We start from the raw sequence: 57671 nt of genomic DNA on the forward strand, positions 1-57671 counted from the left end.
GATCCCGTTATCAATGACCTTGAGTTCGATGCGGTCACCCAGCCGCTTTCCAGTAATACGAATCGCAATGGTCTCCCCGAACCAGGCGTGCTTGAATATATTCTCCACAAATGGCTGCAAAATCAGCTTAATAATAGGTACCTGTAAAATTTCCGGATCGACATCATAATAAACCTCAAAGGCGTCCGCATACTTCACTCTCTGAATTTCCAGATACATCCTCACCTGCTCCAGCTCATTTTCAAGAGAAATATATACATGCCCGTCGTTTAATGTGAGTCGATAAAACTTGGAGAGGCCTTGCACCATCTGCGTAACCTTCTCCACTTCCCCCATATTGGCCAGACTGCCGATGGTCGACAGCGTATTGTACAGGAAATGCGGACTGATCTGGGCTTGAAGCACATCCAGCTCCGCTTGCTTTTTCTGAATGCCCTGCACATAAACGTTCCGGATGAGTTCCTGAATGCTGGTCGCCATTTGGTTGAAGCTATTAGCGATATAGACAAATTCATCGTTCCCCGGAAATCCGATTCTTTTATAAAAATTACCCTCCTGAAACGATCGGACCAAATACACAATCCGCTTGATCTTCTTGCCAGATATACGTGCGACTAGAAAACCGATCATAGCCATCACCAAAAAACTGATGGAACAAACGGTACTAATCACCTTCCGCATTCTACTAGCATCTTTGTTCAAATAAGAGTGAGGTACGCGCGCCTCAATGACATAGCTTGATACCGGAATATCTTCACCAATAACTAAATAAGCATCTTGTTTCGTATCTTCAGCAGCAGCACCTTGCTCATACAAAGTCATTCCTGTAGCCCTATCCAACAGACGAAGTTCAATCCCCTGTTCAATCGGAAAAGTATCAAAATTACCAAATAGCTCATCAATCCTCGCCGTAACGCGAATATATCCGATAATAGCAGGTGCTGCCTTGGAAGAAACAAGCTTGCGGAAATATGAAATATTACCCAGCTCCCGGTCGGTATCCGCTTGAAGCCACAAACTGTCTTGATTATTCGTAACAATCGACTTAAACCACTCCGTATTCTCGATCACCTGATCAGAAAGAACATAATAATCACTTCGACCGATGGGTGTCGACATATCATCCCCGGTAATTTCAAGCATCGTCTCATTGACGGTAAAAAGAGCAAGTCTCAGCTTGTTCCCATACAATTGCAGAGGGGCTTTCATATAAGGAACGATATCATCTCTCATTTTGAGCATATTTTCCAAAGGATCTCCCCTGAACTGAAGGGCATTCTGAAAATTCGTATTTAGAAACAGCGAGTTGGTCATACGTTTGATTTCATCTGTCTGGTATTCGATGTTGTTCCTCGTCTGCTTTAATGCGGTCCGGACATTCGTTTCCGCCATTTCAGTCCTGGACTCTACGAGCATTGTATAGGCTATATAGCCTACCAGCATATCTGTCAGCAATACAAGAATGAGATACGGAATCATCATCTTGTATGTGAATGGAATATACTTTTTACTAGACAGTTTTCTCTCCATGCGCATGCTCCCTTATATACGTATCCATACGACTGCTATTTCGACCCATTCTACAACGAAAAGAAAGCGGTTACTATATCTTGTATTTGGAAACTTTGCTTTAGAGTAGCACTCTGTTCTCCAAAATATTTTTCAAGCTAATATGCGATTTGGAAGGCCCGAACTTTATAAGGTGATCTTGAAATTCAGCAAGCGCCTCAATCGTTGAGGTCTGTACCTTAATGAGATAATTATATTCTCCACTAATGCGGAACAAATCGGTAACTTCCATAGCATTGTTACAAAAATCGGTGAGCTCTTGGCAATGTTCTGTTTTAATTAGAATAAAAGTAGTCGTACCCCGGTTCAGATCCCGCAATTTAAAAGCTGTATGATACCCCGATATGATGTTCCTTTCCTCCAACTTAATGATTCTTTCTTTAACGGATGGTTGTGACATCGAAACCTCTTTACTGATTTGTGAAATGGGCATTCGGGCATTGTACTGTAATAATTGCATAATCTTTTTATCAATATCATCCATAAGATGCTCCATATCAAGCGCCTCCTAACGTTATTTAATAAAATAAACTCTTTCGTCTAAAATACCTTATATTCAATAACCATGTCAGTATAAAACACTTATCTTATATATGTATCTCCTATTTTAATCCAACTATAATAAATAGTACATTAGATATAGGAGCGATTAAAGATGAGCGTAAAAGGCCTTGCACATATAGCGATTCAAGCCAAAGATTATAAAGCAACAATTTCATTTTATATCGACGTTTTAGGGTTCAAGTTAGGTCATCATTGGAGTCTGCCCTCCTTTCAAATCAAAGAAGCTTCGATGCTTATTTCACCTGATCAAAGAACTTGCTTAGAGATTTTTGATAACGATGCAGTCATTGCCGCCCAAGGGAAAAAAGCCTTGTCTGAAGAGGAAGTAGCACACGGAGCGTTACTACATTTTGCTTTTTACGTAGACAATGTGGATGAGATATACCAAAAAGCCCTTGCTCATGGAGCAAAGGCTTTTATAGAACCAGATTCGCTTTCCCTTGGTGAACCGCCTCTTCTGATCAAGAACGCGATCGTTCACAGCCCCAATGGGGAAGTTATCGAATTTCTTGAAGAAGTTGATTTTGATATGTCTAATTACACTACTTCATACAAAGATGCATCCAAGGCTTGAATAAAGTACGACCAATCGCCTGTCGTGTACAGTAGAAGCCGATGCATCGCGCGTGTACAAGCTGTATAAAAGAGTTTACGTTCACTCTCCCGATGATAAGTCTGCGTAGAAGCATCGTAAATTAGCACGGCGTCGAATTCTACGCCCTTAGCAAGGTACGCAGGGATAATTAGCGTTCCCTTCTCAAAGGTGAGCGTCTCCTTCGTAATAAGCCGCAGATTCTCGCCCCCCTGTGCAAGCAATGCTTCATAGGCTTCGCGGCTTTCCGCAGCAGTCTTAGTAATAATGGCGATGGAGTCTAGACCTTCAGCCATAAGCGCCGCAAGATCCTCTTTTATCCGCACCGCCCGCTCCACATCATTGCTAGCCTTCAATAGGTGCGGCTTCTTGCCTCCCCTATCAAAAGGTACGATCTCTTCATTAGGTAGCAGCGCCATCGTAAACTCCACAATCTCACGAGTCGAACGATAGCTTCGGATTAAACGAAATAGGTTCGTTTCCTCTTCACCATAAAGCCGGATCAAAGGAGAATCCACCTCTTGCAAATTCGTCGCTTGCGGGAATATCGCTTGACTGAAATCGCCGAGTACTGTCATGCTGGCGCGGGGAAAGAGTTGCTTGAGAAACGCGAATTGGAACGGCGAATAATCCTGTCCTTCATCAATAAATAAATGCCGCACCATTGTATTCGTGCGTGAACCCTCGATAAGCTCTTTTAAATAAAGGAATGGGGTCTCATCCTCATAAAAAAGTTCGGTATGGCTCAACTTTTCTTTCGTTTGCATACAGATTTCTGGCCATTGATCAGGTACTTCGGTCTCACCCGTCATATTCCGATAAGTGGCTTCATCCCTAAATAACTGCTCGTATAATCCCATCATATCTATGAATTTTAACCGTTTGACATCCCGTCTCAGCGGTTTGAAGTGCTCCTTCACGATCATGCCCCGCAGCAGCTCATCTTCCTGCGAACTAAAATCAAAGACATTCTCTTCCCCGTCCTTCTGAGTACGAAAATCGCCATAGATTTCAAGATACTGCTCCGTAAAATCGAAGACAGCCTCTTCTCGCCGGTACTTCTTAAGCACCTCACTGTATGCTTCGGCATATTGATCATTGTCGAGGTAATCGACCTCATCTTGAACCCAGGGTGCCTCCATTTCCTGACGCTGTAGCTTAGTCAACTCACGCAGCAGCCACTCACGTAGTAAAGCGACGCGATTAGCCAATCGTATAGAGCTGTCATAGCTATAAAATTGCGACTTCATTTGCTCCGCAGTAATCAACTCGCGGTCCCGGAAACGGATACTGTGGAACAGCATTCCATCTTTGCCTAACCATAAAGCGTAGCTTTGAAGAGCATGCAGGAAAGCCTCAGAAGCCTTATATTGCATCCCCGTTAACCGTGCTTCATACCCCTGTGAGGATTGTGATGTCAGTACATATTCAATCTGCTCGAAGGGGCCCTCTAAATTCATCGTGGATCCGAGCCAATAGGCAAGGTACTCCTGAAAGGTCGTTTGCTGCATATTCTCTTCGCCGAGCTCAGGAAGCACCGTCGATACATAACTGTTAAACATCGGATTTGGCGAAAAAAGAACGATCTGATCCGCCTTGAGCCTATCGCGGTGTTTGTATAATAAATAGGCTACCCGTTGCAGCGCTGCGGACGTTTTGCCGCTGCCAGCCGCTCCTTGCACAATAAGCATACGGCTTTTGTCATTACGGATGATGGCGTTCTGTTCCTTCTGGATGGTCGCCACAATGCTCTTCATTTGTGAATCTGCGCCTTTACCAAGCACCTGCTGCAGCAATTCGTCCCCGATCGTTAAGCTCGTATCGAAAACATTCTGGAGCTGACCGGAACGGATCTGATATTGTCGCTTCAGCATCATCTTACCAGTAATCTGTCCTCCCGGCGTTTCGTAAGTAGATGGCCCTGGGGAATGATCATAGTACATGCTTGCAATAGGCGTTCGCCAGTCATACACCAGAAAGTCCACACCGTCTGCATCAACGAAAGAAGCCACTCCGATATAAATTTTCTCACTCAAGCTCAAACCGTCTTCTTGAAAATCCATTCGTCCAAAATAGGGAGACGGCAGTAGCCGTTGCATATTCTTAAAACGCTGCACCCGTTGCCGGTGGCTGCGCTCCCGCTCGGATAACAACGCTTCTTGCTGCTTTATACTGTAGAAGGTCTCTTCGAAATCTTCATCGGTGCTCGTATTGACCGTGACTTCTTCCCAAAACCGCTTGCGAATGTCCACCACTTGATCACGTAACCCAGTCACTTCTGGTTCTAGTGCTGCGATTCTTGATCGCAGCTTTTCCGTAACCAAATCAAGCCGATCTTGTTCTTGCTGCCAATCCATTACGTTTACCATCTTCACGAACACGCTCCTTTTCAGTCTTGTTATAAAGAAGCAAAAATTAAAATTTGACAAACTGTTAATCCACATGGTATTATAATAGTGTAGATAAGATGTTACATTTGTGCTCAAAAAAAGCGAAATAAACAGTGATTATCTTATAATATCATGAACTTTTCTTGCATGCAAATTATATATATAAGTTAGAAGAACCAGCAGACTCTGCTGGTTCTTCTTTTTTGAATGCCTAGCTTGGGCGTACATAGAAAATAGACCGTCCCTCGGACGGTCTATTTTCTTACTCAAGTAAGCTTACTATTTAGTTTGCAATAAATTCATGATGATGGTCACTGCCTCTGCTCTTGTTGCTGTCTCATTTGGTGCAAATACATTGCCGTTACGTCCGCTCACAATGCCTGATTTCTTAACGGCTGCAACCGCATCCTTTGCCCATGCAGGAATTTGGCTATCATCAGCAAAACCTGTTGATGCCGCCGTTGTTAAATCTACTCCTGCTGCTCTAGCGATCATTACCGCAAGCTCTGCACGTGTTATGCTCTCTGCCGGACGGAAGGTAACATCCTCGTAGCCGCGTATAATCTTCGCCTCTAAGGCTTGTGCAATGGACTTCTCGGCCCAAGCAGGGATTGTATCTGTGAAGCCCAGTTCCACACCGTTTCCAGTAGGCTTCAGCGCATTCATCAGCATCACCGCAAATTCAGCGCGTGTCACCGCATCATTCGGTTTGAACGTTCCGTCGGTATAACCCTTGACGATCCCTTCGCTCACCGCTTTCTTAATATTAGCCTGTGCCCAATGTCCCGAGATATCGCTAAATTGAGCCTCTGTTGTCGGTTCAGTAGAAGCATTTGTTACCGGTAATCCAGTCGCTTGATCCACTACGAGTACAGCAAACTTCGTAAAGTGCTCCACATCTGCAGCAATACGATTTCCATCTATTTTGCCGCCATTAACTTTCACCCAGCTCTTCTTCACTTCATCATAATAAAAGATCGCTACAGTTTGACCGCTCTTCACTTGTCCTGAATCGAACACAAAGGTTATCGTGACTGGTTTACTAAAGTTCTCCGCGAAGTTTTTTAGAACTTCATAGATCGGGCTTACGAAAATCTCATGATTGCTGAGAAGACTCTCTGTTTGGAGCACTTTCTCAATCGTTAATACCAACTGCTTGCCTGAAGCATTAGCTGGAATAGAAATAACAAGCCCATTATCCAGTCTGACTTCGCCCGCTTGACCTGCAGGAAGCGTCAGTTTCCCATTGGAGGAGATAACCGGAAGTAATAGATTAGAGGTACTACCACCATCATTACCACCGTTTCCATTGCCATCAGAACCGTTATCTTGCACAGCTCTCGTTATCATTGCTGTATATCTCGTACCTGTACCATCTTGGGCAATTACGAATAACTCCAATTTATTACTACCGACTTCAAGAGGAAGCTCTATGCTGGTAGCCCCACTTGCCAAACTTATCGGACCCGCCACAAGCGTATTGGCACTATTGTACATATTCGCTGTCAAGGTGCCATAAACCGCATCACTGGCCGTTGCCGTTACTGTGAAGTTAGATAAGGAATACGGTACATTCGCTGTATAATCGTATACACTTCCGCTCACTGTTTGATCCAATATTATCCCACTCAAATTCAAGCTGTTCAAGCTTGCACTGGAACTTAATGTTGTAAACGTAATCTCTTGTCCGTAGCTTACTCCGACTCCATTCACAGCATAGGCACGTACATGATAGGTAGATCCAGACTGAAGTCCTGTAAGACTTACTAAAAAGGCTCCTGTTCCACCTGATTCAGCTATAGCCTTACCATCCTCAATTGTCGGATTGGCACTAGTAGAATATACCATTCCGCGCTCTGTAACCGTAGCACCACCGTCCGAAGTGATGTTTCCTCCAACCGTAGCTGTCATAGATGTGATATTTTTTACTTCTGCATTCGTATCAACAATAGCAGATTCCTCAATACCTTTGACAAAGCTTAGATAGAAATCATCAATCGATCCCCATGCGCCGCCATCTGCTTTGATATTAGCTCCGATTGTAAGGGTTCCATCGGTAACGAGAATATCCTGGATCTCAGAATTATTCCACTGTGCCCATCCTTTCACACCGGTGTTTACTTTCACTTCCTTACCATCCGTTACAGCAAATAGATTCATATTGGGGTTGGCAGCATCTCCCCCTTGAATAAACATCGAAAGATTATAATATCCCGGCTTCAGACCAGAAATAGTCTGCTCTACTCTAAAATCCACTGCTTTTGCAGAGTAGAAATGTAGTGAATAGTTGCCTGTTTTGGCATCAGTAACTTTATTTTGGTAGTCTGTATGTGGAGCATTAACGTCAGCATAGGTGATTTTCCACATGCTTCTATCACTATTTTCAAAGCCTGCGTTGACGATAAAGTTCTCTTTTTTAATAACTAGAAAAGCCTTTACCACCTGACCGCCTTCCACCGTTCCACCGATCACATAGCTGCCCGCGCCCTTACTAATGGCTTGCTCAAGCGCAACTTGATCCCAAACGACTGACATCTTGCCGGAACTTCCATCATTGTAAGTAACACTTACCTCTGTTGGCAGATGAATTGGCTCCCCAGCAATCGCCGTTATCGAAACATCCTTAATTTCATCTACAGCAATAGGGGCCACTGCGCCTGTATTCACATATTTGAACACATTCAGCGAGGCAAGCGGATGTCCGTTAAAATCAAACAAAGCCTGGTTATCAACGGCACTTCCGCCATACCATTCCCCTGCATCATCAGGGTCATATTCCTTCGCGTAGCTAGATGCCCAACCGGAACCGTACTGTTCCCAAATCAACTTATTCTGCTCCAGATTGTCTTTCGAACCTACCGGAAGCCATGCAGGCTCCCAATAAAACACGCCAATTCCCGCTTTACCCACATTCGCAACCGCTGCAATTACATCTCTAACCGAAGTGGCCTGACCTTGAACGCTTATAGGATAGTTTAAGGTTTGACCTGAGCTTTGCGGTGCTGTATTTCCGTGTCCATCCCCATCCTCAGCGGTATACGCGTAAGAGGTTTCTGCTACCATTACTTTTTTTCCATAAGTATCAGCCACTTGCTTCAACACAGCTGTCAAATTGCTTAATGTACCGTGCCAGAATGGATAATAAGAACTTGCAAACACATCATAGTCTACATTGTTATCTTGCAAATTCTTCGCTATAGTGGCATATCTGCCTGCCGACTCCGGATTTGTAAAATGCAGAGCAACCAGAATATTCGGATTGATCTCCCGAATGGCTTTACTTCCCTCATTGAACAATTGGCTCATCTTCGTCCAATTAGATTCACCAACGAATTGTCCATTCGTTTCATTGCCTACCTGAACCATACCAATATCAATTCCTGCATTAAGCAGGGCTTGCAGACTTACTTTGGTATATTCGTAAAGTGCAGTCTTCTTATCTTCAAAACTCAAATTGGCCCATGCCTTCGGCGTATGCTGCTTGGCCGGATCGGCCCAAAAGTCGGAATAATGGAAGTCCACTAGCAACTTCATGCCGTTTGCGGTCGCCCTTTTACCAATTTCAATCGCGGTTGCCAGATCATTATTGCCCCCACCATAACCTTTTCCAGCTGTATCAAAAGGATTATTCCATATCCGTACCCGAACGTAATTAACCCCGGCTTCATGTACGGTTTGAAATATATCCTGCTCAGCTCCGCCTTCATTATAAAATTTGACTCCGCTATTCTCTAAAGAAATAATACTGGAGATGTCCACGCCCTTAATAAAATCAGGCTGAAGTCCTTCCACCTTCTTCACAAAAATATCTGCCGGCACCGGTAGGGTCGTATCCGTACTCAATTGTTTCAACTCAAAGCTGTCCAAAAATCCATATGCGCTTGGAGCGCCGCTTATATTCGCACCGACCTCAAGACTCGGAGTAGCCTGCTTCAGGATAAATTTCAGGTTGAGTGTTCCCCAAGCATTATAGCCAGTGGTAGCCACAGCGGATGCCTTCTCGTCACCCGCAAACAATTCAACATTCCCCGTTTCATTGTCAGTACCGCCCATCGACTTAACTGAGAGCTCATAACTTCCCGCAGGCAGGTTCGTTATGGTCTGCTTAAGCGAGATGGTCTGGTTTCCAGTAGCAACTTTGTTAATCCAATATTTAAAAGCATGAGCACCTTCAGCTGGATTTAGCCAAGTATCATCGGCATATGCAAAATGCTTAATTTCTACCTGATCCCAATCTGCCGCATCGACACTCCATGATCCATCTTCCCAGAAATTGTCCTCGAAACCGCCATTTACTATTAAAGAACTGTTCGAATCTGCAGCCAAAGCACTCCTCATGTTGAATGAGAATGAACTTAGCAGCAACAACACCGCTAAAAATGCAGAGATACCCTTTTGATTAACTCTCACGTTCTGATCACCTTCCATTCTAAATTTTTAGATGCATATGTGCGCGTTCTGATTTATGTAAGCACTTACAAATCAATATACCAATAGTTAAAATATTTAGTAACGGATGAAAAGATAACATTTTGTATGCTTAAGCAAGCTTTATAGGCTTTAATCTTCATTTTCCATTATTCTGGAATAGATGATATTAAATAGATTTTAGATTTTTTTATCCAAATATAACTTTTTGTATGCCTTCTCCATCTAATCATACAGAGGGCCCTCAAGGAGGAACAATCATTTGCTGGAAAACGAACTGGATATCAAAAAAGCGCAGAAAGGCGACCACGAGGCGTTTACCCGTCTTTTCAGGCAACTGGAATCCCAGTTGTACAGATTAGCCAAAACCATTCTGCTAAAAGATGAAGATTGCGCGGATGCTCTTCAGGAAACGACACTGAAGGTGTATAAAGGGCTCACCAACCTTAAACAGCCTAAGTTTTTTAAAACGTGGGTTATACGCATCCTGATTAATGAATGCAATCAGTTACTTCGTATGCGAGAGCGAACTATAGCTGTGGCGGAGATTCCCGAAGAACCGGTCGATTCCTATGTGCATTTTGAAGATTCAGGCAACGTAGACCTGCAAAGCTTCATTAATCAGTTGGACGAATCCCTGCGGCTTGCTATCGTGCTTTTTTATTATGACGATTTATCCATTAAGCAGATTGCAGATGTGCTCGACATCTCCGAGGGAGCGGTCAGAGCACGACTTCATCGCGCACGGAGATTGTTGTCCAAACAGATACATCCTGTGCGGGAGGAGGGTCTTGCTAATGAATAATAACCATTTAGAGAAGCAGATCAGGGAGCTAGGAAAGGCTAATACACAGGAGCTTCCTCCTTTACTGCGGTCGCGGCAGGATTCCATTTATGCATCGCTCGCCACAATTGTCCAGGATCCTGTGAAAAAGGAAAAGAAAAAACGGATATATCCAAAAATCGCAGCTGCTGTATCTGCAGCGATAGTGCTAAGTGTTATGCTAACGGCCGTCTATCCGCCAACATTGGCCAATGCGCTCAAGCAGCTTCCATTGATTGGTGGGATTTTTGAAAGGGCAGATGATATAGGATTGCAGGCCGCTCAGCGTCTGGGTCTGATCACCCGACCGAATAGCAGTGAGACGCATGATGGAATCACCTTGTCTGCCGAAGAAGCAGTATTTGATGGCAACCGATTGGCATTCTCAGTGAAACGTGAGGGAGAAGGGCTGGACGGTAAGCTTGCCGGGGTGACGATTGGAGCAGATGGCAAACCTTTTCTAGGGAAAGGTTCGATAATGTCAGCAGAAGTATTGATCGACGGGGTTTCAATGGAGCAATTCTCAGATGGTCGTTGGGAAGCTGTTCCTTTTCTATCCTGGATGGAAGGCAAGGAGCAGAATACAGCTATTTTTGAACTGGTGGATACTTCGAATTTGGGGATCACCAAGCCTTTTCCTGATCAATTTGTACTGACTGTAACCCTTCTCTTAAACGGTATAGATACACCATATATTCTAGAGATTCCTGCACGGAAGGTCACAGAAAATAGTATTGCCGTACCTGATATACGTGCACAAGCAAAGGAATGGAGTCTGACGCTGCAAAAGCTGGAATATAGCCCATTAACGACACGTCTGTTGCTTAAGCTTGAACAAGAGACTGGCGGCGATTACGCAGATTTTAATACATTTGGCTTTGAAGTGATGGACGAACAGGGGATGGTTCTGCAAAATATATCACAAAAAGCACTCCTGTCTTCCAATAGATCGCGGGATCTGAATCTGCTTGTAGAGCCGTTCGAGAAACATCCCAATATGCTCACAATCCGTGGCTATCTTTATGAGTTCGAGGACCCAAAAAGTAAGAGTGGCGCATTCAAAATAGACCATGCTGGAAATCCTATGAAGCATTATATCGACGGTCTGGAAATAAACGTGCTAGTTAAATAAAAACTAAGGAGATGGATTTCATGAAGAAAATGACTACGAAACTGTCTGTAATTTTAAGTGCTGCTGTATGCCTTGGAGCGTTGGGAATGCCGGCTCTAACCCAAGCAGCCAGTGTTCAAATCGCCGCTGAAGCTTCCCTGAATACAACAAAAGTCGCCGATTCACACGATCAGCTTACTTTAAAGGGCAGTGCACAGTTTGACGGTAATTATATTAAGATCGATCTGAACCGTGAGGGATCCCTGTTCTCAGGAATGCTCGCAGGAGTAACCTTGAATGAGAAAGGTGAAACTTATCTGGCAGAAGGAACCATTGTGGGGATAGACGCCAAGATCTCTGGACCAGGAGGGATTGATTTACAATCACCACGCTGGATCAGTGATGCTGACGCCAACAAGGCGGTTGTTGTATTGCAGACCGGATGGCTAACTGAACAGCAAAAGGCAAGCCTAGCTTCCTCTGAATTGAGCATCCATGTGAAGCTTAACGGAATCGAAGATCCGTATGTACTAAAGTTTTCTCTCAAGCAAGCAGGAGTAGCGCGTAACATTCAGCTACCCGCTTTAAAGAAAGACAACCAATTTGAAATCAAAACCAATCATGTTGCTGTGGGAGAGACTTCTGTGCGCATTGCTTTAGCAGTGAAAGGGGTTGCTACCCAAGCACAGGCTTTAGGATATGATATTTATGATAATCTGGGAAACGAATTAGAATATATTGCACGGGAATCTGTTGCAACAACCCAGAATACTGTTTCTGAAGATTTATTGTTCGAGGCGCTTCGCCCGGCCGCAGAATATCTCATTATCAGACCTTATCAAGCGGTATTTGAAAAAGGCACTGCCGGGGCTTATAAAGTAGATGCCAAAGGCAATGTAGTTAAGAATTACAACAAACAACTGGAGATCAAAATTCCTTTGAAATAATAATCGTTATCGCAGCAACAGATCCATATTTAGGAGGAAAAAGGGAGTACCTGTTGGCCGTAAGGCCTGAGGTACTCCCCTTTTGCATGGATGAAGCGTAATTGTACTACTAGTCATCCATAGACAAATCCAGTGTATTCCCTTTACTAATGAAGACCTTGTAATTAGCAATTTTGTTGTTCAGCATCTTCTCTGTCTCTGTTAAATGTCTGATTTGATCCTGAACTGAGCTTCTATGATCTTCCAGAAGATTCAAGCGGGCTTGGCTTGTATGTTCTCCTTCTAAATATAGCTGGGCATATTGCCTGATTTGTGAGATGGGCATTTGGGTTTGCTTTAACCTCAGCACAAATCGCAGCCAAGCAAGATGAGTATCATCATATACCCTTTCCCCATTGGCATTTCGTATCGGAGCAACGATCTCTTCTTTTTCATAATATCTCAGTGTATATGTGGTTATCCCCAATAACTTGGATACCTCGCTAATCGTGTACATGCATATCCTCTACTCTATTTTATTTTGAAAGTCACCCTGATTATAAAAAACATTTGCCTTAGAGTAAACTCTAACCTATATAATCAAATCGCTTTAAGATCGAATTACATTCTCGTAGAAAAAATAGGAGGCATTCACATGAAATACACTGTAATTACCGGCGCTAGTTCAGGGATAGGTTATGAAACAGCCCTAGCTTTTGCTTCTCGTGGAAAAAACTTAATCCTTGTGGCCCGCAGAAAGGAACAGCTGGAGGAATTACAGTCTGAAATTGCCCGGATTCAACCGAATGTAGAGGTCGTCATTCAAACGGCTGATTTATCCGTTATCGAGAATGCTTATACGTTGTATGAGGGCCTGCAAGGATATGCCATCGAAACCTGGATCAACAATGCCGGATTTGGGAACTTCGCTTCAGTAGCCGAGCAAGACTTAAATAAAATAACTACAATGCTACATCTGAACATAGAAGCGTTAACCATACTCTCCTCTCTTTTCGTTCGTGACTATTCTACTGTTGAAGGAACGCAATTAATCAACGTTTCATCTGGTGGCGGCTACACCCTTGTGGGCAATGCTATAACCTACTGCGCGACCAAGTTTTATGTAAGTGCATTTACCGAAGGACTCTCTCATGAATTAAAGAGTCAAGGTGCACCTATGCAGGCTAAAGTGTTGGCACCTGCCGCAACAGAAACAGAATTCGCGAAGCGTGCTTTTGATGTCACGAACTTCGAATATCACGGCGCTGTGCGGAAATTCCATACCGCGAAGGAAATGGCTGGCTTCATGCTTGATCTGTATGACAGCAATCATGTGGTAGGACTTGTGAATGGTTTGACGTATGAGTTTGAGTTGAGAGACGCTATTTTAAATTATGTGGAGAGTACGCGATAGGCTTGTCTCGAAAGTTAAACAAATATGGCCATCCTTCAACGGATGGCCATGCACACTAACCAAGATATTGACACTTCCATTCGAAAATCTCATCAACAGCTTGATGAGCTCCACCGGATGTTCGAAAAGAATCTTTAGTCGTTGCAACAGCCTTTGGGAATGACGGAAGGGTGAGCACACGCTCTACAGCTTCACGCAGTTCAGTTGCAGTTAATCCTTGCATTTGTAATTTAATGCCCGCTCCAAGATTGACGACTTGCTCCGCAATGATCGGCTGATCCGCACTTTGTGGGATTACAATTAGCGGAACCCCATAGTAGAGACCCTCATGCGCACTATTCATTCCACCATGCGTAATGAATATTTTTGTGTACTGTAATATATCCGTCTGTGGAACATAGTTTTTAACTATGAAGTTGTGAGGAATTTCTCCCAAATCATAGATTTGCACTTTGTTCCCAATGGACATAACAATCGTATGATCCGTATTCCCGAATGCCTCAAAACAAAGCTTATAGAAATCACTTGCTTGGTTGAAGACCGTACCCATTGAAATGTAAATTAGGTCCTTCCCCTTGATTGCAGAAAATTCAAAATGATCTGACGTTAATCGTGCAGAGATGGAAGGACCAACGAATTTATATGATGGGTCGAAGGCTTCTCCATAAGGTTGAAACTCCCTTGTCGTATACACGATGGTAAGTGGTGCAGGATTACAGAACACTTCATAAGGAGAGTGAATCTGTACACCGTATTGTTCCTTTATTTTTAAGGTCAGACTTTGAAATCTATCGTCTACAGCTTTTACTATTTCTGCAGGCGCTTCTGTGTAGAATCGTTCCATGATTTGATCAAATGATTCCTTAGTCTGTGCAAAAGAAGTACAAGAGTTGATTGCAGGAAGATTAAGAATTTGAGCCAGTAAACGTCCACAACCAAACATCGAATCATGGATGATGTAATCGAAATGCTCCCCTTTGATCTGTTCAAGAACGCTTGGTATAACGATATCCGCCGTAAGTAAAAGCCCATTGACTCTTTCAAGCAGATAATCCCTTCCACCTGAAATAAAGGCCTTTACAAATTGTTGAGCGTCCAATGTCCGTACTATAGCACCTGTCTCCTCCATACGCTCCCGAAAAGCTTCTATAGTGAAGTACATTACCTCTTCTCCACGAGAAATAAGCTCCTGTACAACACCAATCGTTGGATTGATATGTCCCTCTGATCCAGCATTAATAAATAAGATACGTGCCATGCCTACCACTCCTCAGTTATGACCTTAGTTACGATGTATGTAGCTCCCTCTTTTGTCCTTTTCAATGTACCCATTATATGTTTATCTAAGAACCGACTTCTACTTATCAAAATCTCCAAATGATATTCTAATCCTAATTTTATCTAATCTTGCTATAATAATGAAAACATATTTAGCGAAGAATGGAGAGTGATGAAAACATGGACCGGATTCTGATCGTCGATGATGAACCCGACATTCGTGAGCTTATTCGCTTACATCTGGAACGTGCGGGATGGGACATCTCCGAAGCGGAGTCTGGGCGGCAGGCGATCCTACAGCTACAAACGCAGCCTTTCTCACTGATCGTTCTGGACATCATGATGGACGACGGTAACGGTTTCGAAGTTCTACGCTACTTGCGGGAACATCGCCCGGAAACGCTGGTTATTGCGCTTAGTGCGAGAAGAGAGGTGGAGGACAGAATTGATGCGCTTGGACTGGGAGCGGACGATTATATGACCAAGCCTTTCAGTCCAATGGAACTGCTGGCGCGGATACAGGCCCATTTCCGCAGGCGCCATCCCGAGACATTTAGCCGGCCCCATGTGATTCAATTGAATAAGCTTATTCTGGATATCGACAATTATGTACTACATAATGATGGGCAACAACATGGACTGACTCCAGTCGAATGCCATCTACTGCAAGTGTTCATGCTCAATCCTGACCGCGTACTAACAAAAGGAGAAATATACAAGCAAGTTTGGCAGCATGAAAACTATGACGCCAACAACCTCAGCGTCTTCATCAGCCGCATCCGAAAAATACTTGAAAGCGCACCCGGGTCCCAATCTAATCTTCATACCATTCGCGGCATCGGCTACCGCCTCTCAGGTGACGGACGATGAAGAGACGAACTAAGCTATGGCTGATGATGCTATCCAGTGCCGCAGGAAGTATCGTCTTGTTTATTACGATTACCCTAATGACCGGGAAGACTTGGACCCCAGGATATGATCTGAAGACGTTAAACGCCATCTCACATGAAGCACTTGCGGCTATAGAACGGCAAGACGCCTACTCGGGACCAGAGGTTCAACCCCTTCTGGAAGAAGTACTACGCCCGCATTCCAAGATCCGCCTAGAGTGGCTGGCTGAGGACGGGTCGACGCTGTATGATTCCGCCGGCGAGAATAATTCCTACGACTTCCGCAAATTAGCCGACCGTGTTGACCATATGCCAAATAATCTTTGGGGTGAAAATACTCCGATCACTCTCACTTATTCCGTTGCCCATGATCATCGATCCTATTACATGTTATTGAGTTTATCCAGCGAAGACATGACATCTGGACAAATATATTTTTTTCTCCGAACGTATAAGGCTTTACTAACATTTATTTTACCTCTGTTACTGGCGTTGTTGCTACCCTATCTCCTTTCCTTATGGTTTTTCTCTTCCACCGATCGTCGCATTACAAAACTGAACAACGCGCTGAACCAAGTTGGAATCCGACGCGATATCATCGTGCTGGAGGATAAGTCGAGGGACGAGATTGCTCAGCTGACTCAGCACTACAATTCAATGGCAAAGCGTATCCAGAGCCAGTCTGCCCACATCGAACAGTTAGAACATCGGCGAAGACTGCTCTTATCGGACCTGTCTCACGATTTGCGAACGCCATTAACTATGATTTTGGGTTATGCCGAAATGATCCGAACCGGTGCGTACAAGAATGAGAACGAGCTTCAGTCCGGGGCCAAAATCATCCTGCAGCGCTCTCGCTACATGGATAAGCTGCTTGATCAATTACTTGACATTACCCGTCAAGAAGAGCATCTACTTCGGCTTCAGCTCGCTCCGCATAATCTGTCGGAATTAATGCGAAAGATCGCAGCCGAGTACCTCTTATTCCTGGACGATAAGAACATCGTGGTGGAGGCAGACATCCAAGATACAGATGTCGAGGTCATGATCGACGCACCGCTAATCGAACGTGCTTTGCGCAACTTGCTGGACAATGCCGTTCGTTACGGTGAAGAGGGACATTATCTGGGAATTGGACTAACGGAGGAACAAGAGGAAGTGGCTCTCACGGTCAAAAACCGGGGTAAAGGTATCGCCCTGAAGGATCGCGAGCATATCTTCGAGCGTTTCTACCGCGCCGACGGTGGAAGAAAAGGCGAAGGGCTCGGCCTCGGGCTCTCGATCGTCAAGGAAATCGCGGAATTGCACCATGGCAGCGTGCAATTGCTGGACGAAGCCGTGACGGAAACCATTTTTCAGATTAGAATTCCTAAGAAGTCTCCTAGTGAACGTGAAAATTAACGTTGATCAAAGCTACGTTTTTCTGCGTGCTTTTACGAATAAATAGAAGGAAGCGACGAGAGCGCCCAATGTTCCGCAAATCATATCCATCATCGTATCGGTCAAACTACCATTTTGCGAATGAAGCTCAAAGAGATGATCCACCGTAAACTCATAAATCTCCCACATTCCAGCCATTGCAACAGCAAACAGGAACGCGAACCAAGTGATGATGTTAGAAGGCAGACCGCCCAGCTCTTTACGCTTAGCCAACTTGAACAAGATGAATCGTCCTACGAAGAATAAAATAATTCCAGACAGCAGATGTTCAATCTTATCTAAGTAAGGGATGACACCATACAAATTGAATAAATTGGCGAGCATCATCGTGATTGTGATAAAGACCAGCACCGAAAATTGAAGTACGGGAGGCAGTTCGCTGTTGGTCCTTGTGATTAAGCCCTTAAAGAGTAACAGGACCAGAATGATAAGGGCCGCTTGAAATGTTTTATCATAATTTCCATTCAGGCCAAAATAAACAATTGATACTCCGCAAATGAGGTAGAGAATCATTTCAAAAAAATAATTAAATCTATGGTTTCTAGAAGTCTCTTGCATAGCAGTTCCTTTCTGACTAGACTCGTTTAATTAATTATCGCCCGTTCAAAGCCACCCCATACGACAATCATATCATTAGTTACAAAAAGACTCCCGTGACTTTCCCTTAGGCGGAAATACACGGAAGCCTTGAGCAATCCACAGCCCGGATGTGTGTTTACTTTTATGTGCTTTGACCTTACATCGCTTTTTCAGCCAAATCGTTAACTAAATTCCTCATCCACTTCCGGGAGTAAATCCGGGCGTAACCGAACCCAAAACGGACAACCTCCTCAAGTGATATGACGAGATATACAAGGTAGACAGGCTGCTTCCAGACGTATGATAGCAACAACCCGGAGGGGACACCTATCAGCCATGTCGCGGTCGATTCCATGCTAAACACGAACTTGCTGTCTCCCCCACTGTTTAGAATACCGCCTGCTATGATCATATTGGAAACTTTGGCCCAAAGAAATCCAGCGAATACGATAACGATATATATGCTCATCTGTTTAGCATCCTCGGAGATATTGAATGCGGAGACATACAGCTTCGAGCCTGCCGCAATGATAACCCCGACAATTAGAGAGATGATAATGCCAAGACGAATAAATTTTTTCGCATGATCGAGTGCGATGTCCGTTTCGTTCGCACCCAAACGGTTGCCAACCAATACCCCAGCCGCACTAGCCAGACCGGACAATAAGCCGATGCAAAGCCCTTGCAATGGGAAGGTAATGGTCATCGCCGTCATCTCCATCGTCCCCATGCGGCTATAGATAATCGCATATGCCGTTTCACCCAATACCCAGATCAATTCAGTCAGCAGCAGCGGATACGTCGTTCCAAAAAACTTGCGGATGAGCGGTTTAGGAATGATGAACAAGTTCTTTAGCCCAACAGCGCCCGGTAAACGATATTGGTACACGGCACCAATAATCAACAAACATTCTACCACCCTGGAAATAAGGGTAGCAATAGCCGCGCCCTTCAGACCAAGCGCTGGAGCACCGAAGTTCCCGAAAATAAGTACGTAATTCAGTATAATATTCAAAACAACAGCAATTAAGCTTACATACATCGGCCATTTGGCATGCCCCGTACTACGCAAAATCGCGGAATACATCATCGTGAGCATGACAGGTACAAAGCCGATCGACATGATCTGAAGGAAAATATACCCATTATCTATTACATTCGCATCTGTCGTGAACATGCTCAGAAAAAGCGGCGAATCGATGAAGACCGCTGCAGAGAATAAGAACGAGAACGCGAAGCCGACGATCAGTCCAAGGCCAAGCACCTGGGAGACACTTTTGGAATCTTTGTTCCCCCAAAACTGGGCTGCATAAATGGATACACCCGTCGATAAACCAGCCAAGACAACCGCAATGATCCCATATATTTTGGTGGACATCCCCACCGAGGCAATCGCCACATCTCCAAGCTGCCCGACCATCAATTGATCCGTCAAATTGAGCAATGCCATCAGTAAGCTTTGAAGCGTAACGGGCACAGCGATTTTATACACACTTTTGTAGAAGTTCTCTTTCTCTGACATGAATCGTTCACAACCCCCATATTCTCGATTTTACAGCGTCCATAGCCATTCGCAGTCTATGACTTTGTGTGAGGTTATATCACTTTTTTGTAGCGCATGAGCGTATAATTATCTTTTGGCTGAATTTCTACAACCTTGAACTTTTTCGCAAAGCATAATTGCTGATACCCGTCTCCATCCACTAAAGTAATGTTCGTGGAACCGCCTATGATGATCGGGAGCTGCATCAGAATAATTTCATCGACGATGTCTTGATTGAAGATATGCCAGTTCAAAAAGCCGCCGCCCTCGACCATCAAGCTGGTAATGCCAAAGTTGTCTTCCAACTGACGTTCAAGCTCCACGAAATCGACTTTATCCTCACCGCAGATGAGGCACTCCTTCCCTCTTTCCCGGATTTGCTTGATTTTATATTCATCCCGCCCTTTCTCGGTTGTGACAATAATCGTCCTCCCCTCATCCGAGAGCACATTGCTATCCAGCGGAATATCCAAGGTGGTCGTCGGAATGATCCGGATTGGATTTTTGTTCTCCTCATACCGATTAGTAAGAAAGGGATTGTCCGTCAGAATAGTATTTTTGCCGACCATAATGCCCTGCACATTCCCCCGGAATAGATGAATGAATTCCATATCCTTACTGGAAAACAAAGAAAAAAGCTCCTTACTCGAATTACCAGCTCCCATAGTGAGCTTACCGTCAATCGAAATTTGGCTGAATATCGTTGTTTTCATGTTTCTTCTCCCCGTCTCTTTTTAGCTTTTATATACGCCCCAGGATGCTTGGATGGCCTGTTCTATTTTTTTCAATGCTTGTTCAGGATTGCTTAAGGGCAGCTCGGTTAGACCCGTATTTAGCGCCTCCCATACTTGAATCATGAAGGGGTACGTCGGCATCGGCCGTGCGTGATCCAACAGCGATAAAATCATCTTTTTGTTAGGCATAGCAGAGGCACCTAGACGGTTCAGCACCTCTTCCTGAGCCGGGATCCGCTGCACGCCTAGCGTCCACATGGTTTGGCACTCGTCACTCAACATAAAATGCGTGAAGGATAAAATATTTTCCCGCTCCTCAGACGTTAACGAATGATTAGGGTAGATAAGGCCGATGGAAGAAGACATAGATAGTGATTGTCGCCCTTCGATGACCGGAAGCTGGCAAACCGCAAGCCTGTTGTTCATCTGCTTATCCAAATGGTTATAAATCCACTCGCCACAAATAATAGCGCCGATCTTACCCTCAATGAATTGCTCTAGCAGTCCTGTAGAGCCGTCGAGACTAACAATCACACCTTGATCCATTTTGTCGCGGATGAACTGAAGCGCCTGCCTCATTTCAGGGGTAACGATATTCGGCTTTCCATCCTGAACAGGCCAACCACCGAAAGCTGTAAGAAACGGAATAAACCAATAACCCTGCTGTAAATCTGCTCCAATCGGTATGATGCCTTGAGCGGACAACCTCTCTGCTGCCTCTTCGAACATGTCCCATGTCGTCGGCGCACTGGCGTATATCTCCGGATTGTAATACAGAACCAGATGATTGCCCCGTAATACCGGGATACCATACTGAACACCATCCAGTTGCATCGTTGAAAGTGCCCCTTCAGTCAGTGCATCTTCGAATTGCCATCCTGGTACTTCAGAGTAAAGGCCATTCTCAACATAGGAGGACATATCCGCAGGAACCATCGCCAGATGCGGACCTTGATGAGTGTCCTTAATTTGGTTCAGGCGCGCAGTCAACTCCGTAATGTTCATCACTTGTGGCGTAATTTGTACGCCGAAGCGCTCTGTATACAGCTTGCAAATTCCCTCCAACACCTCAATCGAGGTATCTCCCGGACCGTCAAACTCATGCCATAACACGATTTCTTTGTTTTTCTTTTCCATCGCTGCCTCTCCCCCTTAACTAACTTGTCTATGGTTGTTTACGAGCACTAAAGCCTGATTTGGTGCTAGCAGTATACTGTCTATCGTCTGACCTACGATACTGCCCGTTAAGGAACTATCCAGCGTCACGGTCATTGGGCACCGCCCAGGTACCGCAGCCTTCAAATCAACTTGGCAGGAAGCATCAGCACTCAAGTTAAAGCAGCAGAGCAGCGTCTGTTCGCCATGCATATACCCGTACAGAACTGTACCTTCCGGGGACTGCGCCACGAAAAAGTTTTCTGGCTTCACTAGCTGGGGCCAATCTTTCTTAAGTTCACTTAGCTCTGTCAGCAGTGGCAGCATCGGTGCAGGATTAGTCCAATTAATTTTCATGACGTTAAAAAAAGCGCGAGAAATCTCCTCTCCGTTCGTGTTGTCACCAAGACCACAGTTGAGGGGCTGCTCCTCATTCATTTCATAACCAGTCGTCACGTATGGAATTGCATTCGGAAGAAATTGATTAAATACCGCGATCATCCGAGCTACCTCAACACCGCCACGGCTCGTGATCCGAGGCGTATCTGCCGTTTCTGCACAGGCGAACACATGAATATTTAATTCAGGCAACTCCTCTAAGAATGAAACGAGATTGTCTTTATTCATATGCGTCATGACATTCCATCCGCTGCCAAGCATAATGTTGTAGCCGGTGCTCGCCGCCTTCTTGTGATTACGATTGAACAAATCTTCGCTGATCAAGATCGCATTCGGATTCAACTCTTTAATCGTGTCAAAAATTCGAGTCAACAGCGGAATAGGAAGTACATGTCCGATGTCGATACGGAAGCCATCAATCCCATACTTTTCGAGATTAAACCGTACGGCCTCCTCCAACACATCCCACAGCTTCAGATTCGGCTCCTCACCTGGATAGTCATTACATTTAATCGTATCAAAAAGAACATACGGTGCCTGATCCGAACTTATAAGATGTCTCACTTGCGGAGAGACGTCCTTGTAAAGGCGCAAGAACGTAATGTCTGTCCAAATCGGCTGCACATCGTTAATCCAATCCGAATGCGCGGGAGCGGTCGTTATCCTCATCTCTTGCTCCACCAGAGTTAATAGCTCATCTCCATTTTTAGCAGCTCTTTCTTTTAACTGCTGCCAAAGGAGTGGATGAAGTTCATTGGGCGGCGGCGAGAACTTCCGCAGAAATGCTGCGGTTTCCTGGCTGTGGTAGACCGTTTCCAATTTGTCAGGAGTACACTCCTCAAAGAATCCAAGCTCAGGAATCGATGGCGGTGCAAAGCCTTCTAATTCCTGCATTTTGATCCAATACACCCATTCAGGATGTTCGGTAATGAACACACTGTTTTTCGCCGTTACACGGGGAATGAAATCAACAACAGTCTTAATATCAAGTAAATGACAAGCTTCTACCAAAGCGCTGAGCTCATCGTGGATCGTAAACTGCTCCATACCATCCAGCAGGCTATCGTGTAGGTTCTGATCCAAGTGGAATAACGATTGCACAGCGTAAGGTGACCCGATATCTCCCTTCAGATTCAACCTGCTGTACTGGTTCACTGGAAGCATATACAGAATATTGATGCCCATTTTCTTTAACAGCGGCAGAAGAATAAGGAATCTTAAAAAAGTACCAGATTGGATTGTCCCATCATGGTTGTAATCCCAAGCCGTCGAATAACGAATTAACGAAGAATAGATTGCGCTGTCGTCTAAATTCGTGCGTTCCTTAAGCGAATATCTCCACGAAAGCTTGTCTATATACTTCAAATGCTCTGTTAAAAAATCATACGGATGCACACAAATTTCCTCGTCTTTTTCGAAAAGAACACACTCATATTTGCACTCATTCCACACAGCAGGTATCCAAATTGGCGCGACGTCTTTATCTTTGTGTATAGACAAGTAATCCTGAACAAGTCTAAATTTGCTTTCTTTGCTCATTAACAGATCCACCTCTCGTTGATTGCAGTTCTACGTTTAGGGAACAAAAACCGTCTTTACGGTGTCACTCCCAACCACCTTCAAAGAGTTCAATTCATAGCCGATCAACTCGTTTATTGCTGCTTCGTGCTGATTGAGCTTAACTTTTCTCGTCACCAGTTTCTCTAGTTCAGGCCTCTCAGCGGCAAATTGCAAAGCTTCCTCGAACATATAGCGGTATTCGCCCGTTGCGATAATTTTGATTGCCTGCTGTACGAATTTGGTAGGGGAAAAGGTGTACCGATACTTCGCATTAATTCCAAAAGGAATGATGCGCCCTCCACGCTCAATCCATTTCTCCGCCACTTCGAGCTGAGTGCCCACCGTATCGATAATCACATCAAACTTATGTCCCGCACAGATTTCATCTACGGTAGCTTGATTTAATTGGGATGGTGTTAGAGCAAAATCCGAGATTTCTCTAGCAAATGCCAACCGATAGGGATTAATTTCCGTCGCTACCGTGAGCGCAGCTTTTGATTTGCTCACCCTTTGACTTAACAGTCCCATTGGACCCGATCCAAGAATGAGCACCTTATCGTCAGCTGTGACATTAGCTTCTTTGAAATTGTGCAGCACACAGGCAAGCGGCTCGATTAATACCCCCGTTTCCCAGCTCATATGATCAGGCAGAAGGTGTGCAAACGTTTGTGCAGTAGTGTAAAAAAAAGTGAATGTCCCATTTCTATTCAAACCAGCAATCGGCATCCCATTTCCATCCGGTCCTATACATAAGTGCGGCTGCTCTTTCAAGCAAAAATAACATTCATTGCAGCTTTGATTCGGATCGATAACTACACGGTCCCCCACCTTAACACGATCAACATTACTGCCAATTCCGATTACGGTCCCTACAGCCTCATGACCGCGAATGATTCCTGGAACTCCTTCCTCTTTACCGGTGATGACCGCTAGATCTGTTCCGCAAATGCCTGTCATCTCAATCCGGATCTTAACTTCATCCGGGGCTGCAATCTGTGGTTCTTTCCGTTCATAGAGTTCCAGCTTATGATTGGATGTCCACACCAGCGCTTCCATACGCATTCTTCCTCTCATCTTTTAAATTATCCATATTCAACCAAAACATATCATAACTCCCATGTAAAAGTAAGGTGAATAATGTCGTAAAATGTTATTACTTACATTTTCATATAATAATCACATAAGTAAGCGCTTTAAAATGTTGGTAGTATAAATACCTCCCCCGGTAATCAGGGAAGGTGTTCCTTTACTAAGCCAGTTTTTCAGGCTCTTGTTTGAAAATGATCTTAAAGATAGGATAGAATATCAAGAACGAAATCGTACTAATGATAATCATTGTAATAATATCCGCTATTGTCTCCCCCATTGATCCCATTCCCCATGTGTTAATTAATAAATTATAGATAGGAGCCTTATAAAATCCTTGTGCCGCGGCAGCACCAATGGTTATAAGAATATACGCTAGTACATACCAGAAAGCGGCCTTCCAAACGTTACTGTTTGATTTAAATGTAATGGTTCGCTGTGCGAAAAAGTTAATGATCTGTGCAATGCCGAGTGTAATTTGAACGGCAAGAAAATAGCCAAGCCCTCCTCCACCTACTGATGCAAGTGAACCTGCAGCATAATCGAATACATAATAGGCACTTCCATCAAAGTTATGTCCCAACTGAAAAACTTGAAGGCTTGTAGATAGTAATGATGTCTGTGCAAATATAAGTTTAAATAAAGGCATTAGAACAAGTTGTAATACCGTCATCCCAGCACTCAGTATAAAAAATACTATGAATTGTGCAATATTTGGATGCAGCCCCTTAAATTTATTCCATACACCCATCATTCCTGTATTTTTTTCGATATTTACTTCGCTCATATTCTTCTATTTCTCCTTTGAAGCCTAGAAAAAGGAGATACCGTGGTATCTCCTTTTCTTCACTTCCTATTTGTCTATCGGTTTATCCATTTCAACACCTTCAGGATTTGCTTTCGACTAATTTTCCCGCCAGTAAAACGGTCAATTTGACGAAATGGCATATTCAGAACAAAGTAGACATTATTCGCTAGCAGAGGCTTATTGACTGCTTCGAAAAACTTGTTAAAGAAAAAGACAATATGATAGATTGTTTTTCCAAGTGCGTTCTTATATTTAGCTTGAGCAATGGTGTCGTTTAACCCCAAGTCCTGCTTTGGATCCCAACAAGGAGAAGGAGGTTCATATCCCAACAGCCCCTTATACTCCGCTGCCGTTACCTCATGAACGTGTCCGCTAAAATAATGCGGGAATTGATCCTTGGTATGTTCACAAGAAACGGAATCTCCTGTAAGCGTAATACGTTCCTGCAAAAGAATAGATTGGATTGAACTGCCGATTTGAATTTCATAAGCACCAGGCTCAACCGCCCAATCGTGAATCGTCGGATTATAATAGGAAAAATCACGTTCCTCCAGCATGATTGTGACACGCTTGCTTTCACCCGGCTCTAAGCTCACCTTTTCAAAGCCTTTTAATTCTCGCTTCGCTCTAAAGATGGACGAATCTTGTTTCTGGATGTAGAGCTGCGCAACCTCTTCCCCTGCTACTGCCCCTGTATTGGTGATAGTAAACGTAACCTGATGCTGATCAGCCGTTAAATCCGTATATGCAAAGGTTGTATAGGACAGCCCATATCCAAACGGAAATAACACAGGCTTATTCACGGTATCAAAATAACGGTAACCGATAAAAATGCCTTCGATATGTTCTGCGGTTGCCTCCTTACCTGGATAATAAGGAGCAGAAGAGACATCACTATACTTAATCGGAAATGTCTCGCTAAGCTTACCACTTGGGTTGTACTCTCCAAGTAAAATACTCTTTAACGCTTCAGCGCTTCCTTGTCCAGATAAATAGGTATGAACGATAGCTTTTACATTCTTTATAAACGGCATTTCAATGGCGCCACCGCCCGCGAGAATCACCACAATATTGGAATTGACTTCTGTTAATGAGCGAAGCAGTTCGAGCTGGTTGTCACGTAAGTTAAGGTTTACGCGGTCAACACCTTCGGCTTCGCTGCCTTCGTCCAGCCCCAAGAACAGTAGAATGGTATCTACTTTCTCAGCTAACGTAACAGCTTCCTTTATTAACCGATCATTTTTTCCGCCCATTCGCTTGAAGCCTTTCGCGTACCCAACAATCGACAAGCCAGATTGACCGAGCACATCACAGGCATTGGATAGCTTGGCAGGATTAATAAGCGAGCTTCCAGCACCCTGGTAGCGAGGATTACTGGCGAAATCACCAATAATCGCAATTTTATTGCCGTGTTTAAGCGGTAATATCTTATCGTCATTTTTCAATAACACAATCGAACGTTTGGCAGCTTCTATCGCTTTATTGTGGTGCTCCTCATAATCGATACGCGGTGTATCTTGATCATGCAGCTGGGTAGTAAAGACTAACTCAAGCAGACGATCGACAGCGTCATCCAGCACTTCTTCGGCCAGCTCATTCTTTCTAATTGCTTGCACGATTTCCTGATCCGTAATTCCATTGGTTGAAGGCATTTCCAATTGATTTCCTGCTTTCAACCCTGCAACACGGTCATTATTACCGCCCCAGTCCGTAACGACTACGCCATTAAAATCCCATTCTCCGTACAGAATATCCTGTAACAAATCGTTATTTTCATTAGCGAAGGTACCATTCACTTTGTTGTAAGAGGTCATGATGGTTTTCGGTTGACCCTTCTCAATTACACGTCTGAATCCTTCTAAATACAATTCTCTTAACGAGCGTTCATCCACGACTTCGTCAATCGTCATTCGCATATGCTCTTGGCTGTTGACAGCAAAGTGTTTAGGACATGCAGAGATACCGTTCACCTGAATGCCTTTGACCATCTCGCTCGCTAATTCTCCCGTTAAATAAGGATCCTCGGAAAAATACTCAAAATTTCGTCCGCATAACGGATTCCGCTTGATATTCAATCCAGGACCAAGCAACACGCTCACTTTTTCGCTAGCTGCTTCTTTTCCAATCGTTTGACCTACCTCATAGATTAATTGTCTGTCCCAGCTATTAGCCAAGGTTGCCGCCGTCGGAAAACAAGTGGCAGGCAGACTTTTATTTAAGCCTAAGTGGTCTGCCTTTCCGCCTTGCTTCCTCAGACCATGAGGTCCATCGGTCAGCATAATGCTTGGAATCTTCACTCGGTCGATTGCTTTTGTATTCCAGAAGTTTGCGCCAGACATTAAAGATGCTTTTTCTTCTACCGTCATACTTTCAATTAATGCTCTATACTTCAATCTCTTCACCCCGCATGCTTACGCCTATTTTTCGAATAAGTAGGTTTGCAGGATCGTGTACAACACATGCTGAACACTTGTGCGAACCCCGTTTGTGATTCCTGCAGGATCCTTCTTGTATGCTTGTTTTAATAATTTCTCGTTTTTACTTGGTGTCATAATATCGAGCATGAGATCATTACCAGCTACAACCGCATCCGGCGCTTTCATAAATCCAAAGACTGCATCACTGGAAACAAATCCATCAAAGCCCCATTCCTTACGCAGAACATCATTTAACAAGACGGAATTCGCTCCTGCCCACTTTGTCCCGATGATCGAAAAGCTAGACATTGCGCCAAGAGGGCTGCTTTCTTTAACCGTAATCTCAAACGGCTTCAAGTAGATTTCGCGAATCGCTTGCTCGTTGGCCCAGATCAGATTTCCTGAACGAGCATTGGTTTCTTGATCGTTTAACGCGAAGTGCTTCATAAAGGCAATAATGCCTTGGTCTTCTGCGCCGTTTATCATAGATGCCGCTATTTTTCCTGAAAGCACAGGATCTTCTGAGAAGTATTCGAAGTTACGGCCGCCTTGTGCTGTACGGTGGATATTCATCCCCGGTGCATACCAGCCTTGAATGCCATACGCACGCGCTTCTTTACCAACCGCTTCTCCCATTTGATAGGCTAGATCATTGTTCCATGTTGCTGCAATGACGATTTCAGACGGATATGACGCGGCTTCGATTGGCTTAAAGAAGTAACTAAATCCAGCAGGTCCATCCATCAACAACGTTTTAGGAACACCCAAACGCTCTACCGCCATTGTTCTATAGGCGCCGTTTGCTACATAATCAATCATTTCGTCCAATGTAAACTGATCCATGAATTCATTCCATTTCGGATCATCAAAGGCTAAACCTTTCAAATCCTCCAGTACTAAGCCATTATCAGCGCCAACCGTTGGCATTTCCAAATTTGATGCTTCCTGCTCTTTTGAGAATGCGTCGAGCACATTCTGCGGTGCTTTATGACTAATATTTTCATCCGAAGGATATGTCTTCTCCCAATCATTCCGTGACAAATACGTAACTTCACCTTTTGCTAATTCAAAGCGATTCTCGTAAGGCGTTCCGGTATCCTTATCTTCTTTGAAAACCTTCTTCTCAGCCAACTGAAGGTCATAGCTTGCCACGATATCATGGACATTGCGAGCCACTTTAATTGAATAGGTGCCTGGGTCTAGTACATACGCTTCTTCTACGCTCATATCATAAGAAGCCATCTCTTCGGTAGCAAAAGAAAGGGTAAGTACCTCGGATTGACCCGCTTCCAGCAAAGACGTCTTTGCATAAGTGGCCAGTTCGATGGCCGATTTTTCAATGCCGCCTGCAATATACGGAGCTGAATAATAAACTTGAACAACATCTTTTCCGGCTTTGTCGCCCACATTTTTCACTTCGACTTGTAGTTCAATCTTGTCTTCCGACAATGACTGATTCAGGACCTTCCACTCGAAATCCGTGTAGCTTAATCCATGTCCGTAAGGATATAACACGGTATCTCGATAGCCTGCTTCATCATTTAAAAAGAAGGTTTCATAGAAACGGTAACCGACATAGATACCTTCTTGATAATTGAGGAATGAATACTTCAAATTATCGTATTTGTAGTCTCCAAAGTTCTCACTTGCTGGAGCCGATGAATTGTCATAAACATACGTATCCGTAATACGGCCTGATGGATTGATATTTCCTGCAAGAATATTTCCTAATGCGTTGGCTCCATAAGGCCCAGGTGTTCCTATCCACAAGACAGATTTAATAGATTTAAATTCATTTACGAAACCAAGCTCTAAGGCATTCCCCGCATTTACAACGATTGTGACATTTTCAAATGACTGTGCAACCTTTTCAATCAAAGCGCGTTTATTTGCTGTCAATTTCAACTGCTCAGCGGTCGCATCACTAGCTTCTGTACTCTCACTAGCAATGACAATAATTGCATTTTCCGAATAGGATTTCGCTTGTGCTATTGCTTCGTCCGATAAATAATCGATTTTAGGTTCATCGCTAGAGTTTCCGCCTAACATACCTTTTACAACTTGAATGACTCCGGTACTCGCCTTGCTGCCCACTCCTGCTTTTGCACCAACCTCTTGATACAAGTCATGAAGCTCGGTATTGTACAAAATACCTGCATTTTCTAGACCTTTAAATAAATTAACCGCACGGGAAGTATCCCCCGCACCCGATCCTCCGCCGCCATAACGTAGCTCTAATGCAGCTAATCCGAAGACGTTAACCTTTTTATCTTTCAAAGGCAGCTGTTTATCATCATTCTTCAATAGAACAATGCCTTCATTCGCAATTTCTTCAGCTATTTTCCCACCTTGTTCACGTGCTGCAAGTGCCTCAGGGGAATCGGTTATGGCTGTAATGTGTTTTCCTGTTAGCGCATCGATGATGCTAGAAGCGGTTGCACCGAATTGTACGAACAACAATATGACAACAAGCGCTACGATCGACCAGCCGGTGAAACGTCTTGATCTATTTTTAATTTTCTTGTAGCGTTTCGCTTCTTTTTTCATCGCTCTACGATCTTTGCGCCTTAGAGTTTTCAACTCTATTTTTGTTTGTTTCTTTTGCTCTTTTCTTAATTGTTTGTCCTGTTCAATCGCTGCTGTTCGTTCTGCTTCCGGTAGCGCTTTAATTTCTTGCTTTCGCGCTCGCAGCTTAGCTTTATCTTCCTTCACCTTTTGCACGATTTCACTTTTCTTAACGCGTTTAATATTAAAATTGTCCACCACGGCGACCCCCTCCGGTATCGTCTTTCTTTTTCACAATCATAATATAGCGCTTACATTTTAACTATGAGGATCTTGTCGAAAAAAAAGCTAAATATTGCGTTCATTCGATTGATCAAGAAATCGAGTGAGCAATATTTAGCATTAATCGTTGGTTTTTTCTAAGTCGATCATAACAATCCCGAATAGCGGAACTTCGAACTCAAGTGTATGATTTCCCTTTATTTTCAGTTGTTCTACGCTTCTCGAAGGTCGATTAATTGCATTCCAATACGCAATATCTTCGAAAGACAACTTTTTGCATTTTCTTAAATCAGCAAGGTCTAATCGCTGATCTATTTGCTCAGTAGTTAATCGTTGCTTGATCAATCGGTATGTCCCTTCAAGGTTTGTAAGCTCCATCTTTATAAAAACATAGGGACTTTTTGCCTTATGCCAAGCTAATTCTAGTTTTTCCTTATTTTCATTGATAAACAGATGTTGCTCTTCTTCTGGATAAACCGTTAAAATGCGGTAGTTATCTTGCTGTTTTGTCACGATACATGAGTTGTTTTTGAACACAATCTCATCAAACAAGCGACTCACAAACGCTGTCGCATACCAATTGTCCTTGTAACGACCATCCGGTGTAAGTAATGAAAGCTTACTTGCCAGCTCATCTGGAAAATACTCAAACAGCTTGGCTGAATCGAGTGATAATGGGGGGAAATAGTGACCTGCAATTTCGTTTTGATTCATTAGGTTTATATATTGCCAAATGCTTGCATTTGCTTGTGCTAGATCTGAATAGGCGTGTAGATAATCATCCTGATCGTAAACCAGCATTCGATCCAAAATACGATTCTGATCTTGCATGTTTGTGTTCTCACCAATGACCCGAATGTATTCTTCATCAAATAGATAATTAAGCGCAGTTTCAAGTGGAATCTTGCGCATACGGGTCCAGTCATCAATGCAATAAACGGCATTATGGCAGGTCATATCGAGCAGCATCGCATCTTCTGGCGGGATGGGAAAATGAATGACTACGTTCTTATAGTTTTTAAAGATTGAAATGGCATTCACTAACGGCAAACGTAATTCCCTGCTATTTTTCATTTCATAGAAGCAGCGGAACTCGTACATCCAATCCTGACTTGTCATATAATTTTGTTGCAGATGAAGATTTAATTCAGTCATTATCGTTTGAAACCATTCATTGTTATGAAATCCCCGCTCCTCCCAATCATCCAAATCTATAGATTGAAATTGAAGGTAGGGAAACATGCCAACAGACACGATCTGCTGCAACATTCGATCCAACTCACGAAATGAACAGAACAGCTTCCCTTCGCTTAAACGTATATCCACTTTTTTAAAAATACGAGTGACCGCTACCCACTTCACCCTAAGGCGTTGACGTACTTCGAGCAAACGGCTATCCATAAGTTCGCCTTTTACTTTAAGAACATGATTGACCTTTGAGTACTGGCCGATCGTTTTATGCAAATCTAATTGCACCTCGATGCGATCGGGGGCAATAGACGTGCCAGCCGGCAATTCACCTAACGGCACATACGGCGATAGTAGAGCTAATACATCTTGGGACAGCTCCGCATCGGCACGATTCTGCACCGCTCTTATTTGACGCTGTTCACGAAATTCAGCAGGTGAAAGCTCATACCTTATTTTAAATGCCTCGTTAAATGATCGTACATTGGGGAAGCCGTTGACTAAAGCAATCGTGACAATCTTATCGTTCGTATTTTCCAGCATACGTAAGCTATGAAACAATCGCACTTCTTTGATATAATTTCCGATTGAAATCCCTAGCTGATTTTTAAAGGAATGCGCCAAGTAGTATTTGCTACTATAAGACTGTTCAGCAATCTCATCCAGGCTGAGTTTGTCCGCATAATTAACATTGATAAATGATACAATTTCTTTTACCTTATCCGAAGCTGTATGCACTTGCTTCTTTTCATCTTCTGGCCCAAGATAACGGTACAGCAATCCGATTAAACGTTTCGAATACCCTTCGATGATATAATCAGAACCGGCTCCCGGATATATCCTTTCGACGTACAAGTACGCCATACAATTCTTCACAAGCTCATATCCATCTTTTTTGTACACCATCGACAGTGGAATGTTAAGCTTAAATGCCGGAAACTCTTCTTGATACTCATTGGTTAGAAACTTTACCGAGAGCGTCGCATTCTCTTCACTGCCAATTACACGAACAATATCACCTTTATTAAAAACGAAAATATCGCCTGTCCGAATCAAAATATCCGAACCGTTTCGCATTATTTCTAGATAACCAGAAAGAACAAACCATGCCGTTAACTCCGTCATAAGTAGAAAATCCACTTCCTCAATCGTTTCGATTGCGGCCAGTACGATTTGATCTGATCCATTGTTCTTTTTATTCAAAATCAACAATCTCCTCTTCCAACATGAAAAAATATGTTACTGTTACTGAGTACCTGACGATTTGCTCATAATTATTGATTATAAACGATTGCTCTCTGAAATCTAAAAAAATAGGACGGTGCATCATATGGTATTTGCATTTTTGTTTATATTCGCTATGTACGCGGCAAGTAACTATTACATCGCGAGAAAGATTTTTAAATGGTTACAACATGTATTTCCAAATATTAATGGGATTATATACGGAGTCATCTACGGCTTGTGTGCGGTAACAATCATTATTAATCTACTATTGTCCTCTTCAGCTATGACGAACGATTCAAGTATTGTTAATTTTATTGGTCAATCCGGGGACTATTGGATGGGGATCTATTTCTATTTGTTCTTGCTGTTACTCCTTTCCGATGTAGTCTTACTTATTAGTAAATGGATCAAAATCATCCCCTCCCCTGCGCCAAAACGTGTTGTTTTTCATACAAGGTCAGTAGTATTAATGCTAGTCATAGGGTTGGTGTCCTATGGGATTTATAACGCCAATCAGATAAAAGAAGTATCGTATCCCCTCCAAATACACAAAAGCACCTCATTAGAGCATTTAAATATTGTTCTAATCAGTGACTTACACTTAGGCTACATAAATGATGTCAAATTTCTTGCAGAGGTTGTTGATCGCATTAATGATATGCAGCCGGATATTGTGTTGATGTCAGGAGATATATTTAATGGAAACTACTATGCCCTCTCTAATCCTTCCAAAGGAATAGAGTTATTAAATACTATTCAGTCCACCTATGGGGTTTATGCTTGTTTAGGTAACCATGATGCAGGACGATCCTACGATGAAATTGTGAACTTTATAGACAAGAGTAACATTAAACTTCTAAATGATGAGCATGTCGTTATTGATAATCAATTCGTTGTAGTTGGCAGGAGAGATTCATCCCCGATTGGTGATCAAGGAAACGCTAGAGCAGTTACTTCTGAAGTGATGAGTAACATTGATACCACTATGCCCGTTATCGTAATGGATCATCAACCCACGAATATGATTGAATACGGAGATGACGTCGATTTGATACTTAGTGGACATACGCATCAAGGACAAGTATTCCCTGCAAATCTAATCACCAATGCTATGTTCACAGTAGATTACGGACACTATCAGAAGAATCCAAACAGCCCTCACGTCATCGTTACATCTGGTGTTGGGACTTGGGGACCGCCATTACGCATTGGTACGAACAGTGAGATAGCACAAATTAAAGTTGATTTTAAATAATATGATTTTAAAAAAAGCGGACAGCCTTTGAACGAGAATTATCGTCATAGACTGCCGCTTTTTATAGTTTTACCTAAGGTTGGTGCGGGGAATATCCGTTATCTTGAAATTTGTATCTCTATATCATACAGCGGTTTTTACCCATGTCCTCCATGTAGCGCAGTCTAGCACTTATAAATACTTTCTTTTATACATCAAGGTAATTTGCCCTGCTATGTATTCTGCGCTATATTGGCTGCCATCCTTAATCCACCACATAATAATCCCCAGTAGTGATGCTGCAATAATATCAAGGGAGACAACCTCCTTAGTGGAATCTATGTTTCTCACGTTTCTTCGTTTCTCAACAGTATTTTTTAACAGGTTGGTCAAATGTTCTTTGAAGCCTTTGTGCTCAATTAATACAGCAAACACTTTTCGGTATTCATAAAAGTAATTTAAAAATGTGACCAGCTGCTCCTGTTCGTTGTTGCTCTTCATTTGTAATAGCGGTTCAACCTTCATGGACAGCTCGTCAAAGATTTCATGTACAATCTGGCGCAATAAGTCGTTAATATCCTCATAATGCAAATAAAACGTTGCACGATTCAGCTCAGCACGGTTGGCGATTTTTTGGACAGTCAATTGAGAAATCTCCACATTCTCGGCCAATAATGAAAAAACAGCATTTTTCAGCATCTTTTTTGAGCGAATGGCTCGTGGGTCAACTCTTTTATGTTCGGACATTTCATCCCTCTATTATCGTTTATATAGTATTTCATCAACTAATTTACCCATTCTGTCGATTAGTCGACATTTTCAATAAAATTGCAAATAGGAATACCGTTTAAATGCTGATATGATTTATTTTATCGACACTATGTCGAAAAAGCAATGAAGAGAGGCCTGTACCATGCAAGAAGATATTAAGAAAATAAATAAAGGAATCCTACTAACCATCCTGATTTTTGGTTGTTTCTTATCTACACTCAATCAGACGCTTTTAAATGTCGCCTTAAGTAGTCTGATGGATGTATTTGATGTCACGGCAACAACTGTACAATGGATTTCAACGGGTTTTATGCTGGTCAACGGAATATTGATTCCGATTACAGCCTATTTAATGAAACGTTTTACAACACGTCAATTATTTCTAAGTGCCATGTCATTTTTATTACTTGGCTCAATCATTTGTGCAGCAGCGCCGAGCTTTAGTCTACTCTTAGTCGGACGGATGATCCAAGCTGCTGGTGCAGGCATTATAATGCCGCTCATGATGAGCGTTGTACTCGCGATCTTCCCTATTGAGAAACGTGGCAGTGCTATGGGACTGCTTGGACTCGCAATGATATTTGCTCCTGCCATTGGACCGACGCTCGCGGGATTTGTTGTCGAATATCACTCTTGGCGCTGGTTATTTATCGGCCTTATCCCACTTGTCATCCTTGTTATAGCGTTGGCGTTCAAATATTTAGTGAATGTATCTGAGACCTCTAAGTCGAAACTGGATGTAGTAAGTGTTCTTTTATCGACCGTCGGATTTGGTTTGATTTTATACGGCTTCAGTAGTGCAGGCAGTAAAGGCTGGGACGACGTAATAGTGATCCTGACATTAGGCATTGGAATCGCTGTAACGGCCGTATTTTGTATTCGACAAATCAAGTCAGATGATCCGCTGCTAAACCTGTCTGTCTTCAAAAATAAAGTATTTACGCTGACATCTCTTATTAATGTATTAATCACCATGATGATGTACGCAGATATGATTCTATTGCCTATTTACCTGCAAAATGGCCGTGGTTTTACAGCATTTGATGCAGGACTACTCTTGTTGCCGGGGGCGCTCGTAAATGCGTTCATGTCACCCGTCACCGGTAAATTATACGACCGTTTCGGTGCCAAACCGCTGTTCATCATTGGTCTGCTATTTATTATTCCATCTATGTGGGCGGTAACTGATCTATCTGAATCTACAACGTATACGTATCTAATGATTCGTACCATTGGCTTGCGAATTGGATTAAGCTTCATTACGATGCCACTCAATACGGCTGGACTAAATGCACTACCCAAACAACTCGGCACCCATGGTACAGCAGTGAACAATACCGTTCGCCAAATTGCCGGAGCCATCGGAACTGCAGTCGTAATTACGATTTACACTGTGCAGGCTACAAGTCATGCGGCCACAGTGATGCAGAGCAATCCCTCTACTACTCCTGAGATCCTTAAATCCCTTGCATCCATTCTTGGGGCAAGTGACGCCTATTACTTTATGATGATTTTATCCGTCGCCGCGTTTGTTATAACCTTATTTATGCCTATGAAAAGCAAGATCACGATTGAAAAGAAAGCAAACCTAGTTAACAAGGAATAACCTTGGTTGTAACTAGCAATTGCAGTATATGAAGAAAAGCCATTCCGTATAGGAATGGCTTTTTGTGTGAATCCCTCAATCAAGCTTAATTACTTTTCCCCTTTTTGCTTCTAATCGAATACAAGATGAATAATAAAATAAACCATAACGGAGTACACAATAAAGCCGGGCGTGTTTCTCCAGCGAACAGCATGATGATCAGTATTCCAGCGAACAAGGTTAAGACAATATAATTAATAGCCGGTGTGAACGGTGCTTTGAATTTGGATTTCGCCTGTAAGTCTGGCCGGGTTTTCTTATACTTAATATGGCAGATGAGCACAATGCCCCATACCCATATAAAACAAATGGCGCTTATCGTTGTCACGATTCCAAAAGCCTGCTCCGGAATAAGTTTACTCAAAAGAGCACCCACAGATATAACAATTGTAGAAATGAATAACGAGTTACCTGGGACATGGTTTTTATTCAGTTTGCCCAAATGAGGTGACGCCTGGTTATTTCTACTCAAATTATAGAGAATTCGGCTTGTCGAGAACATTCCACTATTACAAGCGGAAGCGGCTGAAGTTAATACGACAAAATTAATAATCCCTGCGGCAATTGGAATCCCTACTAAAGTAAAGGTTTTTACAAAAGGACTCTCTGCCGGACTTAGCTCCGTCCAAGGGTTAATGCATAACAGGACGAAAAGCGCACCGACATAGAAAAATAGAATCCGTAAAGGAATTTTATTAATCGCAGATGGGATATTTTTCTCCGGATCCGCTGTTTCCGCTGCCGACACCCCGACCAATTCCACACCCACGTAAGCAAATACAACCATTTGAAAAGAAAATAAGAAGCCTGATATACCGTTCGGAAAAAAGCCCCCATACTCCCATAGGTTTCGTATCGTCACCGATCCTGCATCCGTCTTAAACCCAATGATCAGTAAAATGACCCCAAGACCAATCAAGGCGAGAATCGTAATTACCTTAATTAAAGCAAACCAAAATTCGAGTTCCCCAAAGCTCTTTACAGTTAATAGATTAAGTCCTAATAACACGACTAGACAGGCGATGGCAGGAACCCACTGCGGGATATCAAACCAGTACTGTACATATACGCCAACAGCAATGACATCAGCCATAGCCGTCATAATCCAGCAAAACCAATAGGTCCAACCGGTAATGAATGCGACCCGTGATCCAAGGTAGTCTTCGGCAATATCCGTAAACGATTGATAGCCCGCTTTAGATAATAGGAGTTCTCCCAGTGCTCTCATCACAAAAAACACAGCAATACCCACGATTAAATACGTGATCATAATGGATGGGCCTGCCTTCTCTATCGCCTTACCTGATCCCAAAAATAATCCTGTACCAATGGTGCCGCCAATAGCAATAAGTTGAACATGCCGATTAGCCAGTTCTCTCTTTAATTCTGGTTGTGCCATACCTAGTTCCCCCTTGTGAGTACAATAAATTAGAATAAAAAAAAGAGAGATTGGATGTCATCCAATCTCCCAGATCGTAAGAATATCAAATAATATTTGCCCTGCTGATAGCGATCAGCATGACAAATACATATTCAGTACTCTTCTGTCCTTTTGCCTGAGATTGTGAACCCTTCGGCGCCGCGGAATTTCCGCAGTCTCTCCAGAAGCTGCTCCAGCTAAAGTGTAATCCTTAGCCATCATAGCTCGTGAATTATGAAGTTGATAAAGCGGTAACGCAGTAAAGCTGTTCTGATATTCTAACATATTACTTGTGATGTGAGTGTTAATCAGTGATAAAAGTCTCAAGAATTTAAAGTTAGCCTCATGAACATACTACTTTTTGAAAAGCAAAAACTAAAGGAGTATGCTAATGAAAGCCGCTGTAGTAAAGAAATTCAAAGAAAAGTTAGAGCTACAAGACGTACCTAAACCAAAACCCGGACACAAAGAAATCCTTGTCCACATTCAGGCCTGCGGAGTGTGTCATACTGATTTGCATGCTGCTCATGGCGATTGGCCCGTCAAACCGAAACTCCCTCTTATTCCCGGACATGAAGGCGTTGGGATTATTGAAGAAATAGGTGAAGGAGTTACACACTTAAAGGTAGGAGACCGTGTAGGAATTCCATGGCTGTACTCAGCCTGCGGTCATTGTGAATATTGTCTTACTGGAAGAGAGACTCTTTGTCTGGATCAGCAAAATTCCGGATATTCCGTAGATGGCGGATATGCAGAATATTGTGTGGCAGCTGCCGATTATGTAGTTAAGGTTCCTGATAATCTAAGCTTCATCGAAGCGGCACCTTTATTTTGCGCAGGCGTTACTACCTATAAAGCTTTGAAAGTATCGGGTGTAAAGCCAGGTGAGTGGGTAGCCATTTTCGGCGTCGGAGGATTAGGGCATCTTGGTGTACAATATGCAAAAGTGATGGGAATGAACGTAGTGGCCATCGACACGTCGGATGAAAAGATGGAGCTTGCCAAACAACTTGGCGCAGACAAAACCGTAAACGCATTAAAAGAAGATGCGGCAGACTGGATTCAAAAAGAAATCGGCGGAGTACACGGTGTCGTTTGTACAGCGGTTGCGAAAAAAGCATTCGACCAAGCCTACCGTGCCATTCGCCGCGGCGGTACCTGCGTCATGGTTGGGCTGCCTCCTGAATCCATGGATGTTCCCATTTTTGATACCGTATTAAATGGAACAAAGGTAGTTGGTTCGATTGTCGGCACTCGCAAAGATTTGCAAGAAGCATTACAATTCGCTGCAGAAGGAAAAATCAAAACCATTATTGAGACACGTAAACTAGAAGATATTAATGAGATCTACGATCTTATGTTAGAAGGCAAAATCAATGGCCGAATCGTCCTTGATATGACGAAATGACCCTAAAGAAAACATGCTCGAAAAGTGCTACTTTTCGGGCTTTTTTATGACTAATAATTTTGCACAGTCGCACCAAACGTATTAGACTGTAATTTTAAAGCATAGAAGCTTGAGTCAATGACTACAGAGTGATTGATCTAACCATACGATCACACTAAGAAAGAGAGAAATATGTACACGATCAATAGATTTTCTCAGCTTTGCAAAATGAGTGCACGTATGTTGCGACACTATGATAAAGAAGAACTTTTGAAACCAGCGCATGTAGAGGCTACAAACGGCTATAGATATTATGAAAAAAGCCAACTAGAAACAGCGTTACTTATTAAGAGACTGAAAGAATATCGATTCTCCCTACCCGAGATTAGAACTATCCTTCAGACATCAGATAGAGAACTGCTGACTGAATGGATGCATTCAAAAATACTTGAGTTATCCAGTGAGATGAATCGAAATAGACAAATCATTGCAGAAATGCAAGAGATGATTGAAATCAAAGTGAATTTGATTCAAGGCGAACGAAGATCTTTTGATATATCGCTCGGAATGAGAAACGAGAAAGAGGTCCTAAGTCAAAGATTGCAAATTAACATTGCTGACATGGACAAGTATGTTGATTCCTTATATGAACAAGCGGAAAAAAGTAATATTAAGTTGCTTGGTGTTCCGTCTGTCATTTTTCTTGATGAGGCGTTTACCCCTGACCAAAGCGATATTGAATTGATGATCCCAATCCTTCATAAGAATGACGGCGATGCATCGAGGAAATGGCAAATAAAAAAACTTCCGCCAACTTTGGTTGCTACTACCTTGTATATTGGGAGTTATGACTATATCGGTTACGCTCATATGGCACTTGAAGAATGGATAGATGCCGGCGGCTATAAAAAGGATGGTCCACCTTATGAAACCTACTTAAAAGGTCCAGAATGTGACTGTCCTGAAGAAGAGTACGTGACGCAGATCTGTTTTCCTGTGATCAAAAAAAGCCAGGCAATAGATGCTTGACCTTGACACTATGTCAACGCTTATTCTACTTCCAGAGAACGAATCAGAACATAAGGAGATTTCATAATGAATAAGTTAGTTGTATTGTGCTCAGGGGTTATATTATCGGCTGTTTTCTTAATGGGATGTAATAAAATTAAAGCAGAAGAAGGTCGGCAAGTAGGCAAATACACAATGCCTGATGAAAGCAGCAAACATGAAGGTACATGGTTGCAGTGGCCCCATAACTTCACTTACGGTAAAGATTATAGGGACAAGGTTGAGCCTATTTGGATAGAAATGACTGATGCCTTAAGCGATGGGGAAAATGTTCATATTATTGCATTTGATAAATACGAAAAGAACTATATTTATGATCTTCTGTATGACGAAGGTATAGATATGGATAAAATCGACTTCTACATTGTTCCTACTGACGACGTATGGGCAAGAGATACTGCACCGATTTTTGTATATGACAAAGACAACAATATTAAACTCATGGACTGGGGATTTAATGGATGGGGTAAGAAAACGCCATATAAAAATGATGCATTAATCTCGAAGAGACTTAGTAAACAGCTTGGCACGGAAACCATTGATCTAAATGATGTTGTCCTTGAGGGTGGAGCATTTGAACTGGATGGTAATGGTACATTTTTATCGACACGTAGTGCGGTTACTAATAACAATAGAAACCCCAAATTAGCAGAAGCTGATATTGAGGAATATATAACCGAGTATCTTGGGGCTACTAATTTTATTTGGTTAGATGGTGTGCCAGATCTCGATATTACGGATTTTCATATTGATGGTTTTGTTAAAATTCATAATAAATCTACAATAATCACAATGAAAAAGAATGACTTAGCAGAATGGGGTGTCACTAATAAGGATATCCAAACCTTAATGAGCGCTAAAAATGCCTTCGACAAGCCTTATCAGTATGTGTATCTACCAATTAGTAAAAACAATGTAGTGCTAGATAATGGTGAAAACTTGGGGTACAAGGGTTCATATATTAATTACTACATTGGGAATACAGTTGTATTAGTCCCGAATTACAATGATCCTAATGACAAGGCAGCAAACGATATTATCCAAAAACTATACCCTGACCGCAAAGTTATTGGAATTGATGTAAGGGAGCTCTATAAAGAAGGCGGTATGATTCATTGTGTCACACAACAACAGCCCGTCCGTTTAAAGTGATTGCTTGTTGCAGTGACCTTTACGACTTGAAAACTAATGGACTCTCGGTATCCTTTAAAAGGCCCGGCTTAGCTCCTCAAATGAGCTGGGCTTCCTGGGACAAGCCGCTCTCTTTCCGAAGAGCACGGTTTCGATTAACAGTGAAAAGTATGCTGCCATAATATTTATTATAAGCCACAAAATTTGAGGTGATCGGAATGTTAGAGCGTTCTATGGAGAATGTAATGGAATCCGTGAAGGGAAGGAGTGATGTGTAAAATAAAAATGAAAAAAGGATGATGACAATGAATAAATACCAAACTATAAATAGCGATGGATTTGAACTGAATTATTGTGTAAAAGGAACTGGAAAACCTATTTTGGTGATAGGCAGCAGTGTTTATTATCCTCAATTATTCTCAGAAGATTTATATGATACATTTCAATTTATTTTCCTTGATCATAGAGGATTTGTGAAGCCGCCCCGAACTCTGCAACCGGAAGATTATAGATTGGAGAAAGTATTAGATGATATAGAGACGGCAAGGCAAGATCTTAACTTAACAAATTTCATCTTATTAGGGCATTCAGGACATGCTTTCATGGCTTTGGAATATGCTAAAAAATATCCCTATCATGTCCAAAAAGTTGCCTTATTGAATTCAGCACCTACAAATAGCGGGGAAAGACAGCGTCAAAGTTTTGCATTTTTTAATGAGACAGCAAGTCCGGAGAGAAAAAGACAGTTCGAGATGGATATTGCTTTGTTAGAAAGCGACATTCAGAAAGATCCTGAACGGCGATTCGTTCACATGTGTATTCGGATGGGAGCCCAAAGCTTTTATGATTATACATTTGACGCAGCTTACATGTGGGAAGATGTATATACGAATATGCCAATTATCGATTATCTGTGGGGAGAAGCATTCGCAGAATTGAATCTTATACAATCAATCAATAACTTCAACAAACCAGTATTTATCGGTTTAGGCAGGTATGATTATTTGGTAGCGCCTGTTTCACTTTGGAATTCTGTTAATGAAACCTATAAGCACGTCAAAAAAGTGATCTTTGAGCATAGTGGTCACAACCCAATGTTTGAAGAACCTCGAATCTTTGACAAAGAGCTAAGCAAGTGGATCCTTGAGGACAATTGAGGCTTTCCTTTGTATAACGAAAAACACTAAGTTGATTCTTAGTGTTTTTTATTTCTTACTCTTTTCAGTTAAACCATACCTAAGTCGAACAGAGGATTTGGGGATGACCCTTTATTAATCTAGATTTGTTCAGTTGTCATCTTCGTTAACGCCTATATTTCGCTCGCATAAGAGCGTTATTTTTTCTTCACCGGTATCCAGATTTCTCCCGAAACATTCCCATGCCGTGCCATTCCATAATACATTTCGAAACTTGGGCCCTCAACCTGTTCGTATTCAGATGTCGGAAACCACTCAGAATAGATTCGTTGCCATAGTTTTTGCATATCACATTGCGGCTCCGGGAAAATCGCCCACGTTAATGTTGGGACAGAAAGTTTTGTAAATCTCTCCGGAATTTCAAGACCCTTAGGTAAATGATAACAGACCATGTATTTGAAAGATTCTTTAGTGTGATCGTAAAGGGCAGCGTGTAACATGGTGTCACCAAAACGTCCCAGTAAGTCGTTCATAAGATCAACGCTGCCATCATCATCACATTTTATACGGAATTGAGGAACTTCAGAGAACGCTGTTTTCTGGTCTGCATTTATAAATCCATATACTCCAAACATCTCAAAAGAACCTCTTTGCTCAATACGGTAATTCATTTCGACATCCCCTTTTATTGAAATATGAAAGGACATTCGAGGATAGGCTTTTAGAGAAACGCCTGTATCGCGCGCAGATGTCGGCATAATACCATGAAGATTCTTAAAGGCCCGTGCAAACGCCTCCGGCGAATCATATCCATATTTCATAGCTACATCAATAACCTTTGAGTCTGTTGTCTGCAGTTCGAATGCCGCCAATGTCAATCGTCGACGTCGAATGTACTCCGACAACGATACGCCAGTAATAAATGGAAACATTCTTTGAAAATGATAGGTAGAGCAACAGGCTCTCTGTGCTATTTCATCAAATGAAATAGTGTCCGCTAGATTTGTTTCGATATATTCCATGGCACTATTCATCCTGTCCAACCAATCCATCGTATTCCCTCCCTTCAATGTAATTTTATCGGAATAAAAAATGAATACCTTGCAATTTCTGCACGAAAAAGTCAGCAAAAAACTTGCCCTTATTTATGATACGGTTCTCCGTATCATAAATAGGGCGAAAATTTTAGAAAGTACAATCGTCGAAATTCCGCAAAAGGCGCTGCTTCAACCCTTCTTCGTTTGTTGTTAGCTCCTGCATGATTGGAATGCTCATATCGGTATTGATATTGTATTTAAGACCCCAGTGCATAATGGCAAATACGACTGGAAACAGATCAAGTGCCTTTTGCGTTGGGCGAAACATCGTTTGTGCGCGGTTTGATTTGCCTTCTGTTTTGATGAGCAGGCCTGCTTCAATGAGCGATTGGAGCCGCGCACTCAAAATATTGGTAGAGATGCGCTCTGTTGAAGCAAGAAACTCGCGGTAATACCGCTTGTTATGGATTAGGACGTCACGAAGGATGATCAGGCTCCACGGGTCTCCCCATATATCGAGCGCATAGACGATGGGACAAACGGTTGAAGTTCGCTTTTTCATGAGCACAATTATACTATTTGTACTTGCATTTTACAAGTACGTATTCTATACTCTGTTTGCAACTCAACAAATGAGCGAAGGAGATCACTCACATGAATCATAGTTACAGGACTTCTTTCATGGTAGATCAGAGCCCTGAGGAGGTATACGGCGCCATTAATAATGTCCGCGGATGGTGGTCAGAAGAAATTGAAGGCAAGACCGACGAGCTCGGTCAATTTAAGCATCACTACCAGGATATCCACCGTTGCACCCTCCAGATCACTGAACTCGTTCCAGGTAAAAAGGTGGTTTGGCACATCGTAGACAACTATTTCAACTTCATAGAGGACAATAGCGAATGGAAAGATACTGACGTAATCTTTGAAATCGTCAAGAAGGGCGACAAAACGGAGGTTAACTTTACGCACGTAGGGCTCGTCCCAGCGTACGAATGCTACACCGTCTGCTCGGACGCCTGGGGCTTAAACATCAATGGCAGCCTGCGAAGCTTGATTAGCGAGGGTATAGGCCAGCCTCAATCAAACGATCAAATCGTCGAAAAACACGGCCTGGAAAATACATAGAAATATTCTTCTTTAGACAGAAAATAAAAACTCACCCTTTATAAACTGTACCCTATCGAGTAGACACTTTTAAAAAGTCTCTCGGTAGGGTATTTTTGTTTATAACGAAGAAGATAGGGAAGAGGAATGATATGAGCAAGAAAATATTTACAGATAAAGAGATCAAGCAGTTATCTAATAATCCGTATGTGAGGTCCGTATCTTCAAAGGCAATTACATATACAGATGCGTTTAAGCAATTGTTTATCTCAGAGAATAATAAGGGAAAGCCACCGAGAGAAATATTTGAAGAATGTGGTTTTGACGTAACCGTTATCGGGCTCCAAAGAGTCGAATCTTCAAGAAAGAGATGGCGTGCGAGCTACCAAGAGAACGGAATCTTAGGTTTGCAAGATACAAGAAGCCACGCCTCAGGAAGACCCCTTAAACGGGAGCTAACGCTCGAAGAGAAGAATGCCAAACTGGAGGCTCAGAATGCCTTGCTACGAGCGGAGAATGAACTGTTAAAAAAGATTCGTTTCATGGAAAGGAGGCAGAACAAAGGATAGCACTTTCATCTAGCCAGAAATTTGTCTTTATTCATACCACCATCGAGAAAATCACTTATTTATTTTACGGATCGGGTAAAAAAGCCTATTTATCCACAATCAAAGATAGTTCAACCAATGAGATCCTGGCATATCATGTTTCAGATCGAATCACAATGGATCTTGCGACAGATACTCTCTTGAAACTTAAGAAAAACCGAAGGTTTAAGAGAGCTGACGGTGCCTTCATTCACTCTGATCAGGGATCTCATTATACACATCCGGATTTTCAAAAAATGCTTAAGAAAATGAAATTAAAACAATCCATGTCCAGGCGGGGAAGCTGCTGGGATAATGCCCCACAAGAATCTTTTTTTGGTCATTTTAAAGATCAAGCTTCCATTAAGCCTTGTTTGACTTTGATTGAGTTGAAACAGGAGATTAAGGATTACATGACCTACTATAACCACTACAGGTATCAATGGGATTTAAAAAAGATGACCCCAGTTCAATACAGAGATCATCTTCTTCAATCTGCTTAGACTTTTTTTAAATGTCCTTTACATAGGGTACAGTTTATTAGAGAGTGAGTTTTTATTTTGATTCCATGCATGTGGCACGGACGAGTTGTTTATCCGCTGCATCCCTATCTTCCACCGACCCCCGCTTTATAAGCGCGATGTCGCCCATCTTTTCAATGACGTAAAAATGCAAAAAAAATCCATCGTATCTATTAACCCTTAGTGCTCTCGTACTCCACTGCCCCAATTACAAGCAACTTTCAGTATCTCCAAGACTTTCAGGCCAGAATTACGCCTTACTTATGATAAGGTTCACCATATCGCCACAAAAGCAAAAGAACTCTTCATGAGAAATAGCATGAAGAGTTCTTCCCATAGAATTGAACAAGAGTTAGGCTTTGCATGATTAGCAGATGCACACCTTACTTGCGTCAAATTTATACAAATGGATGTGGAATATACAGTTCTTCTAAACGGGTAATTTCTTCAGAAGTCAATTTAATCGACAACGCCAAAACCGCATCTTCCAGATGGCTGATTTTGGTCGAACCCATAATCGGCGCTGTGACCTCTTCCTTTTGCAGCAACCATGCAAGTGCAATTTGTGCGCGCGAAATTCCCCGGTTAGCGGCAATTTCCACAACTCTTTCCGCGACTTTGCGATCAGCCTCTTCCGTTTTATTAAACAAAGCCTTTGCTACCTGGTCCTTCTCTGATCGCGCGGTCTGCTCATTCCAATCCCGAGTTAACCGGCCTGCAGCCAAAGGCAGGTAAGGAGTGACGCCAACTCCCTCGTCTCTGCAAAGGGGGAGCATTTCTCGTTCTTCTTCCCGATAGAGCAGGTTTAATCTATTCTCCATGGAAACGAACCGTTTCCAGCCGTTGCGCTCTGCGACATGCTGAGCTTTCGCAAACTGCCATGCCAGCATGGAGGATGCCCCGATGTATCTGACCTTGCCCGCCTTAACTAAATCGTGAAGAGCCTCCATGGTCTCCTCAATTGGCGTATTAGGATCCCACCGATGGATCTGGTACAAATCGACATAGTCTGTTCCGAGTCGTCTTAGACTGTTATCAATTTCGGTCATGATAGCTTTACGGGAAAGTCCCACAGCATTCGGACCTTTGCGCATCGGAACAAATACCTTTGTTGCTATGACGACTTCGTCACGTTGAGCAAAGTCCTTTAGAGCACGCCCGAGAATTTCTTCGCTTGTTCCGTCGGAATACATGTTGGCGGTGCTGAAAAAGTTGATGCCCGATTCGAGTGCCTTCTTAATGATCGGTCTGCTTTGCTCCTCATCAAGAGACCATGGGGTATTGCCGCGTTCAGGTACTCCGAAGCTCATGGTTCCAAGACTTAACCTTGAGACCTCTAACCCGCTGCGTCCAAGTTTTACATATTCCAATTGATTGCACACTCCTTAAGGATATTGGGAAGGCATTCAAGCCTTCAGGTTATCTACACATATCTCCGTGAGCCAGTGCCACTCGAGACTACGTCACCACGGGAGTTGGCGTCTTTCGTTTGAGAATGTGCCCGTCGGACCGTCCTCGTTGAGGAGTGCAAGGCGCACGGGATGTCGCGCGGCTTGCTCGACGGTGCCCGTGCCCTCAAAGTTGTTGAGATCCGTCGCGGTGAAGCCCGGGCATACCGCATTGACCTTAATGCCTGTCGACTCGAGTTCAATAGCAAAGGCGAGCGTAATCGCATTGAGAGCCGTCTTCGAAGGGCTGTAAACGGCGCCGAACATCTCGCGATGTGAATTAGTCGGATTCGCGTTCAACGTCAGCGAGCCCGAACCGCTTGATACGTTGACGATACGCGCTGTCGGCGCTTCACGAAGGAGCGGCAGCATCGCTTGCGTGACGGCGATGACGCCGAACACGTTCGTCTCGAACACTGCTCGCACCTCTTCTAGAGAGGCTACGCTTGGGCGCCCCGACTTCCCGACCTCCTCAAGAGGCCTGCCCAGCTGACCTTGGTGCGATATGCCCGCATTGTTCACGAGCACATCGAGACGACCGAGCTCACTCCGGATGCGCTCTGCCGCGGTGGAGATAGAATCCTGCTTTGTAACGTCGAGTTGGAGGCCATGGGCATCCGCTCCGATACTCTTCGCGGCCGTCTCCCCTTTCTCGAGATTGCGGGAGCCGACGAGCACAGTGAAGCCGTGAGCCGTGAGATCTTTGGCGATTTGAAGACCAATTCCTTTATTGGCTCCGGTGACCAAGGCCACGGGTTTATCCTGCATAAGAAACAACTCCTTTAGTGGGGATTTACTGTTCGATACAGGTTAATACATCAGCTTGGTACTCGACAGTTTTCTCCGAGGTTGACACATCAACTTAAATATAGGCTAACACCTTGTGGTTGATGTGTCAACCATGATATTATACTTGCATGGATATCAACAAAGTAAACGAAGATGAAATGCGAATATGGAATATGTGGAAAGGCTCCTTTAAACGAATCTTCGGTCGCGTTGTTAAGGAGCTTTCTGAACGTACAGGACTATCAGAAGGAGACTTTGGAATACTAGATCGGTTAATCCAATTCGGAGATGGCAAGCTTCGCCAACAGGAACTAGCCGACTCGATGAACTGGGATAAGAGCAGATTATCCCATCATTTGACGCGGATGGAAAAACGGGGCCTTGTTAAAAGGGGGCCATTAGACGCAGATCGTGGTGTCCAGGTCATCATTACTTCTGCAGGAAAAGCAGCTTTGGATGAGGCCCTGCCCATCGTCTCAATGGCAATACGCAAGTATTTTCTGGATCAATTAACCGATCAAGACATTGAATCGATTACGAAGCTTGCGGAAAGAACAAAAAGCGACCCTAGCCTCTAGTAAAGCCTCGTTAACTTGATCGCTTCTCTGGGCACTGTCCATGCTGTATATTCGAAAACGACAAGGGACTGAACCGGTCTTTCCCTTTATCTGTACCTCCAAGAAACACGCAGCAGCCCGTTTAATTCGGCTTTTCCGCCAGTCGTGGGTAGCTCACCCCCTTTTCGCCTCATTTATGATACGGTTCCCCCCGATTTATCTTCACCGCGCGATAAATCTGCTCCACCAGCACCAGGCGCATGAGCTGATGAGGCAGCGTCATGCGCCCGAAGCTCATGCGCTGCTGCGCGCGGCGCATGACCTCGTCGGAGAGCCCATGGCTCCCTCCGATGACGAACACGACATGGCTCGTCCCATAGGTGCCGAGCCGGTCAATTTCTGCGGCAAGCTCTTCCGAGCTCCACAGCTTGCCGTCGATCGCGAGCGCAATGACATGCGCCTCGCTCTTAATGTGCGCGAGGATGCGTTCCCCCTCGCGCGCCTTAACAATACCGACCTCTGCTTCGCTTAGAGAGTCGGGCGCTTTTTCATCTGCCACCTCAATCACCTGAAATTTCAGGTACGGCGTCAGTCGTTTAGCATACTCTGCGATGCCACTAATCAAGTACTTTTCCTTCAATTTTCCTACGCCAATAAGTTGAATAAGCATAAATACCTCCTATTATAGTCCTCTATAGAAATAGCAAAAGGACGCGCTCTAGGCGTCCCTTATAGTTTTAGTAAGTACCTTCTCTCGCCCAATCCTTATATATCTTGTGTTTCATGTATTCCCTGTCCTCATAGGTCAATCCGTTACTTCCCTTCCTCCCGCTCCTCCATCGCAAAATCCGGTTTTTCTCCAGCTTCATAAGCACTTAATATAGAATCCAGCAAACCTGGGAACCTTGCGTTAAGATCCTCCGTCCGCAGCGACAGTATGCGCTGTGTTCCTTGCACCCGCGTAAAAACTACCCCTGACTCACGCAAAGTACGGGCATGGTGAGACATGGTGGACTTTGCAATCGGAACGTTGAAGCCGTTGCAAGCCTGCTCTCCATTTAAGTGAATATCCGAGACGATATGAAGGCGAATCGGATCGCTGAGCGCATACAATATGGAAGCAAGCTGAATGTCCTTGCGGTCCGGATGAAATAGTATTTTCATGGATGATTATCCCCTTTGTCCTACAATTCATACGAAAAAAATATTGTTGTTCCTAATTGCATTTTATATCAACGCATGCTATATTTCAATTGTTCGTAAGTAATCGAACTATTAAACAATAATAAAAGGAGTGCTTCACACATGACTTCTGTAAATAACCTTTCCGCAAACGCGGATCATGAAGCCTCCGCTCCGGAAGCGACTCTTCCACGGGAAGGCTTGCTGACTCTGCTGTTCAGCATCGCTGTAGTTCTCGTCATCATGAATACGGCCATGTTCAATCTGGCACTGCCTGATGTAACTGAAGCCTTTGGGATTACGGCTGCATCCGCTTCTTGGATTGTTACCGGGTATTCCATTATGTTCTCAATTGCCTCCATCACGTACAGTCGTCTCTCTGACTTTCTGCCGATCCGCCGCCTGTTAGTAATCGGGCTGTTGACGCTAGGTTTTGCGGCTGTTGCTGGATTTTTCAGCACCAACTTTGTCTTTCTGCTAATCGTACGCATTCTACAAGCGTCGGGCGCGGGCGCAGTCATGTCCTTATCGCTTGTCCTGTTTACCCGCTATATTCCACAAGCCCGTCGGGGAAAAGCGATGGCGACGATTATGTCAGCCGTTTCACTCGGTCTAGGGCTTGGGCCGGTAGCGGGCGGAGCCATCGTCGAATATCTCGGCTGGATCTGGTTGTTCGCTGTTACAGCAGCTATTTTGCTTCTCGTGCCGCTGTTCCTTATCCTGCTACCCAAAGAGGTACCCACACGTGGCTCCTTCGATGTCCTTGGTGGGCTTCTCTTGGGCGTCGGCACCACTGGGCTGCTGCTGTTCCTAACCAGTGGGCTGTGGGTGGCCTTGGTCGCCGGAATTGTAGCCATTGCTTTATTTGTTGGCCGCATCCGCAGCACGCCAGACCCTTTTGTGCTGCCTGCGCTTTTCCGCAACCGCTCCTATCTCGTCCTGGCGCTGGTCGGAATCGCCTCCTATCTGTGCAGCTTCGCCACCCTGTTCCTGCTGCCACAGATTCTGACTCATCGCTTTGGCTTCAGCGCAAGCCATGCTGGACTTGTGATCTTTCCGGGCTCGCTGCTGGCCATTTTCGTTTCCCGTTCCGTCGGAAGAATCATCGACCGTTATGGTAATGCAGGGATTTTACGCTTTGCTCCACTGCTAGTGCTGACCGCTACTGTACTGTTCGCTTTTTTTGCCGGGCGATCCTGGGTTGCCGTCATGCTTATCTATATGATTATGAGTCTTGCCTTCACGACGTTGTCCAGTAGTGTCTCCAATGAAATCTCTCGGATTCTGCCATCTTCGCAGATCGGCTCCGGGATGGGACTGTTCCAATTGCTGCAATTCTTTAGCGGTGCCTTCAGCGTAGCTATGGCCGCAAGCGCACTAGAATGGCAGCGCGGGCTGCCGCTCTGGACGGCCTACTCCAACATATACTGGGGACTCTCGATTGCCGCACTGCTTGCCATCATCTCAGCCATTCTCTACCGCAAGAGCAACCGCGGGGGTTCACCAGCCAACATGGCAGACGCAGCAGATGCCTAAGATTAATCCTTTAATTCCATACAGTATTAAACGCAAAAACACCTTACAGCCCATTTGGGACTGCAAGGTGTTTTTTATAAGTCTTAACGGTCTTTAGACCACCAAATATTCCGCATTCTTCTCACATTCCACACATTTGGCCGGCGGGTCCCAGTCCGAGAACTCGGTCTCCTTCAAGTCCACAATATCTGGTGCATCCTCATACTCGTCCACAAATTTGTCGATGGCTAATTCTACATGTTCTTTACATACTACATACATTCAACCAAGCATCCCTTTCTGTGCCGCTAAGGCCTAATACTCCTTCTATTGTTCTACCATACTTCCCACGAAAAAGGAACTCCTATCTGCCGATTCCAGCGATCTGTTCATCCATTGTCTATATTCTTGCCCTCCTACAAAAAAAGATTCCTCTCACCCCAATGGGCAAAAGGAATCTCTACACGCATACCTCTCTATTTTCTATATCATATTATCTCCAAACTCTCCATCCTACCCTATAAACTCCACCGGACGATCCAGCTCATACAATCTGCGGTAACGTGGTTCTTTTTTCATCAGTTCCGCATGGGTTCCACGCATTTCTACCGAGCCGTTTTCCATAAAAATCACTTCATCCATCTGCTCCGCACCGACCAAATGATGTGTTACCCAGATCAGTGACTTACCTTCCATAACTTCAAACATCGTCTTCAAAAGATCACGCTCCGTCCGCGGGTCCAGCCCTACAGTCGGTTCGTCGAGAATGACGACAGGTGTATTTTGCAGCAAAATACGAGCTAACGCTATCCGCTGGCGCTCCCCACCCGAGAAACGTTGCCCCGCTTCACGGACAAAGGTATCATATCCATCTGGCAACGAGGAGATCAACGTATCCATTTTCGCTAATGCTCCAGCTTCCTTGATCGCTTGTTCGGAAGCCTTCGGATCACCCATACGAATATTGTTCGCTACCGTAGTATCGAATAAGTGGGGGCTCTGATTTAACACCGCTATAATAGAAGGAATATGCTCACCATAAGCCGCAGCAGCGAGACCATTAATCGTAACCGAGCCTGCTGAGGGTTCAATAACACCTTGAATCGCCTTCAATAACGTGGATTTACCTGCACCACTGCGGCCAATAATCGCAATCTTTTTGCCTTGTGGAATGTCTAAGCTGAGATCGCGAACCGACCAATTATCTGCTGATCCATAATGGTAACCTACCTTTTCGAGCCTGATGTGAGCACTCTTCATGACCTGAGGTAGAGCATCGACTACAGATACAGATGCTTTTTCAGACACGATGTTCTGCCCATGTCCATCTACACCAGACAACCGCTCCAAGGAGTTACGGTACTGTGGGATCTTCTCCACCGCTTCGGACACTGGCAGAAAGGCATCTGCAACAGGAAAAACAACCAATACGAACGCCGCAATCAATGTACCTGCAATTGCACCATCCGCGAATTCTCCAGCGGCCCAATACAGCATAGAAAGCACGCCAATCCCAATTACCGCTTGCCCAATGAACGTACGAATACGTGCCCAGCTGCGCAGCGCTGCATCGGTTTGAGCCACTTTTCTCTCATCTGCTTCATAAGTATCTACGAACTGGCTTTGCCGTCCACTAATGACCCAGTCACCCATACCAAGTACGGCGTCAGTCAGCTTTTGATAGAGACGATTACGCTCTACTTTCACTTCACGTTGGCGCTTCTGTGTGAACAATAGAGATAAGAACGGCAACACCACAACTAACACCAATATATACAGAGCCATCAATAGCGCAAAGGCGATATCAAAAGTACCCAGTGCAATCACAGCTGCTCCATAAATCAGCAAAGCAATGATGCTTGGAAACACGGTGCGCAGATATACATTTTGCAAATATTCAATGTCATCGGCAAGCATCCCGAGAATATCCCCAGTGCGGAAGCGTGACGACAGGAACAAAGCCTGTGGCTCCAAAATATTGTACAGACGCACACGCATCTTAGATAGAATTCGCAAAATCGTGTCATGCCCAACTAAACGTTCTACATAATGAATGACAGCCCGACTCGTTCCGAACGTACGCACACCTACAATTGGTACATAGATCATTAGAATATTTTCGACGGGTGTAGACGCTTTTGAGATCAGAAATCCTGAAGTATACATTAATGATGAGGCTGTAAAAATCGTCAACGCCCCAAGCACGATAATAAGCACAAAACGCCAAAAATACGACGATACATACGGAGCAAACCATCCTTCACGTTTCAATGGATTCCCTCCAATTGCGACCCGATCAACTCATAATACGCACCCTTGCGGGCAAGCAACTCCTGATGGGTACCGATTTCTGCCACTTTTCCTTGTTTCATTACTACAATCATGTCCATATCAAGCATCCAGTGCAGGCGATGTGTAGCCAGAAAGACCAGCTTTCCTTCAAAAAGAGGCACCATCGTTTCCTTCAGCTCATATTCGGTTTCAATATCCAGATGTGCCGTTGGCTCGTCTAATAACATAATCGGACGACTGCTGAGTAAGGCCCTGGCTAAGGCTACACGCTGCTCCTGCCCACCACTGAACGAACGACCCCCGCCGCCGATCATCTCATCCAGACCATTCGGAAGGGTTGCCACCAGCTCCGATAATCCGGTAGCTTTCACAGCTGCAGCCACAGCTTCCATAGAAGCTTCAGGGTAATAGAAGCGAATATTATCAGCCAATGTACCGCTAAAAATATAAGGGCGCTGCGGGATATACGAGGTCTGCTTTCGCCAAGCCTCATCCATTAATGCGCTAACCGTTGTACCGTTAACGGTGATATTTCCCGAAGTAGGGTGTAAGAACCCACCCAATATATCGACTAGCGTAGATTTACCGGCTCCACTCTCTCCGATAATCCCAATTTTGCTGGCGCCTTTAAATTTCAGATTCACCGCTTCCAGCGAAGAAAGACCAGCTTCCTCGTATTTTACACTGACATCATTTAATGTAAGTATGCTATTTTTATGCCAAGTGAATATCTCTTCTGATGTTTTCGATGCTGATTTCAATGCTTGGTCACCATTAGAACCTACTACTTCAGCTTTCACTTCATCCTGATCTATAATACTCTTCATTGCTTCAGCGGCTTCCTTCCCATCCAAAGTAGCATGGAAATCTGAACCTACCAGTCTGACAGGCAGGAAATATTCCGGCGCCAAGATCAGAATGGTTAAGCCCGTAACAAGGGTCATCTGATCGTTCACCAGCCGCAACCCAAGACTTACCGCTACGGAAGCAACCGATAACATTGTAAAGAAGTCCAGAGCAAACGAGGACAAAAAGGCTACTCGCAGGGTTCGCATCGTCGCCGAGCGATATCGATCGCTGACCGTAGCAATACTCTTGCTATGACTACGACTGCGGCCCAGAAATTTCAGCGTCTCTAGCCCACGGAGGGAATCCACAAAATGATTAGACAATGTGCGATAAGATTTCAGCTGACGGTCCATCTGCTTGCGAGCGGTCATCCCGATCAAAATCATAAAAACAATAATAATTGGCATGGTAATTGTAAGAATAATCCCACTCGCAGTATCCATCTTGTAGATATAAATAAGCACCAAAATCGGTGTAATTGACATCCCTACCATTCTAGGGATAATCGCTTCCAGATATGTGCGGAACTTTGTTACGCCTTCCAGCACAAGTGTAACAAGATCCCCGGTTCCACGCCCGCCCACCATTCTGGGTCCGAGCTGGAAGAGCTTATCCATCATTTCCCTCCGCATATTGCTGCCCGTTGCTTCCGCAAAGCGGTAAGAGATACGGCTCATCAGCATGGCGCAAGCATGGCGCACTAGAAATGCAAGAAGGAACAATAGCGAAGTAGCCCATTGTTCCTTCAGAGGTTCTCCCGCAAATAGCGCAGAGATAACTTCTGCCAGCCATTTGGCCAGCAGAAGTATGGACAAGCTTTGCACCAGGGTAAGGAGACCAACGATCAGAAAGACCGGCTTAACTCCTTTATACCCAAGCAAATTTTTATCCATCAGTATTCAAGATGCTCCTTCTCGTGAACGCGTTTATGAAAGACAAAGTAACTCCAAATCTGATATCCCAATACGAATGGAAGGATGGTCAGTGCCACAATCGTCATTACCTTTAAAGAGTAATGACCGGAAGCCGCATTGGTGATTGTCAAATTAAAGGCTTGATCTATTGAACTAATCATAACACGTGGGAACAATCCTACAAAGATAGAAGTCACGGACAATGCTATTACCGCTCCTGTCATGCCAAAAGCATAGCCATCCTTCTTCTTTGTCATGAAATAACCCGATAATATGAATGCGATAATTCCTAGCGCTACTATAATCATAAGAACTAAACCACGTTGTTCGAAAATATCAGTCATATAATAAGTCATTACCACGAAAGCAAACAATAAAGCTCCAAGTGGCAAAAGCAATCTTTGCGCCATTTTTCGAGCACGAGCCTGTAGATCACCTACTGTACGCAGGGTAGTGAACATTAGTCCATGTACCAAGCAAAGAAGAACAACAGTCACACCAGCCACTACGGTATACACATTTACGATATCAGTAAAACCTGCGTACATTTGCATATCCCCATCAATCGGCAAACCTTTGATGAAGCTGGCGAACACCACAGCAAGGAGGAACGGTGGGAGGAAGCTGCCGAAAAAGATGCACACATCCCAAGTTTTTTTCCAAGCTACAGAATCCCGTTTGCCTCTGAATTCAAAAGCAACACCACGTGCAATCAAAGCTAATAAAGCAAAGACAAAGGGAATATAAAATCCACTAAACAATGTTGCATACCACTCAGGGAAAGCCGCAAACATTGCACCCGCAGCAGTAATTAGCCATACCTCATTTCCATCCCAGAAGGGTCCGATCGAGTTAATCAAAATCCGGCGCTCTGTATCATTTTTAGCCAGAATTTGTGTTTCCATCCCTACGCCGAAATCGAAACCCTCCAGGAAGAAGAACCCTATAAACAGAACTGCAATGAGCACAAACCACAATTCATTAAGAGAAATCATTGGGCGCCCTCCTCGTTATATGGATCATGCGAATCCCCGTGATCGTTATCCATCGCATAAGGACCTTTTTTAATCACTTTCATAAACAAACCAATCAGAACTAATCCGAGAATGGCGTAAATCGCTGTAAAAGAAATAACAGAGAATAGAACCTGACCACTCGTAATATTAGGTGACACACTGTCTTCCGTTGTCATCAGTCCGAATACCGTCCATGGCTGACGCCCGAATTCGGTCATGACCCACCCCGCTGTATTTGCGATTGGAGGAAGCAATAGTCCCCATAACATAAACCGCATAAACCAAGTGTTAGGACGGTCCATCTTTTTGCGCCACATTAAATACATTGCGTACATACCCAGTACAATCATTAACGTTCCTGCTAGAACCATGATCCGGAAACTCCAGAATGTCGTACGTACAGGTGGAATATAGTCACCGGGGCCATAGGTTTGCTCATACTCAGCCTGCAGCTCAAGCATACCTTTAACTTCACCGGAAAATTTACTGTATGAAAGGAAGCTCAGCATGTACGGAATTTGAAATTCACCCGTACTTTCTTGCTTCTCAGGATCAATATTTGCCCATACGGTCCAAGGTGCCGGGTCACCACTCTTACCCCACAGTCCTTCGGAAGCCGCCATCTTCATAGGTTGAGTTTCAACCAAATACTGTGCTTGCGCATGACCTGCCACTGCTACACCAATCGAAGAAATGATCCCTACGATCGCTGCAATTTGAAAAGATTTCTTAAAAAAAGATACATCTTGTTTCTTCAATATCTTGTACGCACTAATCCCCGTTACGAGGAAGGCGCCTGTTGCATACGCAGCAAGAACCGTGTGCGGGAATTCAACCAGCAATTGTCCGTTCGTAATCAGCGCGAAGAAATCATTCATTTCTGCACGTCCATTATTAATCGCAAAACCCACAGGATGCTGCATAAAAGAGTTCGCTGCTAGGATCCAGAAAGCAGATAACATCGTTCCGAATGCTACCAGCCAGATGGACAACAGGTGCACTCTCTTGGACACTTTGTCCCAGCCGAATATCCAGATTCCAATAAAAGTAGACTCCAGAAAAAAGGCTGCCAATGCTTCAACTGCAAGCGGAGCCCCGAAGACATCACCCACAAAACGTGAATAATCAGACCAGTTCATCCCGAACTGAAATTCCTG

Annotated in this window: 45 protein-coding genes, 1 pseudogene and 1 riboswitch (2 of these 47 running past the window's edge); of the genes and pseudogenes, 17 read left to right on the forward strand and 29 right to left on the reverse strand. The window is 43.7% G+C overall.

The features are described from left to right. Together ACN6KS_RS29790 and ACN6KS_RS29795 are read right to left on the reverse strand one after the other, a co-directional pair. A protein-coding gene (locus ACN6KS_RS29790; RefSeq protein WP_341136002.1) for a sensor histidine kinase crosses the window boundary here: on the reverse strand, positions 1–1530 show its 5' portion. It extends 207 nt beyond the left edge of the window; the window shows 1530 of its 1737 coding nt (coding positions 1–1530); it begins with the start codon at positions 1528–1530; the stop codon falls past the left edge of the window. A 100-nt stretch (positions 1531–1630) separates the two neighbouring features. Then, positions 1631–2065 carry an Lrp/AsnC family transcriptional regulator gene (locus ACN6KS_RS29795; protein ID WP_440961052.1) on the reverse strand — a complete coding sequence of 145 codons (435 nt, stop codon included), beginning with the start codon at positions 2063–2065 and terminating at the stop codon, positions 1631–1633. A gap of 159 nt (positions 2066–2224) precedes the next feature. Here ACN6KS_RS29795 and ACN6KS_RS29800 point away from each other — a divergent pair, with 159 nt between their 5' ends. Beyond that, positions 2225–2707 (forward strand): VOC family protein, encoded by a 483-nt coding sequence (locus tag ACN6KS_RS29800; RefSeq protein ID WP_094868475.1) that lies wholly within the window; start codon positions 2225–2227, stop codon positions 2705–2707. Here ACN6KS_RS29800 and helD read toward each other — a convergent pair. Together helD and ACN6KS_RS29810 are read right to left on the reverse strand one after the other, a co-directional pair. Next, positions 2671–5094 carry an RNA polymerase recycling motor HelD gene (gene helD, locus ACN6KS_RS29805; protein WP_440962464.1) on the reverse strand — a complete coding sequence of 808 codons (2424 nt, stop codon included), beginning with the start codon at positions 5092–5094 and terminating at the stop codon, positions 2671–2673. The two genes, ACN6KS_RS29800 and helD, sit on opposite strands and share 37 nt — an antisense overlap. Before the next feature lie 300 nt (positions 5095–5394). Further along, positions 5395–9453, reverse strand: coding sequence for a glycosyl hydrolase 53 family protein (locus tag ACN6KS_RS29810; RefSeq protein WP_440962465.1), 4059 nt, complete (start codon positions 9451–9453; stop codon positions 5395–5397). 352 nt (positions 9454–9805) lie between these two features. Here ACN6KS_RS29810 and ACN6KS_RS29815 point away from each other — a divergent pair, with 352 nt between their 5' ends. The 3 genes from ACN6KS_RS29815 to ACN6KS_RS29825 are packed head-to-tail and all read left to right on the forward strand — an operon-like array spanning position 9806 to position 12424. Then, entirely contained in the window at positions 9806–10348 is a 543-nt protein-coding gene (locus ACN6KS_RS29815; RefSeq protein ID WP_256989671.1) for a sigma-70 family RNA polymerase sigma factor, read from the forward strand. Further along, positions 10341–11498 carry a DUF4179 domain-containing protein gene (locus tag ACN6KS_RS29820; RefSeq protein ID WP_440961053.1) on the forward strand — a complete coding sequence of 386 codons (1158 nt, stop codon included), beginning with the start codon at positions 10341–10343 and terminating at the stop codon, positions 11496–11498. Before ACN6KS_RS29815 ends, ACN6KS_RS29820 begins: the two co-directional genes overlap by 8 nt. A gap of 20 nt (positions 11499–11518) precedes the next feature. Next, complete coding sequence (locus ACN6KS_RS29825; protein WP_440961054.1) at positions 11519–12424, forward strand: DUF5643 domain-containing protein; 906 nt, start codon at positions 11519–11521, stop codon at positions 12422–12424. Positions 12425–12533: 109 nt separating this feature from the next. Here the strand turns inward: ACN6KS_RS29825 and ACN6KS_RS29830 are convergent, their stop codons facing one another. Further along, the gene (locus ACN6KS_RS29830) at positions 12534–12920 is read right to left on the reverse strand and encodes a MerR family transcriptional regulator (protein WP_440961055.1); all 387 of its coding nucleotides are present in this window, start codon (positions 12918–12920) and stop codon (positions 12534–12536) included. A 138-nt stretch (positions 12921–13058) separates the two neighbouring features. Between ACN6KS_RS29830 and ACN6KS_RS29835 the strand changes: the two genes are divergently transcribed. Continuing rightward, on the forward strand, positions 13059–13817 hold the full coding sequence (locus ACN6KS_RS29835) for an SDR family NAD(P)-dependent oxidoreductase (RefSeq protein ID WP_094875289.1): 759 nt from the start codon (positions 13059–13061) through the stop codon (positions 13815–13817). Between the two features lie 55 nt (positions 13818–13872). Here ACN6KS_RS29835 and ACN6KS_RS29840 read toward each other — a convergent pair whose 3' ends face one another. Further along, positions 13873–15075, reverse strand: coding sequence for a macrolide family glycosyltransferase (locus ACN6KS_RS29840; RefSeq protein ID WP_440961056.1), 1203 nt, complete (start codon positions 15073–15075; stop codon positions 13873–13875). A 200-nt stretch (positions 15076–15275) separates the two neighbouring features. On the opposite strand from ACN6KS_RS29840, the gene ACN6KS_RS29845 reads away from it, so the two are divergent. Further along, positions 15276–15965 (forward strand): response regulator transcription factor, encoded by a 690-nt coding sequence (locus ACN6KS_RS29845; protein ID WP_179281477.1) that lies wholly within the window; start codon positions 15276–15278, stop codon positions 15963–15965. Continuing rightward, positions 15962–17386 (forward strand): HAMP domain-containing sensor histidine kinase, encoded by a 1425-nt coding sequence (locus ACN6KS_RS29850; protein ID WP_341136007.1) that lies wholly within the window; start codon positions 15962–15964, stop codon positions 17384–17386. Before ACN6KS_RS29845 ends, ACN6KS_RS29850 begins: the two co-directional genes overlap by 4 nt. A gap of 12 nt (positions 17387–17398) precedes the next feature. Here the strand turns inward: ACN6KS_RS29850 and ACN6KS_RS29855 are convergent, their stop codons facing one another. The 10 genes from ACN6KS_RS29855 to ACN6KS_RS29900 form a co-directional block, all read right to left on the reverse strand. Next, the gene (locus ACN6KS_RS29855) at positions 17399–17983 is read right to left on the reverse strand and encodes a hypothetical protein (RefSeq protein ID WP_094868485.1); all 585 of its coding nucleotides are present in this window, start codon (positions 17981–17983) and stop codon (positions 17399–17401) included. A gap of 178 nt (positions 17984–18161) precedes the next feature. Further along, entirely contained in the window at positions 18162–19526 is a 1365-nt protein-coding gene (locus ACN6KS_RS29860) for an MATE family efflux transporter (protein WP_341136009.1), read from the reverse strand. A gap of 74 nt (positions 19527–19600) precedes the next feature. Further along, a complete protein-coding gene (locus ACN6KS_RS29865; protein WP_280788038.1) occupies positions 19601–20260 on the reverse strand; it encodes a dihydrofolate reductase family protein in 660 nt (219 codons plus the stop codon). 21 nt (positions 20261–20281) lie between these two features. Further along, positions 20282–21418, reverse strand: coding sequence for a sugar ABC transporter substrate-binding protein (locus ACN6KS_RS29870; protein ID WP_440961057.1), 1137 nt, complete (start codon positions 21416–21418; stop codon positions 20282–20284). A 15-nt stretch (positions 21419–21433) separates the two neighbouring features. After that, positions 21434–23374: an alpha-amylase gene (locus tag ACN6KS_RS29875; protein WP_440961058.1), complete on the reverse strand. Its 1941-nt coding sequence runs from the start codon at positions 23372–23374 to the stop codon at positions 21434–21436. A 36-nt stretch (positions 23375–23410) separates the two neighbouring features. After that, positions 23411–24451: a zinc-dependent alcohol dehydrogenase gene (locus tag ACN6KS_RS29880; RefSeq protein ID WP_440961059.1), complete on the reverse strand. Its 1041-nt coding sequence runs from the start codon at positions 24449–24451 to the stop codon at positions 23411–23413. Positions 24452–24644: 193 nt separating this feature from the next. Continuing rightward, a complete protein-coding gene (locus ACN6KS_RS29885) occupies positions 24645–25268 on the reverse strand; it encodes a hypothetical protein (protein WP_440961060.1) in 624 nt (207 codons plus the stop codon). Between the two features lie 74 nt (positions 25269–25342). Further along, a complete protein-coding gene (locus ACN6KS_RS29890; protein ID WP_440962466.1) occupies positions 25343–27655 on the reverse strand; it encodes a beta-glucosidase family protein in 2313 nt (770 codons plus the stop codon). Positions 27656–27706: 51 nt separating this feature from the next. Further along, complete coding sequence (locus ACN6KS_RS29895) at positions 27707–30469, reverse strand: glycoside hydrolase family 3 N-terminal domain-containing protein (protein WP_440961061.1); 2763 nt, start codon at positions 30467–30469, stop codon at positions 27707–27709. A 144-nt stretch (positions 30470–30613) separates the two neighbouring features. Further along, positions 30614–32884 carry a helix-turn-helix transcriptional regulator gene (locus ACN6KS_RS29900; RefSeq protein WP_440961062.1) on the reverse strand — a complete coding sequence of 757 codons (2271 nt, stop codon included), beginning with the start codon at positions 32882–32884 and terminating at the stop codon, positions 30614–30616. A 127-nt stretch (positions 32885–33011) separates the two neighbouring features. Here ACN6KS_RS29900 and ACN6KS_RS29905 point away from each other — a divergent pair, with 127 nt between their 5' ends. Next, positions 33012–34163 carry a metallophosphoesterase gene (locus ACN6KS_RS29905; protein WP_440961063.1) on the forward strand — a complete coding sequence of 384 codons (1152 nt, stop codon included), beginning with the start codon at positions 33012–33014 and terminating at the stop codon, positions 34161–34163. Between the two features lie 171 nt (positions 34164–34334). Here ACN6KS_RS29905 and ACN6KS_RS29910 read toward each other — a convergent pair whose 3' ends face one another. Further along, positions 34335–34889: a TetR/AcrR family transcriptional regulator gene (locus ACN6KS_RS29910; RefSeq protein WP_094869791.1), complete on the reverse strand. Its 555-nt coding sequence runs from the start codon at positions 34887–34889 to the stop codon at positions 34335–34337. Positions 34890–35055: 166 nt separating this feature from the next. On the opposite strand from ACN6KS_RS29910, the gene ACN6KS_RS29915 reads away from it, so the two are divergent. Then, positions 35056–36519: a DHA2 family efflux MFS transporter permease subunit gene (locus tag ACN6KS_RS29915; RefSeq protein ID WP_440961064.1), complete on the forward strand. Its 1464-nt coding sequence runs from the start codon at positions 35056–35058 to the stop codon at positions 36517–36519. 85 nt (positions 36520–36604) lie between these two features. On the opposite strand, the gene ACN6KS_RS29920 is transcribed toward ACN6KS_RS29915, so the two are convergent. Further along, on the reverse strand, positions 36605–37957 hold the full coding sequence (locus tag ACN6KS_RS29920) for an amino acid permease (RefSeq protein ID WP_094869789.1): 1353 nt from the start codon (positions 37955–37957) through the stop codon (positions 36605–36607). 135 nt (positions 37958–38092) lie between these two features. Continuing rightward, positions 38093–38173, reverse strand: a riboswitch (glycine riboswitch). Between the two features lie 196 nt (positions 38174–38369). Between ACN6KS_RS29920 and adhP the strand changes: the two genes are divergently transcribed. The 4 genes from adhP to ACN6KS_RS29940 all read left to right on the forward strand — a co-directional run bounded on the left by adhP (position 38370) and on the right by ACN6KS_RS29940 (position 42721). Further along, complete coding sequence (gene adhP, locus ACN6KS_RS29925; RefSeq protein WP_094876568.1) at positions 38370–39386, forward strand: alcohol dehydrogenase AdhP; 1017 nt, start codon at positions 38370–38372, stop codon at positions 39384–39386. 171 nt (positions 39387–39557) lie between these two features. Beyond that, entirely contained in the window at positions 39558–40394 is an 837-nt protein-coding gene (locus ACN6KS_RS29930; protein ID WP_440961065.1) for a MerR family transcriptional regulator, read from the forward strand. A 66-nt stretch (positions 40395–40460) separates the two neighbouring features. Further along, the gene (locus tag ACN6KS_RS29935; protein ID WP_440961066.1) at positions 40461–41585 is read left to right on the forward strand and encodes an agmatine deiminase family protein; all 1125 of its coding nucleotides are present in this window, start codon (positions 40461–40463) and stop codon (positions 41583–41585) included. Positions 41586–41869: 284 nt separating this feature from the next. Beyond that, entirely contained in the window at positions 41870–42721 is an 852-nt protein-coding gene (locus ACN6KS_RS29940; RefSeq protein WP_341136141.1) for an alpha/beta hydrolase, read from the forward strand. 176 nt (positions 42722–42897) lie between these two features. Here ACN6KS_RS29940 and ACN6KS_RS29945 read toward each other — a convergent pair whose 3' ends face one another. Together ACN6KS_RS29945 and ACN6KS_RS29950 are read right to left on the reverse strand one after the other, a co-directional pair. Further along, on the reverse strand, positions 42898–43752 hold the full coding sequence (locus ACN6KS_RS29945) for an AraC family transcriptional regulator (RefSeq protein ID WP_094869785.1): 855 nt from the start codon (positions 43750–43752) through the stop codon (positions 42898–42900). A 133-nt stretch (positions 43753–43885) separates the two neighbouring features. After that, the gene (locus ACN6KS_RS29950; protein WP_094869784.1) at positions 43886–44299 is read right to left on the reverse strand and encodes a winged helix-turn-helix transcriptional regulator; all 414 of its coding nucleotides are present in this window, start codon (positions 44297–44299) and stop codon (positions 43886–43888) included. A gap of 92 nt (positions 44300–44391) precedes the next feature. On the opposite strand from ACN6KS_RS29950, the gene ACN6KS_RS29955 reads away from it, so the two are divergent. Next, a complete protein-coding gene (locus ACN6KS_RS29955) occupies positions 44392–44865 on the forward strand; it encodes an SRPBCC family protein (RefSeq protein ID WP_440961067.1) in 474 nt (157 codons plus the stop codon). Positions 44866–44996: 131 nt separating this feature from the next. Then, positions 44997–45934, forward strand: a pseudogene (locus tag ACN6KS_RS29960) (IS3 family transposase). Between the two features lie 416 nt (positions 45935–46350). Here ACN6KS_RS29960 and ACN6KS_RS29965 read toward each other — a convergent pair. Both ACN6KS_RS29965 and ACN6KS_RS29970 read right to left on the reverse strand, forming a co-directional pair. Then, complete coding sequence (locus ACN6KS_RS29965) at positions 46351–47322, reverse strand: aldo/keto reductase (protein WP_094869781.1); 972 nt, start codon at positions 47320–47322, stop codon at positions 46351–46353. Positions 47323–47415: 93 nt separating this feature from the next. Next, positions 47416–48168, reverse strand: coding sequence for an SDR family oxidoreductase (locus ACN6KS_RS29970; protein ID WP_440961068.1), 753 nt, complete (start codon positions 48166–48168; stop codon positions 47416–47418). A gap of 149 nt (positions 48169–48317) precedes the next feature. Here ACN6KS_RS29970 and ACN6KS_RS29975 point away from each other — a divergent pair, with 149 nt between their 5' ends. Continuing rightward, positions 48318–48767 (forward strand): MarR family winged helix-turn-helix transcriptional regulator, encoded by a 450-nt coding sequence (locus tag ACN6KS_RS29975; RefSeq protein WP_094876562.1) that lies wholly within the window; start codon positions 48318–48320, stop codon positions 48765–48767. 169 nt (positions 48768–48936) lie between these two features. Here ACN6KS_RS29975 and rlmH read toward each other — a convergent pair whose 3' ends face one another. Together rlmH and ACN6KS_RS29985 are read right to left on the reverse strand one after the other, a co-directional pair. Next, positions 48937–49416 (reverse strand): 23S rRNA (pseudouridine(1915)-N(3))-methyltransferase RlmH, encoded by a 480-nt coding sequence (gene rlmH, locus ACN6KS_RS29980; RefSeq protein WP_094869753.1) that lies wholly within the window; start codon positions 49414–49416, stop codon positions 48937–48939. Between the two features lie 143 nt (positions 49417–49559). Next, positions 49560–49910 (reverse strand): ArsR/SmtB family transcription factor, encoded by a 351-nt coding sequence (locus ACN6KS_RS29985; RefSeq protein WP_094869752.1) that lies wholly within the window; start codon positions 49908–49910, stop codon positions 49560–49562. A 141-nt stretch (positions 49911–50051) separates the two neighbouring features. On the opposite strand from ACN6KS_RS29985, the gene ACN6KS_RS29990 reads away from it, so the two are divergent. After that, a complete protein-coding gene (locus tag ACN6KS_RS29990; RefSeq protein ID WP_094876561.1) occupies positions 50052–51464 on the forward strand; it encodes an MFS transporter in 1413 nt (470 codons plus the stop codon). 93 nt (positions 51465–51557) lie between these two features. On the opposite strand, the gene ACN6KS_RS29995 is transcribed toward ACN6KS_RS29990, so the two are convergent. The 5 genes from ACN6KS_RS29995 to ACN6KS_RS30015 form a co-directional block, all read right to left on the reverse strand. Then, positions 51558–51725 carry a CxxH/CxxC protein gene (locus tag ACN6KS_RS29995; RefSeq protein WP_076301545.1) on the reverse strand — a complete coding sequence of 56 codons (168 nt, stop codon included), beginning with the start codon at positions 51723–51725 and terminating at the stop codon, positions 51558–51560. A 231-nt stretch (positions 51726–51956) separates the two neighbouring features. Beyond that, positions 51957–53714 carry a thiol reductant ABC exporter subunit CydC gene (gene cydC / locus ACN6KS_RS30000; RefSeq protein ID WP_341136022.1) on the reverse strand — a complete coding sequence of 586 codons (1758 nt, stop codon included), beginning with the start codon at positions 53712–53714 and terminating at the stop codon, positions 51957–51959. Continuing rightward, positions 53711–55477: a thiol reductant ABC exporter subunit CydD gene (gene cydD, locus ACN6KS_RS30005; protein WP_440961069.1), complete on the reverse strand. Its 1767-nt coding sequence runs from the start codon at positions 55475–55477 to the stop codon at positions 53711–53713. Before cydD ends, cydC begins: the two co-directional genes overlap by 4 nt. Then, positions 55477–56493, reverse strand: coding sequence for a cytochrome d ubiquinol oxidase subunit II (cydB, locus tag ACN6KS_RS30010; protein WP_341136024.1), 1017 nt, complete (start codon positions 56491–56493; stop codon positions 55477–55479). Before cydB ends, cydD begins: the two co-directional genes overlap by 1 nt. Further along, positions 56490–57671, reverse strand: partial view of a cytochrome ubiquinol oxidase subunit I gene (locus tag ACN6KS_RS30015; protein ID WP_076285054.1) — the 3' portion only. It continues 213 nt past the right edge of the window; only the last 1182 of its 1395 coding nucleotides appear in the window; its start codon lies beyond the right edge, outside the window; the stop codon is at positions 56490–56492. Before ACN6KS_RS30015 ends, cydB begins: the two co-directional genes overlap by 4 nt.

It is taken from the genome of Paenibacillus nitricinens, from assembly GCF_052056485.1.
Classification (GTDB): Bacteria; Bacillota; Bacilli; order Paenibacillales; family Paenibacillaceae; genus Paenibacillus_AQ; species Paenibacillus_AQ nitricinens.

Bases quoted from the DNA above. Each gene is read 5' to 3' on its own strand.
- ACN6KS_RS29795 (WP_440961052.1), bottom strand. From the start codon at position 2,065: ATGGAGCATCTTATGGATGATATTGATAAAAAGATTATGCAATTATTA.
- ACN6KS_RS29800 (WP_094868475.1), top strand. From the start codon at position 2,225: ATGAGCGTAAAAGGCCTTGCACATATAGCGATTCAAGCCAAAGATTAT.
- helD (WP_440962464.1), bottom strand. From the start codon at position 5,094: ATGGTAAACGTAATGGATTGGCAGCAAGAACAAGATCGGCTTGATTTG.
- ACN6KS_RS29810 (WP_440962465.1), bottom strand. From the start codon at position 9,453: ATGAGGAGTGCTTTGGCTGCAGATTCGAACAGTTCTTTAATAGTAAAT.
- ACN6KS_RS29820 (WP_440961053.1), top strand. From the start codon at position 10,341: ATGAATAATAACCATTTAGAGAAGCAGATCAGGGAGCTAGGAAAGGCT.
- ACN6KS_RS29825 (WP_440961054.1), top strand. From the start codon at position 11,519: ATGAAGAAAATGACTACGAAACTGTCTGTAATTTTAAGTGCTGCTGTA.
- ACN6KS_RS29830 (WP_440961055.1), bottom strand. From the start codon at position 12,920: ATGTACACGATTAGCGAGGTATCCAAGTTATTGGGGATAACCACATAT.
- ACN6KS_RS29835 (WP_094875289.1), top strand. From the start codon at position 13,059: ATGAAATACACTGTAATTACCGGCGCTAGTTCAGGGATAGGTTATGAA.
- ACN6KS_RS29840 (WP_440961056.1), bottom strand. From the start codon at position 15,075: ATGGCACGTATCTTATTTATTAATGCTGGATCAGAGGGACATATCAAT.
- ACN6KS_RS29845 (WP_179281477.1), top strand. From the start codon at position 15,276: ATGGACCGGATTCTGATCGTCGATGATGAACCCGACATTCGTGAGCTT.
- ACN6KS_RS29850 (WP_341136007.1), top strand. From the start codon at position 15,962: ATGAAGAGACGAACTAAGCTATGGCTGATGATGCTATCCAGTGCCGCA.
- ACN6KS_RS29855 (WP_094868485.1), bottom strand. From the start codon at position 17,983: ATGCAAGAGACTTCTAGAAACCATAGATTTAATTATTTTTTTGAAATG.
- ACN6KS_RS29860 (WP_341136009.1), bottom strand. From the start codon at position 19,526: ATGTCAGAGAAAGAGAACTTCTACAAAAGTGTGTATAAAATCGCTGTG.
- ACN6KS_RS29865 (WP_280788038.1), bottom strand. From the start codon at position 20,260: ATGAAAACAACGATATTCAGCCAAATTTCGATTGACGGTAAGCTCACT.
- ACN6KS_RS29870 (WP_440961057.1), bottom strand. From the start codon at position 21,418: ATGGAAAAGAAAAACAAAGAAATCGTGTTATGGCATGAGTTTGACGGT.
- ACN6KS_RS29875 (WP_440961058.1), bottom strand. From the start codon at position 23,374: ATGAGCAAAGAAAGCAAATTTAGACTTGTTCAGGATTACTTGTCTATA.
- ACN6KS_RS29880 (WP_440961059.1), bottom strand. From the start codon at position 24,451: ATGGAAGCGCTGGTGTGGACATCCAATCATAAGCTGGAACTCTATGAA.
- ACN6KS_RS29885 (WP_440961060.1), bottom strand. From the start codon at position 25,268: ATGAGCGAAGTAAATATCGAAAAAAATACAGGAATGATGGGTGTATGG.
- ACN6KS_RS29890 (WP_440962466.1), bottom strand. From the start codon at position 27,655: ATGACGGTAGAAGAAAAAGCATCTTTAATGTCTGGCGCAAACTTCTGG.
- ACN6KS_RS29905 (WP_440961063.1), top strand. From the start codon at position 33,012: ATGGTATTTGCATTTTTGTTTATATTCGCTATGTACGCGGCAAGTAAC.
- ACN6KS_RS29910 (WP_094869791.1), bottom strand. From the start codon at position 34,889: ATGTCCGAACATAAAAGAGTTGACCCACGAGCCATTCGCTCAAAAAAG.
- ACN6KS_RS29915 (WP_440961064.1), top strand. From the start codon at position 35,056: ATGCAAGAAGATATTAAGAAAATAAATAAAGGAATCCTACTAACCATC.
- ACN6KS_RS29920 (WP_094869789.1), bottom strand. From the start codon at position 37,957: ATGGCACAACCAGAATTAAAGAGAGAACTGGCTAATCGGCATGTTCAA.
- adhP (WP_094876568.1), top strand. From the start codon at position 38,370: ATGAAAGCCGCTGTAGTAAAGAAATTCAAAGAAAAGTTAGAGCTACAA.
- ACN6KS_RS29930 (WP_440961065.1), top strand. From the start codon at position 39,558: ATGTACACGATCAATAGATTTTCTCAGCTTTGCAAAATGAGTGCACGT.
- ACN6KS_RS29935 (WP_440961066.1), top strand. From the start codon at position 40,461: ATGAATAAGTTAGTTGTATTGTGCTCAGGGGTTATATTATCGGCTGTT.
- ACN6KS_RS29940 (WP_341136141.1), top strand. From the start codon at position 41,870: ATGAATAAATACCAAACTATAAATAGCGATGGATTTGAACTGAATTAT.
- ACN6KS_RS29945 (WP_094869785.1), bottom strand. From the start codon at position 43,752: ATGGATTGGTTGGACAGGATGAATAGTGCCATGGAATATATCGAAACA.
- ACN6KS_RS29950 (WP_094869784.1), bottom strand. From the start codon at position 44,299: ATGAAAAAGCGAACTTCAACCGTTTGTCCCATCGTCTATGCGCTCGAT.
- ACN6KS_RS29955 (WP_440961067.1), top strand. From the start codon at position 44,392: ATGAATCATAGTTACAGGACTTCTTTCATGGTAGATCAGAGCCCTGAG.
- ACN6KS_RS29970 (WP_440961068.1), bottom strand. From the start codon at position 48,168: ATGCAGGATAAACCCGTGGCCTTGGTCACCGGAGCCAATAAAGGAATT.
- ACN6KS_RS29975 (WP_094876562.1), top strand. From the start codon at position 48,318: ATGGATATCAACAAAGTAAACGAAGATGAAATGCGAATATGGAATATG.
- rlmH (WP_094869753.1), bottom strand. From the start codon at position 49,416: ATGCTTATTCAACTTATTGGCGTAGGAAAATTGAAGGAAAAGTACTTG.
- ACN6KS_RS29985 (WP_094869752.1), bottom strand. From the start codon at position 49,910: ATGAAAATACTATTTCATCCGGACCGCAAGGACATTCAGCTTGCTTCC.
- ACN6KS_RS29990 (WP_094876561.1), top strand. From the start codon at position 50,052: ATGACTTCTGTAAATAACCTTTCCGCAAACGCGGATCATGAAGCCTCC.
- ACN6KS_RS29995 (WP_076301545.1), bottom strand. From the start codon at position 51,725: ATGTATGTAGTATGTAAAGAACATGTAGAATTAGCCATCGACAAATTT.
- cydD (WP_440961069.1), bottom strand. From the start codon at position 55,477: ATGGATAAAAATTTGCTTGGGTATAAAGGAGTTAAGCCGGTCTTTCTG.
- cydB (WP_341136024.1), bottom strand. From the start codon at position 56,493: ATGATTTCTCTTAATGAATTGTGGTTTGTGCTCATTGCAGTTCTGTTT.